Source organism: Pseudomonas sp. UBA5706, assembly GCF_002419965.1.
In the GTDB taxonomy this organism is placed as follows: domain Bacteria; phylum Pseudomonadota; class Gammaproteobacteria; order Pseudomonadales; family Pseudomonadaceae; genus Aquipseudomonas.
This window is the reverse complement of sequence record NZ_DIHC01000009.1, coordinates 1-55652: the sequence shown is the minus strand read 5'-3', so window position 1 is coordinate 55652 and position 55652 is coordinate 1. Positions and strand designations below refer to the sequence as shown.

General features: G+C 58.7%; 51 protein-coding genes and 4 pseudogenes (1 of these 55 running past the window's edge). 32 read left to right on the top strand and 23 right to left on the bottom strand.

What is annotated here, in order from left to right; translation table 11 throughout:
* The 6 genes from B3I26_RS04970 to B3I26_RS04945 all read left to right on the top strand — a co-directional run.
* Positions 1-484 carry the 3' portion of a fatty acid desaturase gene (locus B3I26_RS04970; protein WP_296255707.1) on the top strand. The gene continues 458 nt to the left of window position 1, outside the view, so 484 of the gene's 942 nt are visible here — the last part of the coding sequence; its start codon lies off the left edge, out of view; the stop codon is at positions 482-484.
* 14 nt (positions 485-498) lie between these two features.
* Positions 499-1278: a phosphate/phosphite/phosphonate ABC transporter substrate-binding protein gene (locus B3I26_RS04965; RefSeq protein WP_296255704.1), complete on the top strand. Its 780-nt coding sequence runs from the start codon at positions 499-501 to the stop codon at positions 1276-1278.
* 176 nt (positions 1279-1454) lie between these two features.
* Entirely contained in the window at positions 1455-1964 is a 510-nt protein-coding gene (locus tag B3I26_RS04960; RefSeq protein WP_296255701.1) for a sigma-70 family RNA polymerase sigma factor, read from the top strand.
* A 67-nt stretch (positions 1965-2031) separates the two neighbouring features.
* Positions 2032-3051, top strand: a complete 1020-nt coding sequence (locus B3I26_RS04955; protein WP_296255698.1) for an ABC transporter substrate-binding protein — start codon at positions 2032-2034, stop codon at positions 3049-3051.
* 349 nt (positions 3052-3400) lie between these two features.
* Positions 3401-3907: a hypothetical protein gene (locus B3I26_RS04950; protein ID WP_409522060.1), complete on the top strand. Its 507-nt coding sequence runs from the start codon at positions 3401-3403 to the stop codon at positions 3905-3907.
* 62 nt (positions 3908-3969) lie between these two features.
* Positions 3970-4407 carry a nucleoside deaminase gene (locus B3I26_RS04945; protein ID WP_296255695.1) on the top strand — a complete coding sequence of 146 codons (438 nt, stop codon included), beginning with the start codon at positions 3970-3972 and terminating at the stop codon, positions 4405-4407.
* Between the two features lie 159 nt (positions 4408-4566).
* Here the strand turns inward: B3I26_RS04945 and B3I26_RS04940 are convergent, their stop codons facing one another.
* The 3 genes from B3I26_RS04940 to B3I26_RS04930 all read right to left on the bottom strand — a co-directional run bounded on the left by B3I26_RS04940 (position 4567) and on the right by B3I26_RS04930 (position 7165).
* Entirely contained in the window at positions 4567-5568 is a 1002-nt protein-coding gene (locus B3I26_RS04940) for a diaminopimelate epimerase (protein WP_296255694.1), read from the bottom strand.
* 105 nt (positions 5569-5673) lie between these two features.
* Positions 5674-6276 (bottom strand): LysE family translocator, encoded by a 603-nt coding sequence (locus B3I26_RS04935; RefSeq protein ID WP_296255692.1) that lies wholly within the window; start codon positions 6274-6276, stop codon positions 5674-5676.
* A 52-nt stretch (positions 6277-6328) separates the two neighbouring features.
* Positions 6329-7165 carry an AraC family transcriptional regulator gene (locus B3I26_RS04930; RefSeq protein ID WP_296255690.1) on the bottom strand — a complete coding sequence of 279 codons (837 nt, stop codon included), beginning with the start codon at positions 7163-7165 and terminating at the stop codon, positions 6329-6331.
* A 391-nt stretch (positions 7166-7556) separates the two neighbouring features.
* Here B3I26_RS04930 and B3I26_RS04925 point away from each other — a divergent pair, with 391 nt between their 5' ends.
* Entirely contained in the window at positions 7557-7898 is a 342-nt protein-coding gene (locus tag B3I26_RS04925; protein WP_296255688.1) for a hypothetical protein, read from the top strand.
* A gap of 107 nt (positions 7899-8005) precedes the next feature.
* On the top strand, positions 8006-9151 hold the full coding sequence (locus tag B3I26_RS04920; RefSeq protein ID WP_296255852.1) for a PQQ-dependent sugar dehydrogenase: 1146 nt from the start codon (positions 8006-8008) through the stop codon (positions 9149-9151).
* Between the two features lie 146 nt (positions 9152-9297).
* Here the strand turns inward: B3I26_RS04920 and B3I26_RS04915 are convergent, their stop codons facing one another.
* The gene (locus B3I26_RS04915) at positions 9298-9774 is read right to left on the bottom strand and encodes a PACE efflux transporter (protein ID WP_296255685.1); all 477 of its coding nucleotides are present in this window, start codon (positions 9772-9774) and stop codon (positions 9298-9300) included.
* A 116-nt stretch (positions 9775-9890) separates the two neighbouring features.
* Between B3I26_RS04915 and B3I26_RS04910 the strand changes: the two genes are divergently transcribed.
* Together B3I26_RS04910 and B3I26_RS04905 are read left to right on the top strand one after the other, a co-directional pair.
* Complete coding sequence (locus B3I26_RS04910; RefSeq protein WP_296255683.1) at positions 9891-10787, top strand: LysR substrate-binding domain-containing protein; 897 nt, start codon at positions 9891-9893, stop codon at positions 10785-10787.
* A 189-nt stretch (positions 10788-10976) separates the two neighbouring features.
* Positions 10977-13148, top strand: a complete 2172-nt coding sequence (locus B3I26_RS04905; RefSeq protein ID WP_296255682.1) for a TonB-dependent siderophore receptor — start codon at positions 10977-10979, stop codon at positions 13146-13148.
* 161 nt (positions 13149-13309) lie between these two features.
* Here the strand turns inward: B3I26_RS04905 and B3I26_RS28830 are convergent, their stop codons facing one another.
* Positions 13310-13975: a methyl-accepting chemotaxis protein gene (locus tag B3I26_RS28830; protein WP_409522059.1), complete on the bottom strand. Its 666-nt coding sequence runs from the start codon at positions 13973-13975 to the stop codon at positions 13310-13312.
* A gap of 2095 nt (positions 13976-16070) precedes the next feature.
* Between B3I26_RS28830 and B3I26_RS04895 the strand changes: the two genes are divergently transcribed.
* The 5 genes from B3I26_RS04895 (at position 16071) to B3I26_RS04875 (ending at position 20890) form a co-directional block, all read left to right on the top strand.
* Positions 16071-16841: a helix-turn-helix transcriptional regulator gene (locus B3I26_RS04895; RefSeq protein WP_296255678.1), complete on the top strand. Its 771-nt coding sequence runs from the start codon at positions 16071-16073 to the stop codon at positions 16839-16841.
* Positions 16842-16950: 109 nt separating this feature from the next.
* Positions 16951-18270 (top strand): MFS transporter, encoded by a 1320-nt coding sequence (locus tag B3I26_RS04890; RefSeq protein WP_296255676.1) that lies wholly within the window; start codon positions 16951-16953, stop codon positions 18268-18270.
* A gap of 582 nt (positions 18271-18852) precedes the next feature.
* Complete coding sequence (locus B3I26_RS04885; protein WP_296255674.1) at positions 18853-19059, top strand: hypothetical protein; 207 nt, start codon at positions 18853-18855, stop codon at positions 19057-19059.
* A gap of 175 nt (positions 19060-19234) precedes the next feature.
* Positions 19235-19954 (top strand): hypothetical protein, encoded by a 720-nt coding sequence (locus tag B3I26_RS04880; RefSeq protein WP_296255672.1) that lies wholly within the window; start codon positions 19235-19237, stop codon positions 19952-19954.
* 300 nt (positions 19955-20254) lie between these two features.
* Complete coding sequence (locus B3I26_RS04875; protein WP_296255670.1) at positions 20255-20890, top strand: LysE family translocator; 636 nt, start codon at positions 20255-20257, stop codon at positions 20888-20890.
* A gap of 65 nt (positions 20891-20955) precedes the next feature.
* Here the strand turns inward: B3I26_RS04875 and B3I26_RS04870 are convergent, their stop codons facing one another.
* Both B3I26_RS04870 and B3I26_RS04865 read right to left on the bottom strand, forming a co-directional pair.
* A complete protein-coding gene (locus B3I26_RS04870) occupies positions 20956-21600 on the bottom strand; it encodes a polyribonucleotide nucleotidyltransferase (protein WP_296255668.1) in 645 nt (214 codons plus the stop codon).
* A gap of 368 nt (positions 21601-21968) precedes the next feature.
* On the bottom strand, positions 21969-22193 hold the full coding sequence (locus B3I26_RS04865; RefSeq protein ID WP_296255667.1) for a hypothetical protein: 225 nt from the start codon (positions 22191-22193) through the stop codon (positions 21969-21971).
* 201 nt (positions 22194-22394) lie between these two features.
* Between B3I26_RS04865 and B3I26_RS04860 the strand changes: the two are divergent.
* Positions 22395-22890: pseudogene (locus tag B3I26_RS04860) on the top strand (IS5 family transposase); the annotation flags it as partial.
* A gap of 524 nt (positions 22891-23414) precedes the next feature.
* Here B3I26_RS04860 and B3I26_RS04855 read toward each other — a convergent pair.
* The 3 genes from B3I26_RS04855 to B3I26_RS04845 form a co-directional block, all read right to left on the bottom strand.
* The gene (locus B3I26_RS04855; protein ID WP_296255665.1) at positions 23415-24032 is read right to left on the bottom strand and encodes a LysE family translocator; all 618 of its coding nucleotides are present in this window, start codon (positions 24030-24032) and stop codon (positions 23415-23417) included.
* Positions 24025-25062, bottom strand: coding sequence for a hypothetical protein (locus B3I26_RS04850; protein ID WP_296255663.1), 1038 nt, complete (start codon positions 25060-25062; stop codon positions 24025-24027). Before B3I26_RS04850 ends, B3I26_RS04855 begins: the two co-directional genes overlap by 8 nt.
* 105 nt (positions 25063-25167) lie before the next feature.
* Entirely contained in the window at positions 25168-26022 is an 855-nt protein-coding gene (locus tag B3I26_RS04845; protein WP_296255661.1) for a LysR family transcriptional regulator, read from the bottom strand.
* Between the two features lie 124 nt (positions 26023-26146).
* On the opposite strand from B3I26_RS04845, the gene B3I26_RS04840 reads away from it, so the two are divergent.
* Genes B3I26_RS04840 through B3I26_RS04820 form a run of 5 tightly spaced genes read left to right on the top strand, consistent with a single transcriptional unit; the run spans position 26147 to position 34126 of the window.
* The gene (locus tag B3I26_RS04840) at positions 26147-26668 is read left to right on the top strand and encodes a cobalamin B12-binding domain-containing protein (protein ID WP_296255660.1); all 522 of its coding nucleotides are present in this window, start codon (positions 26147-26149) and stop codon (positions 26666-26668) included.
* Positions 26665-29850: an FAD/NAD(P)-binding protein gene (locus B3I26_RS04835; protein ID WP_296255658.1), complete on the top strand. Its 3186-nt coding sequence runs from the start codon at positions 26665-26667 to the stop codon at positions 29848-29850. Before B3I26_RS04840 ends, B3I26_RS04835 begins: the two co-directional genes overlap by 4 nt.
* Positions 29847-31946, top strand: coding sequence for an AMP-binding protein (locus B3I26_RS04830; protein ID WP_296255655.1), 2100 nt, complete (start codon positions 29847-29849; stop codon positions 31944-31946). Before B3I26_RS04835 ends, B3I26_RS04830 begins: the two co-directional genes overlap by 4 nt.
* Positions 31943-33178, top strand: coding sequence for an MFS transporter (locus tag B3I26_RS04825; protein ID WP_296255654.1), 1236 nt, complete (start codon positions 31943-31945; stop codon positions 33176-33178). The genes B3I26_RS04830 and B3I26_RS04825 overlap by 4 nt, the downstream gene beginning before the upstream one ends.
* Positions 33179-33205: 27 nt before the next feature.
* On the top strand, positions 33206-34126 hold the full coding sequence (locus B3I26_RS04820) for a LysR family transcriptional regulator (RefSeq protein WP_296255652.1): 921 nt from the start codon (positions 33206-33208) through the stop codon (positions 34124-34126).
* A 53-nt stretch (positions 34127-34179) separates the two neighbouring features.
* On the opposite strand, the gene B3I26_RS04815 is transcribed toward B3I26_RS04820, so the two are convergent.
* Genes B3I26_RS04815 through sbnA form a run of 5 tightly spaced genes read right to left on the bottom strand, consistent with a single transcriptional unit; the run spans position 34180 to position 40381 of the window.
* Positions 34180-35118, bottom strand: a complete 939-nt coding sequence (locus B3I26_RS04815; RefSeq protein ID WP_296255649.1) for an amino acid ABC transporter substrate-binding protein — start codon at positions 35116-35118, stop codon at positions 34180-34182.
* Between the two features lie 29 nt (positions 35119-35147).
* Positions 35148-36569 carry a transporter gene (locus B3I26_RS04810; protein WP_296255648.1) on the bottom strand — a complete coding sequence of 474 codons (1422 nt, stop codon included), beginning with the start codon at positions 36567-36569 and terminating at the stop codon, positions 35148-35150.
* Complete coding sequence (locus tag B3I26_RS04805; RefSeq protein ID WP_296255646.1) at positions 36569-38374, bottom strand: FAD/NAD(P)-binding protein; 1806 nt, start codon at positions 38372-38374, stop codon at positions 36569-36571. The genes B3I26_RS04810 and B3I26_RS04805 overlap by 1 nt, the downstream gene beginning before the upstream one ends.
* Positions 38368-39375 (bottom strand): 2,3-diaminopropionate biosynthesis protein SbnB, encoded by a 1008-nt coding sequence (gene sbnB / locus B3I26_RS28675; protein ID WP_313483806.1) that lies wholly within the window; start codon positions 39373-39375, stop codon positions 38368-38370. Before sbnB ends, B3I26_RS04805 begins: the two co-directional genes overlap by 7 nt.
* Positions 39368-40381 carry a 2,3-diaminopropionate biosynthesis protein SbnA gene (gene sbnA, locus B3I26_RS28670; protein ID WP_313483803.1) on the bottom strand — a complete coding sequence of 338 codons (1014 nt, stop codon included), beginning with the start codon at positions 40379-40381 and terminating at the stop codon, positions 39368-39370. The genes sbnB and sbnA overlap by 8 nt, the downstream gene beginning before the upstream one ends.
* Positions 40382-40667: 286 nt before the next feature.
* Here sbnA and B3I26_RS28825 point away from each other — a divergent pair, with 286 nt between their 5' ends.
* Positions 40668-41156 (top strand): ParB N-terminal domain-containing protein, encoded by a 489-nt coding sequence (locus B3I26_RS28825; RefSeq protein ID WP_409522058.1) that lies wholly within the window; start codon positions 40668-40670, stop codon positions 41154-41156.
* Positions 41157-41291: 135 nt separating this feature from the next.
* On the opposite strand, the pseudogene B3I26_RS28820 reads toward B3I26_RS28825, so the two are convergent.
* The 3 pseudogenes from B3I26_RS28820 to B3I26_RS28810 all read right to left on the bottom strand — a co-directional run.
* Positions 41292-41375: pseudogene (locus B3I26_RS28820) on the bottom strand (helix-turn-helix domain-containing protein); the annotation flags it as partial.
* Between the two features lie 59 nt (positions 41376-41434).
* A pseudogene (locus B3I26_RS28815) lies at positions 41435-41536 on the bottom strand (restriction endonuclease); the annotation flags it as partial.
* A gap of 48 nt (positions 41537-41584) precedes the next feature.
* A pseudogene (locus B3I26_RS28810) lies at positions 41585-41713 on the bottom strand (restriction endonuclease); the annotation flags it as partial.
* An 807-nt stretch (positions 41714-42520) separates the two neighbouring features.
* Here B3I26_RS28810 and B3I26_RS04795 point away from each other — a divergent pair.
* From B3I26_RS04795 to B3I26_RS04780, 4 genes are all read left to right on the top strand, one after another.
* The gene (locus B3I26_RS04795; RefSeq protein ID WP_296255643.1) at positions 42521-43615 is read left to right on the top strand and encodes a D-alanine--D-alanine ligase family protein; all 1095 of its coding nucleotides are present in this window, start codon (positions 42521-42523) and stop codon (positions 43613-43615) included.
* Entirely contained in the window at positions 43596-44339 is a 744-nt protein-coding gene (locus B3I26_RS04790; RefSeq protein WP_296255640.1) for an aspartate/glutamate racemase family protein, read from the top strand. Before B3I26_RS04795 ends, B3I26_RS04790 begins: the two co-directional genes overlap by 20 nt.
* 78 nt (positions 44340-44417) lie before the next feature.
* Complete coding sequence (locus tag B3I26_RS04785) at positions 44418-45188, top strand: hypothetical protein (protein WP_296255637.1); 771 nt, start codon at positions 44418-44420, stop codon at positions 45186-45188.
* Positions 45189-45196: 8 nt separating this feature from the next.
* A complete protein-coding gene (locus B3I26_RS04780; RefSeq protein WP_296255634.1) occupies positions 45197-45799 on the top strand; it encodes a C39 family peptidase in 603 nt (200 codons plus the stop codon).
* Between the two features lie 405 nt (positions 45800-46204).
* On the opposite strand, the gene B3I26_RS04775 is transcribed toward B3I26_RS04780, so the two are convergent.
* Positions 46205-47143, bottom strand: coding sequence for a restriction endonuclease (locus B3I26_RS04775; protein WP_296255850.1), 939 nt, complete (start codon positions 47141-47143; stop codon positions 46205-46207).
* A gap of 202 nt (positions 47144-47345) precedes the next feature.
* Here B3I26_RS04775 and B3I26_RS04770 point away from each other — a divergent pair, with 202 nt between their 5' ends.
* On the top strand, positions 47346-48113 hold the full coding sequence (locus tag B3I26_RS04770; RefSeq protein ID WP_296255631.1) for an AraC family transcriptional regulator: 768 nt from the start codon (positions 47346-47348) through the stop codon (positions 48111-48113).
* Here B3I26_RS04770 and B3I26_RS04765 read toward each other — a convergent pair.
* Positions 48090-48989 (bottom strand): sterol desaturase family protein, encoded by a 900-nt coding sequence (locus B3I26_RS04765; protein WP_296255628.1) that lies wholly within the window; start codon positions 48987-48989, stop codon positions 48090-48092. The genes B3I26_RS04770 and B3I26_RS04765 overlap by 24 nt on opposite strands.
* A gap of 192 nt (positions 48990-49181) precedes the next feature.
* Here B3I26_RS04765 and B3I26_RS04760 point away from each other — a divergent pair, with 192 nt between their 5' ends.
* Positions 49182-49796 (top strand): hypothetical protein, encoded by a 615-nt coding sequence (locus B3I26_RS04760; RefSeq protein ID WP_296255626.1) that lies wholly within the window; start codon positions 49182-49184, stop codon positions 49794-49796.
* 60 nt (positions 49797-49856) lie between these two features.
* On the opposite strand, the gene B3I26_RS04755 is transcribed toward B3I26_RS04760, so the two are convergent.
* Positions 49857-50432, bottom strand: a complete 576-nt coding sequence (locus B3I26_RS04755; RefSeq protein ID WP_296255623.1) for a CGNR zinc finger domain-containing protein — start codon at positions 50430-50432, stop codon at positions 49857-49859.
* 73 nt (positions 50433-50505) lie between these two features.
* Between B3I26_RS04755 and B3I26_RS04750 the strand changes: the two genes are divergently transcribed.
* Both B3I26_RS04750 and B3I26_RS04745 read left to right on the top strand, forming a co-directional pair.
* Positions 50506-51696: an MFS transporter gene (locus B3I26_RS04750; RefSeq protein ID WP_296255621.1), complete on the top strand. Its 1191-nt coding sequence runs from the start codon at positions 50506-50508 to the stop codon at positions 51694-51696.
* 55 nt (positions 51697-51751) lie between these two features.
* Positions 51752-52132: a lysozyme inhibitor LprI family protein gene (locus tag B3I26_RS04745; protein WP_296255619.1), complete on the top strand. Its 381-nt coding sequence runs from the start codon at positions 51752-51754 to the stop codon at positions 52130-52132.
* Between the two features lie 203 nt (positions 52133-52335).
* Here the strand turns inward: B3I26_RS04745 and B3I26_RS04740 are convergent, their stop codons facing one another.
* Both B3I26_RS04740 and B3I26_RS04735 read right to left on the bottom strand, forming a co-directional pair.
* Positions 52336-53037 (bottom strand): DUF3053 domain-containing protein, encoded by a 702-nt coding sequence (locus B3I26_RS04740; protein ID WP_296255618.1) that lies wholly within the window; start codon positions 53035-53037, stop codon positions 52336-52338.
* A 144-nt stretch (positions 53038-53181) separates the two neighbouring features.
* The gene (locus tag B3I26_RS04735; RefSeq protein ID WP_296255617.1) at positions 53182-53385 is read right to left on the bottom strand and encodes a LysR substrate-binding domain-containing protein; all 204 of its coding nucleotides are present in this window, start codon (positions 53383-53385) and stop codon (positions 53182-53184) included.
* Between B3I26_RS04735 and B3I26_RS04730 the strand changes: the two genes are divergently transcribed.
* Together B3I26_RS04730 and B3I26_RS04725 are read left to right on the top strand one after the other, a co-directional pair.
* Positions 53376-53990, top strand: a complete 615-nt coding sequence (locus B3I26_RS04730; protein ID WP_296255615.1) for an SDR family oxidoreductase — start codon at positions 53376-53378, stop codon at positions 53988-53990. The genes B3I26_RS04735 and B3I26_RS04730 overlap by 10 nt on opposite strands.
* A 592-nt stretch (positions 53991-54582) precedes the next feature.
* The gene (locus B3I26_RS04725) at positions 54583-55293 is read left to right on the top strand and encodes an aspartate/glutamate racemase family protein (protein WP_296255613.1); all 711 of its coding nucleotides are present in this window, start codon (positions 54583-54585) and stop codon (positions 55291-55293) included.
* The last annotated feature ends 359 nt before the right edge of the window (positions 55294-55652 follow it).

Sequence of the window (55652 nt, the reverse complement as noted above, 5' to 3'; positions counted from 1 at the left end):
GTTCGGCGTGCCGTTGGCCCTGGGCAGTCTGATAGCCAGCGAGTTCGCGCGGTTGTTGCGTGGCGAGCGTCAAGCCTGGGCCATGTGGGCTACCCACGGGGTTTTCCTCGGGTTGATGTTCGCCTTCATCGAGCGCTACAGCGCCTTGTCGAGTCTGCAGTATGTGCTGCTGATCAGTGTGCCTGCCCTGGCGATATCGATGGTGCGCTCGTACTACGAGCATCGACCGGCCGAACATTGCCATCAACGCACGGTGATCAACGAAGCCTCGTGGCCGTGGCGCTGGCTGTTTCTGAATCTGAACCTGCATCTGGTGCATCACGACCTGCCAGGGCTGGCCTGGTACCACCTTCCTCAGGTCTATCGCGATCGCCGCGAACAGTGGCTGGCACGCAGCGGTGATTTTCTGTTGCCCGGATATGTTGAACTGTTTCGTCGCCACAGCTTCAATCCTGTGGACAGTCCTCAACATCCTTACGTCTAGGTCCGGTATTGCACATGGCTCAGGGTTTCGCCGAATTACAGATGTATGTCGCCCCCGAGCGTGTGCGCCAGGCCCAGGAGCAGTGGCTCAGCCGCGTGCTCGAACGGCTCGGCGTCGAACGGCGGGATGCGCAGGCGCTGGATCTCAAACAGCTCTGGTTGTCCCCGCAGTTAGTGTTGACCCAGACCTGCGGCTATCCGCTGATGACGCTATTGCGCGGCCAGGTCGAGGTGGTCGGGCGCCCGGTTTACCAGTTACCGAACAGCGCGGGCGGTCAACATTGCAGCGTGCTGGTGGCGCGGGCGGACGATCCCCGTCAACGGCTTGAGGACTTTCGTGGCAGCCACGGTCTGCTCAACGCCCGGGACTCCAATTCCGGCATGAACCTGTTTCGCCACGCGCTGGCGCCGTTGCAGCGAGAGGGACGGTTTTTTGCACAGGTTTCGCTGACCGGCGGGCATCGCAACAGCCTGGCAGCGATCAAGGGAGGTCGCGGGGATCTGGCGGCGATCGACAGCGTTACCTTCGATTATCTGGCCCGCGACCACAGCGACGAAATTGCCGGGTTGAGGGTGATTGGCCACACGGCGAACGCACCGTGCCTTCCCTACATCACCCGGTCAGGCGCTGATGGCGAGCAGGTTCGGCAGGCAATGAATCAGGCACTGGAGGACTCGCCGACGATGGCGAAGGTATTGGCGATTGCCGAGGTGCTGCCAGCCAGCGAGTCGGATTATCAGGTTTTGCTGGATTATCAGGCTCAGGCGCAAGCGTTGGGTCTTCACACCTTATAGCTGCGGCGCTTGCCAACACGCGTCGATGCTAAAGAGAGCCCCGTGGACGTGGGTCTTTTATTCTTTCGCGATCTATAACCAGCATCTTTAAATATTATTAATGCATAAAACCCCTTGCTAGCATGAACTCAGCCGCACCTTCGGGCTGCACGATTATTCATGCCAAGGGAAGTGTTATGTCTGGCGTCGATCTGCCCCACCGCCACCTGCTCGGCGAACTATTTCAGCGTCATTACGCCTGGTTGTGCGAGCGCTTGCGTCGCCACCTGGACGGGCCTGAGAGTGCCGAGGACATCGCTTGCGAAACCTTCCTGCAATTGCTCGCCGCGCCCAATGTGGTGCCGATTCGCGAGCCTCGGGCATTATTGAGCACCATTGCCCAACGGCTGATCTACCAACGCTGGCGTCGCCGGGCCCTGGAGCGGATGTATCTCGATGGCCTGGTCGTCGAGGAGCACGCCGACGCGCCTTCCCCGGAAAGCCTGGCCGCTACCCTGCAGATGCTGGATCGTATCGACCGCCGCCTCAACCGCCTGCCGCCCAAGGTCAGGACGACGTTCCTGCTCTCGCGCAGCGTCGGCCTGACCTACCCCGAAATCGCTACGCAACTGGGCATTTCTTCGCGGTCGGTCAGTGATTACATGGAAAAAGCCGAAACCTGCTGCGTTCGCGCTTGTCTGGAATGAGGCGTGTGCTGTGCTAAACCCTACTTGGCCTTTTCCATTCCCGAGCCGACAACCACGAGAGACAACAATGACATTGATCAAACACCTGCTGGGCGGCTCGCTGCTGGCGCTGACGGTTCTGACGCAATCTGCCTACAGCGCAGAAAAGCCCGCGCCGATTCACTTTGGCGACATCACCTGGGAAAGCGGCAGCCTGATCACCGAAATCCTGCGCACCATTGTCGAGAAAGGCTACGGCTACCCCACCGACAAATTGCCAGGCAGCACGGTGAGTCTTGAGGCGGCACTTGCCAGGAACGACATCCAGGTGATCGGTGAGGAGTGGGCAGGGCGCAGCCCAGCGTGGGTCAAGGCGCAAGCCGAAGGCAAGGTTCACGGCCTGGGCGATGTCGTCAAGGGCGCGACCGAAGGCTGGTGGGTGCCGGAATTCGTCATCGAGGGCGATCCCGAGAAAGGGATCAAGCCGTTGGCGCCGGACCTGAAGTCAGTGTCGGACCTGCCTAAGTACAAAGACGTGTTCAAGGACCCGGAATCGCCAGACAAGGGCCGCTTCCTCAACAGCCCGACCGGCTGGACGTCGGAAATCGTCAACACGCAAAAGCTTAAGGCCTACAAGCTCAACGACAGCTACGTGAACTTCCGCACCGGCTCTGGCGCTGCGCTGGACGCGGAGGTGGCGTCATCGATCAAGCGCGGCAAACCGGTGTTGTTTTACTACTGGTCGCCCACGCCACTGCTGGGTCGCTTTAAGTTGATCAAGCTTGAAGAGCCGCCATTCAACGAAGCGGCGTGGAAGACCTTGGCCGATGCCAGCAATCCGAACCCGATCGGTTCCAGCTCACTAGCCGCGCATTTGGCAATCGGCGTGTCGGACCCGTTCCAAAAGCAATACCCGGAATTGGTGAGCTTCTTTCAGAAGGTTGACCTGCCAATCGATCAACTGAACCAGACGTTGGGCCAGATGAGCGAAAAGCGCCTGGAACCCACTGCGGTGGCCAAGACCTTCCTTAAGGATCATCCGCAAATCTGGACGCCTTGGGTGCCGGCTGACGTGGCGAAGAAGGTAACGGCGGGTCTTGGAGACTGACGCGATCTATCACCGCTAATCCCCCGTAGCGTGGCGGCTTGCCGGCGGTGGTGGCCTCAAGGTCGCCGCCGTCGGCAACCAGAGCTATTACACGGCTCAGTGGCTTCATCCTGTGCCCCTCGATCCATGCCCATCGACACGCCCTAATTCCCCTGGCCTTTTCCTCCAACCTTGCCCGGATCCTGCGGTCAGAATGCTGAACGCAGCTTCGCTGCTGTGTGTCGGCGGGCGGGTCCGCTGGCAATGCGTTACTCAACTGCTAGCGTCACCAGGCACTCAGTGAGTGGATCACACACATAAAAAGTCGCCGGGAGAGGACATGGGAGATAGCAGATCAACCGCGTTGACGATGCTCAAGACGGTCGCCTGTCTGGGGTTGGGGCTACTGATTCATGCGCCGGGTATGGCGCGGGCTGAGGAGGCGCCGCCCGAGCAGGCAGCAACCACGACACCCGCCCTGTCGTCCAGCGCACTGTCGTTCGTGCAGGATCGGCATTTGGGCGAGAGCCTGGGCTGGCTGGGGTATCAGGTGGCCTCACGCACGGTGACCTTCACCACTATCGTTGAGACCATCGGGCGGACCAAGGCGCAGGAAATTGTCCAGGACGAGCTGCAATACCTGCAACCGCAATACCAGCAGGAGTGGGATCGAAATCTCGCTGCGGCCTATGCGGCTTCCTTCTCGCCCGAAGAACTGGCAGCGCTCGACGCCGGTGACCCGCCACCGGACGTCGCTAATAAATTCCGCGTCAAGCAGCGTGATGTCGGCATGGACATGAAGAGCCGCTCCAGCGAACTGCTCAAGGTTTATGTATCGACCGCGCTGGACAATGCGCTGAAAAAAGCCAAGCCTTGAGCTTTCCGGTCTTTGTAAAAGACTCGGGACATTCTTTTGCTTCACACGGGGAAGAGTTAACCATGGACCCATTTATGCAAGCGGCCATCGATGAGGCGCAAAAAGGGCTCGACGAGGGCGGTATTCCGATCGGTTCGGTCATCGTCCACGACGGCAAGATCATTGGTCGCGGCCACAACCGCCGGGTTCAGCAAGGCAGTGCGATCAAGCACGGCGAGATGGACGCCTTTGAAAACGCCGGACGCCAGCCCGCCAGGGTCTACCGCGAAGCAACGCTTTACACGACCCTCTCGCCCTGCGCGATGTGCAGCGGGGCGATCCTGCTGTACGGCATTGGCAAGGTGATCGTCGGCGAGAACGAGACATTCATGGGCGAGGAACAACTGCTGCGCTCACGGGGTGTGCAGGTGGACGTGCTGCACAACGCGACCTGCGCCGGGCTGATGAAACAGTTCATCGCCGCCAAGCCTGAACTGTGGAACGAGGATATCGGCGAGTAGCGATCCGGCATACCGCGCGCAATGCCTGGCAGTTGAACCATCCTGACCCATGGGACGAGCCTGTCTTTTTACAGGTCGGTTGCCTGCCCATCACAGGACGGGACGGCTTGTTCAACAGCCACTTGCCCTCAGGATGGCTGATCGTATGGCTGTACCGTGTCAATGCTGCAGGTGTGCCTGGCCGAACAGCTGCACCTGTCGCAGTTGCCCGTCCTCTTCGACCAAACGCACAGGCGCGGTGCCTCCGGGCATGACCACTTGCACCATGCCTGCATCGACCCAACCGCTAAGCCACGCGGCTGATGCCACCGCGCTGGCGCTGGTGCCGGAGGAAGCGGTCGGTCCTTCGCCGCGTTCGAACACTCGCGCCATGATTCGATTCGGCGCCAGCCGCGCAGCCCATTGCAGGTTGATGCCAGCCGGGCACGGGTCACCCTCACCCAACTCACCAGCGGCAAACGCGATCCGCGTCAGAGCCTCGTTGAGCGGCGCATCGTGAAGCGCCGCGAAACCTGGCAGAGCAGTGGCATCGGCCACCATCGTGACGCAGTGCGGGTTGCCCACCCTGACAAATACGCTGGTGCGCCAGTCGGGATGAAGACGTGCCAGGCGCTCGACCCGATTGACCGGCGCGTCGTTGATCACCGCGTCGCCGACGCCCGGTCCTTTGGCGCCAACCGCGACGGCACCGAACCCCGGTGTGCCGATGTCCAGCCAGAAGCCCGCAACACCGTCCAAAACGGCCGGGACCACCCCGGTGGGCGAAGGACTGGCTGAATCCTCGTGATCATGATGCACATTCAGCAGGAAACCCTGGCCACCCGGCGTAAGCCCGCTGTCGGCCAGCGACTGAGAGAAAATGGTCAGCCCGTTACCGCTGCGTTCGGCCAGTGTGCCGTCGGTGTTGAGGATCAGCACATCGAACGGCGCTGCGTGCTGAAAAGGGCCGACCAGCAAGCCGTCCGAGCGATGCGCCTTGCTGTCGGCAGGACGCTTGCCCGGGGGCCAGTCGCAGAGCGCAGCGATCGCATGGGGCGCCCAGCTGCGGCGAGCCAGCGCAGCGTCAGCGGCGGTCTCGGGCACGTTCACCCCCAGTGCGCGCAGGGCCTGGGGAGAAATCACCGCGTAGATGTTGCCGCGAGCATCGTAGGAAGGGGCCATGGCAGGGTCCGGGGTCGGCGTTCGAACCTTGCATTAAATCATGCCGGGCGATGCATGACTGCCCGCCAATGGACGCGTGCCTTGACGGCTGAGGTGTTTACGCGGCTACACCACCCACGTCAAACCTGCCGAGACCACCAACAGCAGCGCCATTCCCTGATTGAACCGCTTCATGCTCTGCGCCGAGCGGCAGAACTTCGCGGCGCCCACGCCCAGCCACGCCCAAGCGCTCATGCACGGGATCGATATCATAAAAAAGGCCAGCGACATCCCCATCACCCGCAGCGTGCGATCGGCGTCGGTACCTGCAAACACGCTAATCACGGCCAGCGCCATCATCCAGGTCTTGGGGTTGACCAGTTGCAGGCCCGCCGCGCCCCACAGCCCCAGCTGCGGCCCGGCGGCAGCTTTTTCAGGTTCTATGGCTTCGGCCGGCGCGCTGAAGATCTGCCACGCCAGCCAGGTAAGCCAAGCGATGCCGGTCCACCCCATCAGCGTTTGCACGTAAGGGTGGCGCGCCAACGCATCGCCCAGCCCGGTGCCGACCAGCAGCACCAGCAACGCTGCGCCCGCACAGGCACCGAGCACGATCGGCAGCGTGCGTAACAGTCCATGGCGCGAGCTGTGGGTCAGCACCAGGATGTTGGTGGGACCGGGTGTAATGGAAGCGACGAAGGCAAACAGCACAAAGGGCAGGAAGGTCTGCATGGGCAACTCGGCAGCGATTGATCAGGCAGCGATGATCGCCGCGCGAGCGCTGTCAGTCTGGAAGATTTGAGCAGCGTTTGCGGTAGTCGGCGGGCGTCATGCGATAGGCACGCTGGAACCAGCGGCCCAGATGGCTCTGGTCGGCAAAACCCAATGCGGCGGCGACGCTGACCGGCAGCTCGCCGCGGGCCAGCAAGCGCCGGGCGCGAGTCAGGCGCAGTTGAATCAGGTAGGCATGGGGCGCCAGGCCAAAGGCAGCCTTGAAGGCCCGGCTCAAACGGAAGCGATCAACGCCGGTCGCCCTGGCCAGATCGTCAAGTCCGATGTCCTGATGCAGGTGACTGTGCAGATAGTCGCGCGCCCGTTGCGCCACCAGCGGCAGGCGGGGATCGGGGTTGATCAGCGCGCGCCAGTGCAGATGGCGGGTCACGCTTGAGAGCAGGGTGTCCAGCGCGGTCTGGCGCACGATGCGCAGCTCCTGGCTATGCATCGCTTCGAACGCTTTGGCGGTGGCCGAGGACAGGCGACTGTCATCGGCCAACGTCGCTGCGAAGCTGAGTTGCGCGTTGTCTGGGGCCTCTTCGAATTGCGCGCGCAGCTCGCGTTCTATCCACTGCGGGTCCAGGTACAGCGTGCGATAAGTGAAGCCACCCGCTTCGGGTGCATGACCGTCGTGGAGGTCTCCGGGCTCCAGCAAGAACACCTTGCCCGGTGTGCTGTTGTGCCGTTGACGGCGACAGTTGAACTGCTGCACACCCTGTTCGGTGATACCCACCAGATAACTATCATGCCAATGCGGGTCGTACGCGTGCCCCTCGAAATGCGCGCGCATCGTCTCGATGCCGGACAGCGCGTCCTGCTTGAGATCGATCCAGTTGCGTTCGGGCATGAGGGCTCCTGATAAAGAGGCGGCAGGGTCGTAGCGATAGTGGCGGGCATTCTCGATAACAGCACGCCCAAGCATGGCTCAGGTTACCGGCAGCCTAACGCATGGTCTGGAAGATTTGTGCAACCGGCGACCGCTTCTATCGGTCAGCCGCCAAACTGCTCTGCCAAGGGTGCAGACGGACGCCAGCCCGCGTTCAGGCACAAAGCGGCAGCAAAATCTCACACCCGTGTCGTCAGCACAGCGCAGTCGGGCTGAGCGCGTCGCTTTGACTATCCTTGTTACAAAATGAACGGTCGTATGCCTGGTTCATCGTGTCCGCGAACCTGCGCGCCGTCACGCCGTCAAACACCGCAATCGCCACTCATTCATACCCATCTTCATGAGGTAATCGATGAACAGCTTTCTGCGACGTCTTGCACTGTTCTCCCTGGCTGGCCTATTGACTGGCGGCTTGGTTCAAGCGGGCGAGCGTGCTGAGCAATCCCCTCAGGCATTGGCTTCGGCCAGCTACCCCAACCGCAGCAACAACAATTCCGACAACGGCGCCATCCGCCGTGCCAATCCCAACAGCTGGCAGGGCACGCAGTCGATCTCGCCCACTCCGCGTGGTCCAAACCTCAATCCTGCGCCACAGCGCGTGCCGACCCTGGAAAACGGCGGCATCGGCAACGGCTACCCTACACGTCAGCAAGCTCCACGAACGTCCAGCGGCAACGAGCGCGGCAGCAACTGAATCGACCACGCGTGTCTATCGACCGCCTTGGCCGGATTGCGCGCCCGCTCCGAGGGCAGGCCCTGATACACCTCCAGCAAAAGGAATCGTCCATGTTGCGTAAGAGCATGATCCGCAAAACCTTGATCGCCACCCTCTGTGCCAGCGCACTGTGCAGCGTGTCATGGCAGGTGTCTGCCGCCCGTTACCAGAGCGAGGAGGGCACGCTGACGGTGGATGAAGTGGTGGGCGGTTTGCAGCATCCGTGGGCGGTTGCGTTTCTGCCGCATGGCAACGGCATGCTGGTCACCGAGCGCACGGGCGCCCTGCGTCGGGTCAGCCCCGACGGGAAGTTGTCCAAGCCGATCTCCGGCGTCCCCAACGTCTGGGTGCAAGGGCAGGGCGGGTTACTTGACGTCGAACTGTCGCCGGATTTTGCCAAGGACCGGATGGTTTACCTGACCTACGCCGAAGCAGCGGCTGATGGCAAGACCGGCGGCACCGCTGCGGGGCGTGGGCGGCTGTCGGACGACATGACCAAGCTCGAAAGCTTCACCCGGATCTTTCAGCAGCAGCCCAAACTGTCGGTTGGCAACCACTTTGGCTCGCGCATTGTCTTCGACCGGGACGGCTATCTATTCATCGCCCTGGGCGAAAACAACAACCGGCCCACCGCTCAGGATCTGGACAAGTTGCAAGGCAAGGTCGTACGCCTGTACCCCGACGGCTCGATCCCCAAGGACAACCCCTTCGTTGGTCAGAAAAACGTGCGTCCCGAAATCTGGAGCTACGGCCACCGCAACCAGCAGGGCGCCGCGCTCAACCCCTGGACCGGAACCCTGTGGACCAACGAGCACGGGCCGATGGGTGGCGATGAAATAAACATCATCGAACGCGGCGCCAATTATGGCTGGCCGATTTCCACTTTCGGCATCGACTACAACGGCCAGCCGATCCCTGAGTCGCGCGGCAAGATCGTCGAAGGCGTGACCAACCCGTTCCACGTCTGGGAGAAATCCCCGGCCATCAGCGGCATGGCCTTCTACGACTCGGACACGTTCAAGCAGTGGGACCACAACATCTTCATCGGGGCGCTGGCGGCTCAGGTTCTGATTCGCCTTGAACTCAAGGACGACAAGGTGGTGCACGAGGAGCGTCTGCTCGGCGATTTGAACTCGCGTATTCGTGACGTTCGCGTAGGCCCTGATGGTTACCTGTATGTGCTGACCGATGAGGACGACGGGAAGTTGCTGAAGGTGGGATTGGCTGAGTGAGCAAAAATGTCATCGATATGGCTCCCGCCTTTGTGCAGGAGTCATACAAGGCTCTTTTTTGTTCGAATGGATGCTTTACGGCGGGTAAGCGCTCATGCAGCGCCCGGACGTTTCAATCACTGGCCCGGGTAGGGCGATATCCCCGGCTACACGTCGGTTTCCGGATCGGCATGCCCTTGGCAGCAAGCCCGCTCCTGCGCCGACACAGGCACGTCGAACACTCGATCAAACACCCACTGAAACACCAGCGCATAAAAGAAGAAAAACACAAACAGTCCCAGATCGGTCATCAGCGCGGCCCACCACGAAATGCTCAGCCACCACGCCACCAGCGGAATCAACATCAGCACCAACCCGCCTTCAAAGCCCAACGAGTGCAACAATCGGCGAGTCAGGTTGCGGGTGCGTTGCGCCTGTCGTGCCTCCCAGAGTTCGAACATCCCGTTGTACAGCATGTTCCAGATCAGGGCGCTGGCGGAGAGCATCAGCGACAGCGCGCCTGCATGAGCCAGGTCGTCGGCGTAGATCAGCGAAAGGGTCGGCGACAGCACCATGATGGCGATGAGTTCATAAAGGGTGGCTTGAACCAGTTTGCGTTTACGGCCTTGAAGGCTGCGTTGCATGTTGATCTCCAGAAAGCGTGGCGGGACGAATGTCAGTCACGCTAGCGGGTCATCGTGGGCATGAAAAATGAGATAAATTGACCCTGCATCAATTCAATTCATGCAGGGAGCTGTCCGTGTTCTCCAATCTTCCGCTCACTGCGGTCCGCACCTTCGAAGCGGCGGCTCGGCTGGGCAGCTTCAAGTCGGCGGCTGAGGAGTTATCGGTGACTCCGGCGGCCATTTCCCATCAGGTCAAAACGCTGGAAGCCTGGCTCGGTGCGATGCTGTTCGAGCGTTCTGGCCAGGGCGTGGTCTTGACGCCGGACGGTGAGCGACTGTATCGCCAGACCCATGGCGCATTGCTGGAGATCAGCCGAAGCCTTGCGAGCTTTTGCACCGATGTCGCTTCCCAGACGCTGACCCTGTCGACCACGCCGGGCCTTGCCGCGGCTTGGTTGATTCCCCGCCTGGGCGGATTTTATCGGGCATATCCGCAGTTCAACGTGCGGGTCGACACGCGCAATGAACAGGTCGATCTGCTACGCGATTCCAGCATCGATCTGGCGATTCGCACGGTGAGTCGCGACGACCCGAAGCTGTTTCGGCAACACTTGATGAACGAGCATTTCGGCGTGTACGCAGCGCCAGCACGGGTGGCGTCACTGGACGGCGCGAGTGTCGAGCTGATTGACCTGCGCTGGCAGATGCCCGGTGGGTATGCGATCAGCTGGAGCACTTGGTGCGCGGCGGCTGGCTGCGAAAGCTGGCTTGAGACCGCCCGCCTGCATGAGTTCGACGACGAGCACTACGCGCTGAGCGCCGCCGTGGCAGGGCATGGGGCGGTGCTGGCGAGTAATGTGCTGGTGGCCGACAGCGTGAAACGCGGTGAATTGGTGGCCTATAGACCGGAAATCAGTTTGCCCGGCCCGCGTTATATGGCGGTGTGCGTGCCGGGGAGGGAACGCCAGGCGCCGTTGAAAGCGTTTCTGATGTGGTTGGGTGAAGAAGTCGCCAACACGCCGCTTCTGTAGCCACCCGGCTCACCTGCGATAGCGATTTCAAACACACCGCCGCCGGCAAGCCTGCTTCAGGAGCAAGAGCGGACCACCCGCTTTCAAGCGCTTTCATACGTGTATCGAGGGTGTATCGAGGTTGTAAAAAAACGGCGTAGAACGTAAAAGATGCGCCGACAAGACATCCCGCCTGGAGCTTCGTTTTCGATGACCACCCCACACCGACCTGCCGCAGGCCTTACACGCCGCCTGTTGCCGTTGAGCATTGCCTTCGCTTCGCCGTGGTTGGCCGCTCAGGAAGCCGAGCCGCTCACGCTGGACGCTGTGAAAGTGTCGGGTGAGCGGGCTTCGGCCTATCAGGCCCAGAGTGCCTCGGTCGGGGGCTTCAACGAGACTCCGTTGCGCGATACCCCTGCCTCGATTTCGGTGTTCAGCGCGCAGATGCTCAAGGATCAGCAGGCCAGGCTGCTCAGCGACGTGCTGCGCAACGACGCCTCGGTGGGCGACAGCTATGCGCCTGTCGGCTACTACGAAAACTTCGTGGTACGGGGCTTTTCCCTCAATGCTGCCAACAGCTACCGCATCAACGGTCGCAGCGTTACTGGCGAGCAAAACGTGGCGTTGGAAAACAAGGAGCAGGTTGAGCTGCTCAAGGGCTTGTCGGGCTTGCAAAGCGGCGTATCGGAGCCGGCGGGTGTGGTCAATTACAAGACCAAACGCCCTGAAGACGTACGCTCGGTCACCGTCTCCACCAATGAGCATGGCGAGCGCTACATCGCCACCGACGTGGGTGGCTGGTTCGGCAGCGAGAAACAGTTCGGCCTGCGCGCCAACGTCGCTCACGAAGATATTCGCTCCTACGTCGAGCACGCCGACGGACAGCGGGACTTTGCCTCCCTGGCGTTCGACTGGAACATCAATGATCAATCGACCTTGCAGCTGGACGTCGAGTATCAAACCAAAGAGCAGCGCTCGGTGCCGGGCTATCAATTGATCGGCGGCACTGAATTGCCCCACGACGCTTCGCCACGCAAGCTGCTCGGCTACCAGGGCTGGTCCAACCCGGTGGGCATTGACTCGCTGAACATGAACGGTCGCTATGAGTACCGCTTCAGCGATGACTGGAAAGCCAGCCTAAGCGCCTCGCGCAGCCGGGTGGTGATCGATGACTACAGCGCTTTCGCCTACGGCTGCTATTACCAAAGCGACTGCGCCAGCACGCCCGTCACAGGGCATTTCAACGGCAACGGCGGCTACGACATCTACGACTTCCGCAGCCCCGACGACACGCGGCGCAACGATGAAGTCGAGGCTGCCATGACCGGCCTGTTCAACACTGGCTGGCTCAAGCACGAGCTGACCTTTGGCACCAGTGCGTTTCGCCGCACGGTCGACACTCGCCCTTATTTCAGCGAATACGCGGGCTCGGGCAACGTCAACCAGGCGCCAGAGGCCTTCGCACCTTCCGACCTGCCGGTCGGCCATACCGAACGCCGCCTGGACAGTCGTCAGTACGGCTTGTTCGCCACCGATCGCATCAGCTTCGACGAGCATTGGCAGACCGTGCTCGGCGGTCGTCAGGTGCGCCTCGACGAAAAGGCCTACAACGAAGACGGCAGCGACAATCGCCACACACAGCGCGCGATTTTCCTGCCCCAGGCGGCATTGATCTACAAGCCGATCGATACCGTTTCGCTTTACACCCGCTACAGCAAAGGCCTGTCGCTGGGCGGCACCGCGTCGGTGTTCGACACCAATATCGGCGAAATACTTGCACCGACGGTTTCGCGTCAGCTTGAGGCCGGGGTCAAGTACGACTGGCGGCGCATGAGCTTCACCGCCGCCGTGTTCCAGACCCGTCAGGCGTATCAGTATTCCAGGCCTGACGTCGATGGCAGCCTGACCTTCGTGCAGCAGGGCCAGCAGAAAAATACCGGGCTGGAACTGAGCGCCAACGGCTGGCTGACCTCGCAACTGCAGATCGCTGCCAGCGCCGCAGCCATCAAGGCACGGGTAGAGGACAGTGGCACCGCGGCTTACGAAGACCATCAGGCGATCAACGTGCCGAAATTTCGCGCTAGCCTATCGGCTGATTACAGCCTGCCGATTGCGGGCCTGGCTCTGCTCGGCGGCATGCAATACAGCTCAAGCAAATACGCCAACCGCGAGGGCTCGGTAAAAGTCGATGACTACGCCGTGTTCAACGCCGGGAGTCGCTACAGCACCAAACTCGAAGGCTACGACACCGTGTTCCGCCTGACGGTCGACAACCTGTTCGACAAACGTTACTGGCGCGACGTGGGTGAATACCTGGGCGATGACTACCTGTTCCTCGGCGCGCCGCGTACCGCACGGCTGTCGGCGACGGTCAGTTTTTGAGGCAGTCACACAGGCCGATTCTTTGGCAGAACGGCTTGCCGGCGGTGACGTGGGTGCTATTGCCACCGCCGACAAACCGCATTGCTCAGATGTGCGGTTAGACAACAGGATGTTGAGCCCACGCAGATTCCTCAGTATCCAGAGGGGCTCGCCTTCCAGCCTCAGCCCGCTCGCGCGAGTTTGTGCTCGCTCGCGCTGACCTGGAACTGCCCCACCAGTTTTTGCAGTTTGTTGGCGTTGAGCCGTACATTCTCGGCGCTGCTCTGCAACACACCGACGGTCTGTTGCATTTCTACCGAGGCCACGTCTACCCGCTCGATGGTTCGTCCGTAATCTCTGCTGCGCTCGCTCAGCTTGTCGATGATGCCGATCATGCTCTCGACTTCCCGATGCAGCTGGGCGTTTTGCGAAGCGGTATCGACGCTGGTGCGCAGATGATTGTCGACGTCCTGCACGCCGTTTTCCATGAAGGCCACCGCTTGCTGCGTTTCGCCCTGCAGCCCCTCCACCATCTGCCGGATGTCTTCGGCGGCGCGGGCGGTGCGCACGGCCAGCGACCGCACTTCGTCGGCGACCACGGCAAAACCGCGACCATGTTCCCCGGCGCGCGCGGCCTCTATCGCCGCGTTGAGCGCCAACAGGTTGGTCTGATTGGTAATGTTGGTGATCAGGCCGACAATGGTGCTGATCTGCGCCATTTTCGCATCCAGTGACTGCACGCTGGAGGCCGATCGTTCCACGACGTCCCGAATCGACTGAGTCCCGATGCGGGCATTCTCGAACTGCTCGCGAGCCCGGGAAACCACGTCATCCAGGGCCCGCTTCATCTGTTCGGCGGTGCAGGAAGCCTGTTGGATTTCTCCCAGTTGACCTTCGACGATCACCATCATGCGGTTGACTGCCTCGGTGACTTGCGCCGACGTCATGCCCGCTTCGTGACTGCTGCCGAGCATCAGCTCGTTGGTCTTGCCCATGGTTCTCGAAGCGTGGATCACCTGGCCCACGACCGCGTCCAAGTTGTCGATGAAGCTGTTGATCCAGCGGCCCAGATCGCCGGTCTCGTCGTTGACCATGGCGCGAGTGTCCAGACGCTGGCGCAGGTTGCCTTCACCCTCGGCAATGGTACGAATGACTTCGGTCATGCCGCTCATGCGTTCGGCCAGACGCGCCGGGCCCAGCGTCGAAAACAACCAGGCGGTGGCGGCCATGCTCAGCAACTCAATCGTGTCGATGGCCGCCTGGCCGAGGCCGCTGTAATGCTGAATCACGTAATTGCAGGCGTACAGACCGCCCATGGTCCCCAGGTAGGGCTTCATCAGGCCGTAATTCAGCGAACGACGGCGATAAACCTCTTCAAGGTCTGCCTCGCACATCATGCCCCAGCGATCGGGCGAGCCGGGCAGTTGAAACGTCACGCCCTTGCCGACGACCGGTATATGCCGGTAGTCCGAGTACCCTGGATAGGTGACGAACAGGTTGGAGCCGTTGCGAATGGTTTCACGCACGCCGGGGTGCAGCGCCTGGGTTGCCGGGTCGATGAAGCGAAGTTCCAGCTCGGTATGGCGACGAACGCGTACCGCGCCCCACGCTGTGTTCACGCCGGACTTGAGGTTTTCGCCATGGGTGAAGGCATTGTCTTCGAACCGCGAGCGCGAGAGGGCGACGCCCGGCAGCAGCGTCGCATCGAACGTCGAGCGAACCATGAACAGGTAGTTGTCGCCCGATTCAGGATACACATGGCCTGCTTCACGTTGAATCAGATCCCCGAGCACATCGTTGGGCACACGACCGCACAGGCAGCCAGCCACGCGACCCTCGGCAATCAGCGGCTGATAGAACATCAACGTGACTTCATCGTGAAAGCGTGATGTCGACGGGCCGATCTTCAACGTCAACGGATCGCTGTAAGGGCCGTGAAGAAAGCGTTGTTTCAGCCCTTCAGCGAGCGCGCCGGGATTGAGGTCTTGCTGATTGCAGTGCTCGGCGCAGGTCGACGCGCGCACCACGCCTTGTAGATCGACGATGAACAATTCAGTGAAATCTGCAGCTTGTCGACGTTTCTCTTGAAGCTGGCGAGGGTCAATGTGCTCCAGGTCCTTCTCCAGGCTGCTGGCCAGTTCAGCCAGATGATCCCAATATTCCTGCGCCCAGTGCTGCAGCAGGCGTACACGTGTATCGGCAATGGACTCGAAGGTTCTTTCGATCACCGGGTAAAAGGCCCGGTTGAGACGACAGGAACGGCCCATCGCGAATTTTCCGGTCTTGCCAAACCACGGCAGCCAGCGCTTTTCAGCGGGGGAGAGCTGCATCGACTCACTGCGCAGGGTCATTCATTTACCTTCAGGCCAGACATCAAAGAGCCATCAGCAAGGCAAGGACTGCGCCACTGGCGAAGTTGGCCGATGGAAGTGATGCCGTAAAGAAGGTTTGGTCAGGTGTGCGGCCACGGAGTGCGGCCTAGTCTGCGGGATGCAGATGACGGCGGTTGTGGGGTACAGCGCATTTTGCAGGGGCTGACAGGACCGTTTGTCGGCGCGGGGAAGGGCGCCGGAAGGTACGTTTCCATAGACAGATTATTGTTAGGCGCTATGGCCGAAGGAATTTAGAACAGTATGTTTATGCTGCTTGGTGGGGCATAGCAGTTGTTTGTGGTGCGTAATGGTGCGAAAACAGGGTAGGCAAGGAAGAAAATATCCATGAATGTCGCTTTCCCGAAATTCTACCCACTGATTTTTTCTACGTGGCTGGATATCGCACCAAATAAAGGCGGGTGATCCACGTCATTCCCGGCCCGGCCCCCTGGTGGCAATAATAGTCAGCTTGGCTCACCGCGCTGCTTCAAAACGTCGGAAGCGTTTGAGCTGGCGGTGTGTCCCGCGGGCTTGCTACGGTCAGCAAGCCACTCAACAGGGGAATCGGGCCATGCCAGCACAGTACCCTTTGCAACGCCGAATCGAAGATGGACGCCCGTTGCTGATCAATGCGCAGCCTTTGCAGGCAAGCAGCGATGAAGTGTTGCATCGTTACCGCGAGGGCCAATTATGGGCGGTCAGGCACGGCGTCATCACCGCTGAGCTGGATGCCGGCAGTTGGGTCGTTCCCGCCCGCCATATCGGCTGGATTCCACCGGGTCTGGCCCATGCCGTGCGGGTGCATGAAGCTGCACGGGGGATGATGATCCACTTGCGGCCGGACCTGTGCCCTTTGTTTCCCACCGCGCCAACGGTATTCGCTATGACTGCGCTGTCCTGCGCCTTGCTGGAGCGTATCGGTGCCTGGGACAGCGGTGCCGCCGAACTCACCGTCTCGCAACATCGCCAGCTCGACGTGCTATTCGACGAATTGAAGATATCCCCCGCCAGGCCATTGTTCCTGCCCATGCCCAGCAGTCCGCATTTGGTGGGGATGACGCTGAGTATCGTCGCCGACCCCGCCAGCAAACTCAGCCTGGACGATTGGGCCCGGCGCGTGGGGATGTCCCGACGCGGGCTGACCCGGCACTTTCGCGCCGAAACCGGCATGTCACTGATGCAGTGGCGTATCGTCGCACGCATGAAACGCGCGCTGGAGCTGCTGGCCCAGGGTGACAACGTCAGTCGCGTGGCCCAGCGCCTGGGCTATGACAGCGTCAGCACCTTTATCAGTGCCTTCAGCGCGCAATTCGGCGTAACACCCGGCGCGTATGCCTTGTAATGTGACGCAAGTCCGGTTGTCAGCCAGCCGCCCTGAATGCGCCAGCTTTGTTATCCTGCGCGCCTTTGTCGCACCTAACTGCCGTTTTAACTGCCAAATGGGGTCTTCCATGACAGCCATTCTTCGACCACGTCCACAACCGATCGGCCGGGGTGACTACAAAACCCTCGGCCTGGCGGCACTGGGCGGAGCGCTGGAAATCTACGATTTCATCATCTTCGTGTTCTTCGCGCTGACCCTCAGCCAATTGTTCTTTCCGCCGCAGATGCCCGAATGGCTGCGCCTGCTGCAGAGCTTCGGGATCTTCGTTACCGGCTATCTTGCAAGGCCGCTGGGCGGCATCTTCATGGCGCACTTTGCCGACAAATTGGGTCGTAAACGGGTGTTCAGTTTGAGCATCCTGATGATGGCCTTGCCCTGCTTGCTGATCGGGGTGATGCCAACCTACGCTGACATCGGCTACTGGGCGCCTTTGATTCTGCTGGCTCTGCGCATCCTGCAAGGGGCCGCAGTGGGCGGTGAGGTGCCGAGCGCCTGGGTGTTCGTCGCCGAACATGCGCCCAAGGGGCATCGCGGTTATGCGCTTGGGGTCTTGCAGGCAGGGCTGACCTTTGGCTATCTGATCGGCGCCCTGACCGCGACGTGGCTGGCCAAGGTGTTCAGTCATGCCGAGATCCTCGATTTCGCCTGGCGCATTCCGTTTCTACTGGGCGGGGTGTTCGGCGTGATCGGTGTCTGGCTGCGGCGCTGGCTGAGGGAGACGCCAGTATTCATGGCACTCCACGCCCAGCGCGAAGGCAGGGCCGAACTGCCACTGCGCGCGGTCGTGCGTGAACATCGCCAGTCGTTGCTGCCTGCTGCGTTGCTGACCTGCGTGCTGACCTCTGCAGTCGTGACCCTGGTGGTGATCACCCCGACCGTGATGCAACAGCGGTTCGGCATGAGCCCCAGCGATACCTTCGCCCTGAGCAGCATTGGCATCGTTTTCCTGAACCTGGGCTGCGTAGTGGCCGGGATGCTGGTCGACCGCATCGGCGCCTGGCGCGCGGTCGTCCTTTATAGCCTGCTGATGCCGTTGGGCGTGGGCCTGTTGTACGCCAGTCTGGTCATCCAGTGGCTGCCGGTCGGCCTGGCCTACGCGGTGGCCGGGCTGGCGTGTGGCATCGTTGGCGTGGTGCCCTCGGTGATGGTCGGACTGTTCCCGGCGAGCATTCGCGTATCGGGTATTTCCCTGACCTACAACATCAGTTACGCGCTGTGGGCGAGCACCACGCCGCTGGCGCTGATCGCCCTGATGCCGTGGAGTCCGTGGGTGTGCGTCGGGTACTGCATCATCATGGGCGCCGTGGGCCTGTTGACCGCGGTGTTCTTCGGCATGTGCAAGGGTATGCAGGTCGACGACGTGCTGCCTGCACGTTGCAGCGGTTGACCCGGAGGGCGTCGCTGGACGGCGCCCTTGCACCGACCACTGCTCGCCCGGTCGATTGAAAGCACACCGATTGAATCGGACGCCTTCCTGATCTCTGGTCAGTCATTTCCTTCCCTAATGTCAGCGACCTACACGCGCTCAGTGCAGGTCGCAGTTGTCTTTGCATGCCGCAGGCGCAGCGCGCTGACTGTGCGCAATTCATTCAATTGTAACCACTGATTGTATTTGCGAAGTGCTGCGTCTATTGTCGCCGCCTCTACCAATACCCGTTCGATTCATTGCCGAAAGTGCGCTATGTGCGTATGCCGCTTTTATATTCGGTCTAGGTGTCTGTAAGACTTAATCAGGGAATTTTCTCTAAAGCTTGTAGGAATAATCACCGTCGTTGACAGTAATATTAACCTTAATATTAGGCGCGCTGTTTAAGTGTGGAAAACTGAAAATTATGCTCAATAAAACCCGATCTTTGCCGATGGATAGTTTATTGACAGGGCAGGCCGTCAAGAGAGGTCATCACAGGCAATGCAGGTAATAGATCACAAGTGTAAAAGCGCGAGCCGCAGGGTGCCGCAGGAGTGCGAAATGCTGCGGCTGGTGCTTTTGCACGCCACCAGCAAGGACATCTCGCAGCACCTGGGCATCAGCGTTTACACGGCCTGCAACAGTGCTTCAGCACTTCTGGACAAGAACCCAGTGAACAATGGGGCGCAACTCATAGCCTTGCATGTTGCACCGCGGCGCAAGACAAATTCGCAATTACTGCCTGCCTATGACGGGTTGTATCGCTGACTCATATGCGCATAATAGCGGTCCATTTATCTTTATGACTTCGATTTAAGGCGGCACCGGGAAATCTCTTTCCGAGCGTACCCACGTGGGTGCAGGAAAAGTGGCGAATAATAAAAATAACTTCCACAAGGTTATTAGCTGGGCAACATTCAACAAAAAAAGAAGGAACTACTCAATGACTGGATACAACTCAGGCGACCAAGGCTTTGTACCAACAGGCCTACAGACGCACGTCGATCACGGCGTACACCCGGACATGCACCGCTTTCACGAGCTGATCCGTGAGCAGGCCGCTCTTAGCAAAGAGCACCTGTATACCTTGCACAAGCAGTGGTTCGGTCCGCGCGGCATGTTCGCCATGGTCGGCGATGAAATCGAGCAATTGGGCCGACAGGCACCGGTGCTCGATAAGCTCGGAGAAGCCCAACCGCCGCACCGTCTTCTGGAAGTCGAGCAGGCGGTGGCATTCGCCCTGGCGCAGAGCAATCGTCGGGGCGCCGTCGTCAATCCGTTCATGGGCCGCCGACGCGAAGCGTTGTGCTGTGTGGTATTCGACGAATCGGGTCGCTACACGCTGGTTGAACGCTATGCCGCCTACGAGGCAATCCGCCAGAGCGATGCAAACCTGTTCATCAAACTGATCGCCACCACCCGCGGCGTCGTGGAGCGGCGTATTGTCTTCCGCGGGCTGCTGGAGCATTACGACCGGCTATTGCCGATCGAGAAAAGCATTTATCCAGACGGCTATCGCGCCGCGCAGCAGGACCACCTGGATCGCGAGGAACAACTTTACGGGCCACTGACGCTCGACGATGACGTGATGACGTTGCTGGAAAAGATGTCGCCGGTCGAGTTGCTTGAAAGGGTTCAGTGCGTGCCAACTCCGGCGACTTGAACGCACCGCGCCAAATCGCCGTTGCGGTCATCACCGTGCCGGTCGGCGTTGCCGACCTGCACGGTGGTTGGACTATGACCCTCCTTAATGATGCTGATTAGCGTCACGACGATCGAATAGGTTCGCAGCGATTCGGTTTGCGCCTTTTATTGCTCAACACTCTGGGCCATCGCGTCTGTCCCGGTCCCTTTTTGCTGGATCTGTATATAGACGCCGACGCGTCGACTGGATGAAATGCACCACGCCTCACTCGACACCCAATGGGTGGGCAACCTCCGTCAATCCTCGCAGAGACCGCCAATGCCAGAGCTTTCGAACCTTATTGCCTTTGCCGTGATCTCGCTGGGCATGGTCCTGACCCCAGGGCCGAACATGGTCTACGTAATTTCGCGATCCATCTCACAGGGCCGCAAGGCCGGGCTGATCTCGCTCGGGGGCGTGGGCGTCGGATTTCTGTTTTACATGCTTTGCGCCGCATTCGGCATCACCGGGCTGGTCATGGCCGTGCCCTATGCCTACGACACCTTGCGCCTCGCCGGTGCCTTGTACCTGCTGTATCTCGCTTGGCAAGCCGTCAAACCCGGCGGCCGCTCGCCGTTTCAAGTCAAGGACCTGCCCCAGGACAGCAACCGGCAGCTGTTCCTGATGGGCCTGCTGACCAACCTGTTCAACCCCAAAGTCGCGGTGCTCTACCTCTCGTTGCTGCCGCAATTCATCACCGTCGGCAACGGCACTGGCGTACTCAGCCAGTCACTGGTGCTGGGCAGCGTGCAGATCGGCGTCAGCCTGACCGTCAACGCGATGGTGGCGATGGCCGCTGGTTCGATCGCTGTATTTCTGACCACCAAACCCACCTGGGCCAACGTTCAGCGCTGGTTGATGGGCACGGTGTTATTCGGGTTTGCAGTGCGAATGGCGGTGCAAGGGCCTAGGTAAAAGTCGAGGGGCCTTGAACGCGGCGGCGGTTTGGACGGCAGCCGCTGTCAGAAAGGCCGCGTTCCTTACTTGCTCCCTGTCACTCCCTTTACCACCGCAGCGTGCACTTTGGCATCCTTGTCCAGGGAGATCACGTTGATCATTGCCAGGCGAGCGCCGGAGGCGGCGGTGACGGTGGTGCTCAGTACCTTGCCGCCGTCGACGCTACCGGACACATCCAGCTGACGTATTCCGAGGCCTTTTCTGACGATCTTTTTCTCGCCGAGTTTCTTGAAGTCCTTATAGCTGGACTGCTGTTGAACGAGGGTCTCGGCGACGATGTTATCCAGCGTCTCGGTGTCATTGGCCGGAACTGTCTTGCCGTCGGGCAGCGGGGTTTCAGTGATGATCACCACGCGCTTGGCGGCTTTATTCATGTACAGCGAGCCCGTAACGCCTGCGGCTTTTGCTTTTTCGTCGATCTCTTCCATTGGCCCTTTGACATAGTCCTTGGGCAGCGTGAAAACGAATGTGCCGCCGAGCATAGAGACTTTCTGACCGATCACTTTGGCAGGCGCCGGTTTGGAATGCCGGGAAGATTTGGCAGCGTGGGCGGTTTTGGTTGATTTGGCAGGGTGCTTGGTTTCAGCAGCGGCGTGCGCAGCGCTTGTACCGAGGCAGACCAGCAGTGCTGAGCACATCACAGCGGTTTTCAAACTGAACAAGCGCATTCCTACCTCTTCAAATGCTGATTCCTACAGAAGGTTGGCATTTTGCCTGAGCGATGTGATGTGTAGATAGCACCTGCCTCCTATTCAGACTCAACGCGCCTTTGTAGCTGCCCGGCCGGATAGCGGCGGCTTGCGCTTTCAAATTCGTACCGCGCTGTAAAACGTGCTGTGGCAGGCCGGTATTGTTTTGCTCTCGTATTAAAGAGGTTCTGGTTATTAATGCGTTTGTTCTTTTCAGGCAAAAAAAAGCCGCTAGGGAAAGCGGCTGAAGTTTGGAGCTTTGGGGCCCCACGTCGGGAGCAACGACGCGGAGAGTTACAACAACGGAAACACAACAAAGAAACGACAGAATTAAAGCGACTCACAGATCAGGTGTGCTTGGCGTTCTCCATTTGAGGGCTATAGGTCGAGGCTTGCTGGGTCTTTTCCTGCTCCCTGGCCTTGGCGGCGATGGCTTGCTCATGCTGTACGAAGTTCGCCTGCAGGGCTTGATTGCGAGCCACGAACGCGGGCGACTCTTCTGCCATCGCAAACGGTGTCGTCAATAGGGAGGCGAGAACAAGAGCGCTGGCAATACCGATGGATTTGAACATCTGAAAATAAACCTTCTTGCGTGTGCAAGTTCGATTAGGTGGGGGCACTGTAAGAATCCAGCGCCCCAGGATCAAATGAAACCCGAGTAAATAATCTTTAGGAAAATGTTATGTCTGAAGGGGGGATTATTTAGCCTAACAACCGTTTGCAACGTCTTTTTGCCAGGCTCTGGCGACCGTCTCGCAGCAGTCACAGGCATGTTGCTGGAAAAGCATCAGCTCGCACCTGCAATCCTTGCGGTCATCAATGGTTATCTGCAAGAAAAAGGCCTGTCGCGGCGTCAGGGCACTATCGTCGACGCCACCATATTCATGCCCCCAGCTCGACCAAGAACGAAGAAGGCAAGCGCGATCCCGCATTGCATCAGACCAAGAAAGGCAACCAGTATCTTTTCGGTATGAAGGCGCACATTGGCGCTGATGTCGATTCCGGCCTGGTTCACCATGTCCACGGCACAACCGCCGATGTGGCCGATGTCACACAGGTTGCCGAGCTGTTACACGGCGAAGAAAATGCGGTGTATGCGGACGCTGGATACACCGGTGTCGAGAAGCGGGAAGAGCATGAAATCGTGAGGTGATCTGGGAAATCGCGGCGCGCCGCAGCAGCTATTCCAAGTGGAATAAACGCAGCGTGCTATACAAGGCAAAGCGCCAGATTGAGTACTGCAAAGCGCAGACACGGGTCAAGGTCGACAGCTGATGGGTATGGGCGAGTTGGGCGCTTAACACGCAGAGCCGGACGAAAAAAGCCTTTGGCGCACACTGCATCAGGCCGTTTTCAGCAGTAGCGCTGGGTGCAGAGCACATTACGATTTGCCGCCGCTGCGCAGCAAGTTGATCGGAGCATCCCTAGGCATCCCAATTCATGTGCCAGATCCGGCCTGAGCTCTATTCTGACTCGACTCCCAACGTCAAACATCGGCTCGAAGCCGAGAACCTGTCGCATCACCCGGACGCCATCACAGAGCGTAACCAGACGCATGACTTTGAATTGTTCTGCCGCAAGCGTTGCGAGCCAACGATTTGTCCAAACCTGAGCCCGGCAACGCTCCCGGAGGGGGCGCAAACGTTGCAACGTAAACCCTGCCGGGCAGTGTGTGAACGTTTGTTCGGGGAGGGGTTGAATCGGCTTTGCGTATGCGTGGTGACGCAGCATGTTGCTTCACAACCTGACGCGTCATTGGATCGCTGTCAGGCTGGCCGCATGCTGCCGAAATTTCAGCGCGTCAGTTGTTTGATGCCCAGAAAGATGATGAGAGCGCCGCAAACGCGGTCCATGTGTTTTTTCTGCTTTGCATAGGCACCTGCGATAGGGGGGTGAGACAGCACAATGGCCACGGTACCGTACCAAAGCGACGCCACGATGCCCACCATCGCCAGCATGGCGATGAAGGTTGCGACATCGACGTGAGCAGGCGCTGATGTAGAGAAAATCGCCGCATAGAACGCGACGGATTTGGGATTGGCGATATTGGTCGCGATCCCTTGGGTAAAGGCGCCTTTGAGTGTGATGGTTTGATGATGTCCAGATTTGATCGTTGGCGTTTTCCCGGACGCAATGATGAGTCGGGCACCGAACCAAATGAGGTAACCGGCTCCGAGGCATTTTACGATCACTGTCAGCCAGGGCAGCCACGTGAAGACCGCGCCGATCCCGAGGATGGCGCAAGTTGCCCAGAACAGATTGACGAGGACGATGCCAGCCACCAGCACCAACGCATGGAGCGTCGTCGTGGAGACGGCTTTGTGCGCAACCGCCACAAAATTCGGACCCGGGATTACCACACCTGCGCAGTACACCGAGAAAACTGCGAAGACAGCAGGCCAGTTAACCATTGAATCGCTCCTTGGGGAGAAGATCAGGGGACACCCATGGCTTATTGCCGAGCTCTGCCAGATAGCATACGGCGGTGATGGCTTGAACCTGACGAGTGATCGGATGGAGCTCATCGTGAGAATGCAGTTCGCGCAGCGTGCGCAATATAAGATTGCCCGCTTCGAGCGCACTGGCGCAAACCCGCTGAGCGTTGGAGCACACATTCGCTGTGCTGGAAGACTCAAGTGGTGCGTGCTTCAGAATGTCGCGAAGAGCCAGTTCCTGTGAGAGCAAAAGTGCATCGATGTGAGCGAGGCAGGCTTGCATTCTCGTTCCATCGCGTTGAGAAGAACGCAGTCTAGGGTCGTGGATGCCGGACAGCGTTTTCACGTAGGAGAACAACCGATCTGTCATGCCGCTAAGCAATGACGAAACCCATAGCAGGACAATATAAGCGTCAACCGGGGAGCGTTCGGCGTACGTAGCGAGCGTCAAGCCTTTGGTAGCAAAACGCTTTAGTTGAATAGCTGAAAACGCCGTAGGTTCATCGATCTGAAGCGCAACCAAGTCCTGCACGTCCTCTTTGCGTATTGTGAGGACGACAGGGACACCGGTGTCCGCCTCGTCGATGTATAGATATCGATCGGTTTTGCAGCGGCCTTCCGCTTCAACGAGCGGGGCGTTCACCATAAAGAGCGAATCGGTGTCCAGCGCCTGGGTCTGCGTGAGTGCATCCTTGGAGGGCCACATCAGCACGGCCTCTCGGTCGAACTCGATGACCTGGGAAGAATTCAACCTCCGGGCAAGCTGATCCAGCAAATGTGCCAGCGCCGTGCCACTGCGCCGTTGGGCCATTTTTCGGATAGTTTGGGCGGTGTCTGATATCGCATCCCAGTCGGACTGAATCGATGAGCAGGGTTCATCTTTATTGTCCAGTCGCAACGTCGTCAGCAGCGCAATTGTGGTGTCGATGTGGCGACGAGGCAGGTTAAATGTGACGCTGTCAAACGCCTGGGACATCGCTTGCGGGCTTAAAAAGTAGTTCTTCATTGAACTTTGGCTCTTCCATTGAAAGAAATGACGCTACCTAGCTTTAGGGCATCAGGCAAAGACTGTTACCTTCTTTGCTTATGCCTGAGTTTTAACTGCAAGTCTTCAAGCCAGCCGCGTCAATGCGACGCCGCGAAAAGCCCCCGCCAATATCCGTAAACTTTCACGCGTGCGAGCGTCCATCCAGCGCGAATACATCACCATCTCGACATTAGGCAGAGGTGGTAATTGAAAAAGCTCCCCAACGTCGATCAATCGAGCCGCCGCCAGTCTCACTGGTAAAGGTGCGACGCCAATGCCAGCGGCGGCGGCATATAGCGCAGTAGACACTCCGCCGCCAATGAAACTGTCCAGCCAAGCAATGTTTTCCTGAGCGAGCAGTCGAATGGCGTTGCCGCGAATCCCGCACGCATCGTCCACCGTCACAAGAGGCATTGGGTCGGCCCGTGTACGCATCGAGAGGTCGGCGAACCAACCATATCGATCTTCGAACAACAGCTCCGCGTCTCGGCGATGCTTTTCGCTTCGAACGATAGCGACATCGAGTTCCTCCCGGTCGTACTCGGCGAGCAGCTCATGGGATGCGCCCACTCTGACGCTGATCACCAAGCCCGGATCGTATGTTTTGATCTTGTCCAGAACGCCTGGCAGCTCTGGACCTGCAACGTGATCGCTTATCCCCAGCCGCAGCTTTCTGGAAGTGTGCTCTACCTCTGCGAGTGCCAGTTGTTGGGCCGCCAGGAGAGTACGCGCCCGTGGAAGAAAAGCTTCTCCATCAGGGGAAAGCTGTATCGAGCGCGGGGTTCGATTCAGCAGACGCCGATTGAGCGCTTTCTCCAGCCGGGAGACTTTCAAGCTGATTGCGGCCTGCGTTACACCAATGGCCTCTGCTGCCTGCGTGAAGCTGCGCAGATCGTGCGTGAGGACGAACGCTTCTACGGTCGAGAGATCTAGATGCATAATAGATAGATAACCATTGGTTATTTTTGAAATAGGCTAGCATAAATTTACAACAATCTTGTCGATTGCCATCATCTTTCACGGCTGGTCCATCAAAGGGCCGGAATCAAAGGGAGTGGCTGCGATGGATTATCTGAACGCGCTGGATTTGAAGCAAAGCCTGGTTACACATTTGCATCACCCAAAACCGCATTCGCTCAACATCCTCCTTACCAACATCTCGTCCGACTCACATACCTGGAACCTGGTGTTCATGCAGTTGCTGCTTGAGTTCATGGGGCATGAAGTCGTGAATTTAGGCGCTTGCTGCCCCGATGAACTGATCATTGAACGCTGTGGCAGCGAGCAATTCGACCTGCTGGTCGTCAGCACCGTCAACGGGCACGGCAATATCGATGGAGAGCGCTTGATTCGCAAACTGCGTGCCCGGCCAGATGTGCATCAGCTCACTGCAGTCATTGGCGGCAAATTAGGCATTCATGGCGTGGCTGATGACAGTCACTCGCAGCGGTTACTGGACGCAGGCTTCAACGCTGTCTTCAACGCGGCGTCATCGCTCCTGGAATTTCAAAACTTCGTCAAAACTATTAGTGCCCGGCCAGCGTTGTTGTCATCCCTGCCGTGGGGCCTAGGGGTGGCTGTATGAAGTTCAGTCAATTCATACAGGCAGCAGAGCGGGCGGGGCGTCTCGTCGTTCAGCCTCGAATGGGGTTCGCGGATTTGGCCAGCATGCGTCAGGGGCTGGAAGCGGTGAGCCACTGCGATGCGCTGGCGGTCGGCACGATCACGCTCGACAGCTATACCCGTGTGGGTGATCACGCATCGGCACGTCAGGCGTTGAGTAACGGCCAGCACCTCAACGGCTTTCCTATCGTGGCTCACGGCGCTGATGCCACCCGTGCGATGCTCGAAACGCTGCGCAACGGTATGCCGATCCAGGTTCGCCACGGTTCGGCGCAGCCGCAGGACATTTTTTCAGTACTACGGGCAAGCGGAGCCGATGCCACCGAGGGAGGTCCGGTTTCGTATTGCCTGCCCTACGGCCGTGTGCCGCTGGACGACGCCATCAGGGCTTGGCAACAGTCCTGTCAGATCATCGCGGCGCCCAAAGGGTCCCCCGATGCCATCCATCTCGAAAGCTTTGGCGGCTGCATGCTCGGGCAGCTATGTCCGCCCGGTTTGCTGATTGCGATTTCCATTTTGGAGGGGATGTTTTTTATCGAGCAGGGCGTCTTTGATCTTTCCCTGAGCTATGCCCAGCAGACGAATCAGGATCAGGACATCGCCGCGCTTAAGGTATTGAGACAGCTAGCCAGACGCTTTCTGGGCCAGGCGGATTGGCACATTGTGCTTTACACCTACATGGGTGTGTTTCCACGCACCTACGGCGGTGCTCAGGATTTGCTCGCACAAAGCGTGGGGCTGGCCTTCCACGGTCACGCACAACGGCTGATCGTGAAGACCACTGCCGAAGCGCATCGTATTCCGACCGTGGCTGAAAATATTCAGGCTCTGGAGTTTGCGTCGCAGACCTGGGATCAACAGCGGGCCGCTTCATCGCAATTCGACTGCCAGGATTCCCTGCAAGCCGAAATCCATAACGAAGCACTGGCGTTGATCGACGCAGTGCTCAACAGCGGCCCCGATCTTGGATCGGCGTTGGCGGCGGCATTCTCAAAAGGGTATCTGGACATCCCGTTCTGCCTGCATGCCAATAACCTAGGCAAGTCACGTAGCTATATCGACCCTGAGGGTCTACTCCGCTGGCATGCCACCGGGGCAATGCCAATCAAACCCCGCCCCGTTTCGGGCGGCAGCCTCAAGCTCAATCCCTATGAGTTTCTCAACATGCTTTCGTTTGTCGAATCCCGTTTCGACCAAACTCATTTGCCTACCGACTCTGCTGCGGTCCAAGCGCCGGCAGCTCCGAAGGATGCCAAGAGAATCGTCATCGTTGGTTCCGGCCCTCGTGCTATTGCGATACTGGAGCGGCTCGCTCTGGAGCTTGAAGAGCATCCGCCTTCAGCCGCATTGAATATTACGGTCGTAGACGCCGTCGAACCGGGTGCGGGTCGGGTGTGGCGCACTGACCAATCCCCACTGTTGCTGATGAACACCATCACGTCGCAGATCACGCTCTATTCCGGCCCGTTGCAGCAGGGACCCTGGCGGCCAGGAGCGGGACCAACGCTGCATCAATGGTTACAACTGCACAGCGACGAGCAACTAAGCCGTCTGGGCCCCAACGGTTACGCGCCTCGGCAAGCCTATGGGCAGTATTTGCGCTCGTGCTTCTCGGTCATCGTTGCCAGCCTCGAACAGCACGCCACTGTGAGCGTGCTGAAAAACGAAGTCACGGCCATGGAGCTCGAGCCAGAAGGGCTTCGGTTGCGGCTGGCTGACGGCACGCAATGGGCGGGGGTTGATTCCGTGATCCTGGCGACCGGCCATGCCAAGGTGCCGCAACCCGCGGCGACATCACAGAATCCGGGCTGTCGTTACATCGCCGGAGACTGCGCAGCGGATATGCCGCTGGGGCAAATATCGGCTGGGCAGACGGTGGCGATCATTGGCATGGGGTTGGGTTTTTACGACTTGCTGGGTGAGCTGACTGTGGGACGTGGTGGCCAATTCGTGCACACTGAGGGCGGTTTAAAGTATCTGCCGTCGGGCCATGAACCCCGGATCGTCGCAGGCACTCGCAGCGGCATGCCTATCCTGGCGCGTGCGACGAATCAGAAGCCTGCCGGGACCACCTATCAGGCGACCTTCATGACCGCCCGCGCCATTGAGCGGGCGAGGGTGCAGACAGAAAAGGCCACTGGCAGCCGAGCTCTGGCATTCAACGCTGAAGTTCTGCCGTTGATTCAAGCGGAAATGGATCAGGTGTATTACGCCACGGCCCTGCGTAATCGCAGAGGCGACGCGGCCGCCGAACGTTTTGTGCTCGACCATGCGCGTGAACGTGAGCCGTCGAAGCCCATCGCTGCTGCATTACTGAAGGCGTATGAGCTGACTGATTTGCCACCGCTGGATTTGCAGCAGTTGGCCCGACCCTTCGGACGTCGAATGTTCGATAGCCATGAGGCGTTCGAACGAGAGCTGATTGAACTGCTTTTGCAGGATGTCGTCGAGGCAAGCAAAGGGAACCTCCACAGCCCGGTCAAAGCTGCGCTCGATGTGCTTCGGGATGTGCGCGATACGATCCGCCAGACCGTTGAGTTTGATGGCCTGACGGCTGACTCCCGGACGCAGGATTTTCTCGGCGATTTTGCCCCGGCTTGCGCGCTCGTATCAGCGGGCCCTCCGCTGTTTCGTACCCAGCAGCTCCTGGCACTGCTGGACGCCGCAGTCATCACAGTCATGGGACCGCACGTTAGCTTCGACCCTCATGAGCACGGCGAGGGGTATCAGGTGCATTGCGCTCAGGTTCCCGGCTATCGCCGACATGCCGATTGGCTGATCGACAGCCGTATGCGAACTCCCTTGGTGGAAACCGACGGTTCGCCGCTTTTCAAGCAACTGATGCGTGATGGCTACATCACCCCTCATCGCCATTCTGCGACTGCTGATGTTGGCGAAGGCCTGGCCACGGATCGACAGACGTTTGCCGTTCTCGACGCATCGGGAAAAACACTCCCTGGCGTCTGGGCGATTGGCATACCGACCGAAGGTGCGCGTTGGTTTACCCAAGTCGGCAGCGCAACGCCTGGCGTGCTCTCAAGGTTCACCAAAGACGCGACAAGCGTCGCACGGCAAGCGCTCGCTCACGTCTGGACGACGCAGTCATCCACCACCAATCAATTCAGCCTTGAGAAATCCCTATGAACGCCCCGTCCCCGATTGCTCGACGTTCTGAAGCCGGTGAATTGTTTGCGGCTTCGCGTGACAGTCTTTTTAACGCCTGCGCAATGGATCCCCACGAGGTATTGGCAGCATTTCAATGGCCGGTACTGAGTCATTTCAACTGGGCACTGGACTGGTTCGACAGTCTTGCCGGGCGTCATGAGCCAGCATTGGTGCTGATACGTGATCAGCACGATGAAACGATCAGTTATGCACAACTGATCAGCCGCTCTAACCAGGTCGCCAACTGGCTCGCCTCGCTTGGGGTCAAACGCGGCGAACGATTGATGGTGCTATTGCCCAATGGTGAAGAACTGTATGCCCTGTTGCTCGGTGCCATCAAACTCGGTCTGGTGATCATTCCAGGGTACGTGTCGCTGACGGGCGATAACCTTCGTGATCGTCTGGCGCGCAGCGAGGCAAGTGTCGTGGTCGCGGCTGGCGGGGTCGTCTCGAACATCCCGGCGCTCGAAACCGTGCGGTTACGCATTGCCGTCGCCAATCCTTCCAAGAAAGGCTGGATTCCCTTCGACGATCACCTGCATCACTCGACGACGTTCCTCCCCCGCCAGCCGACCTCCGTGAATGAACCGCTATTCGGCTACTTCACCTCAGGGACAACATCTGCCCCCAAGCTGGTATTGCACACTCACCAGAGTTATCCGGTAGGGCATCTGTCCAGCGTGCACTGGAACGGCATTCGTCCGGGCGATGTACATCTGAATGTCTCCGCACCGGGCTGGGCGAAGCACTCATGGAGTTCCTTTTTCGTCCCCTGGACCTGTGAAGCGACCATCGTCAGCCTGCAGGAAAACCAGACGTCGCCCAACGATTTATTGGCTACATTGCAGCGGTTGAACGTTTCTACGTTTTGCGCTCCGCCTACGGTGTGGCGCGCCTTGCTGCTGCACGGCATTGGCCCTCGGCCGACAGCCCTGCGTGAAATCGTCAGTGCTGGCGAGCCGCTGGACGCGAGCCTGATCGGGGCGGTGCGGGAGGCATGGGGTTTAAATCTGCGCAACGGATACGGTCAGTCCGAAGCCACCGCCATCGTCGGATTTGCGCCCAATGACCCTTACCACGCGGGGGCGCTGGGCTATCCGTTGCCCGGCTATCAGGTGCAATTGCTGAATCAGGATTCCGATTTGCCGGACGACGAAGGTGAAATCTGCCTGCCACTGGATTCGAATCGGCCATTAGGCTTGATGCTGGGTTACGACCAAGATCCTCTGCGCTCCGAAAAAGCCCTGGGCGGCCATTTTTATCGCACAGGTGATATTGCCCGGCGTGATAGTCACGGTTGTCTATGGTATCTGGGTCGCACCGACGATCAATTCAAGTCGTTCGACTACCGCATCTCCCCGGTAGAGCTTGAAAGTGCGTTATTGCAGCACAACAGCATCGAGCAAGCAGCGGTGGTGCCTTTTCCGGACCCTGTGGGCTTGCACGTGCCCAAGGCGTTCGTCGTGTTGCATCCCGACCATACGGCCGATGCCCAATGGGCCGAAAATGTGTTTGCCCACCTCAATCAAAAGCTGCCTGCGGAATTGGCAATCAGACATATCGCTGTTGTCGAGCAACTGCCCAAAACCGTGACCGGCAAAGTCACCCGTGCTCAATTGCGTCAGAACGCGCCTGACTCAATCGCCCAGTATCGCCTTGAGGATATGGGGGCTGCGCTCCAAGCGGCTGCAGTCGGCTGGCCGCAGCTGTTCGAGGGCGATACACGAGGCGTCGTACAGCCGCGAGTGCTCAGCCTGCAAAAAATGGGCAGCCCGGACCGCGCCGGGATCTGGTCACACACACTTTATCGCGTCGGTGATGAAGGGTCTGTCGCAGCGTTAGTGCATTACGAACCAGGCGCTCGCGCCAACGCGCATCAGCACCCCGGACACGAACTCATCTACGTGCTCGACGGCGAGCTGCGGACCGGCGACCAGATTCACCGAAAAAACTCACTGCTGGTACTCGGACCAGGTAGTCAGCACGCACCTTTCAGTGAGAAAGGCGCGTCCTTGCTGGTGATCTGGGAGCGCCCCGTGACATCGATTCAGAACCATAAGGAAGTGTTCGCATGAGACAGATCAAGACCACCACGCTGGGCAATATCGGCGAAGACATGAATCGCCACCGTTGGGTCGTCCTGGCAGTAGGCGTCGCCGCTCAGGCGAGTTTTTCAATGGGCTTTCAGGGCATTCCGGCCACCGGGCCGCTTTTGCAGGACGCGTATCACCTGACGCTGGATCAGCTCGGATTCGTGTTGGGCGCGATTGCGCTAGGCATCGCTGCGTCAGAAGTCGTCTGGGGGCTGTTGACCGACAGACTGGGCGACCGCTTCGTACTGCTGACCGGCCTGCTCAGCACCAGCCTGATTTTCGCGTTGTTGGCCATGTTCGGCGCGCCACGTATCGATTCCACACCGGGCGTGTGGTTGCTGGGCAGTGGACTGCTGGCGCTGGGTATTCTGGGAGGCAGCATCAACGGCTCAAGCGGGAAGGCCGTGATGTCCTGGTTTCAGGATGGGGAACGGGGCTTCGCCATGAGCATACGCCAGACCGCTGTTCCCGTAGGCGGGGGCATCGGCGCGGCGATCCTGCCCTGGATCGCGCTGCACGCAGGTTTCATCAGTGTTTTTACGACGCTGGCGCTGACCAGTTTGCTGGCAGCGGCTGCGGCCTGCCTTTGGTTGACGCCGGCCCCTGTGCAACCGCCGCTCAAGAACGTCGCGACCGGCCCTGTCGCCAGCACGTTGGCAGACGCGAACATCTGGCGGTTGTTCCTGGCCAGCGGCCTGCTGACCGTTCCGCAGTTCGCCGTGCTGACGTTTTCTGCGATTTACCTCATCAGTGAGTACCACCTGGGCATCGCCATCACATCGGCGGTGATTTTTGCTGTGCAAGTGCTCGGCGCAATCGCGCGGGTCTGGAGTGGGCGTTGGACTGATAGACGCAAGAACCGGCGTGCGTTCGTTCGAGCCATTGCCATTTTGGCCGCCGGCGCGTTGTTGTTACTGCAATTGAACATCGCCACCATCGACATTCCGTTACTGAGTGTCGTGCTGCTGATCGCTGCCGGCGTATTTGGCTCGGCCTGGCATGGCGTCGCCTACACCGAAATAGCCGTGATGGCTGGCGCATCGCGGGTGGGCACGGCCCTGGGTATCGAAAATACCGCCGTGTTTGCCGCGGCTTTCGCGACGCCAGCACTGATTCCCTTGCTCTTGCGGTATTGCTCGTGGGCAGACGTCTGGGGCGGCATCGCTCTGCTGTGCCTGATGGCCGCAGCCATCACTCCGAAACTCAAGTCGTGAGTTGTCTCGGCAGACAAGGAATGCATGATGAATTTTCTATCTGGCTTGATGACGTTCGCCTCGGTGGTCCAGCACAAGAGTTTTTCCAGGGCCGCCGAACAGCTGGGTACGACGAACTCGGCGGTGAGCAAACAGATCGCGAAACTGGAAGACCGATTGAAGATCAGGCTTCTGGATCGCAATACGCGAGCACTGACACCGACCGACGCTGGCGATCTCATTTATCAGCATTGCGCGCGTATCGTGGACGAAGCTCAGGCGATTCATTCGATGCTTGATCAATGGCGCACGCAGCCTGGCGGAACGTTGAAGGTGAGTGCCAGCGCGTCAGTCGCCAAGGCCTTTTTGTCGGCCGGGTTGCCGGAGTTTTTCAAACGCTACCCCGACATTAGGTTGGAGCTATCCCACAGCGAGAAACTTGAAGAGTCTTGCGATGAGCGCCATGACATTGCCTTTCTGATCACTGATGCCCCGCCACTGGATCGTGTTGCCCGGCGCTTGGCCGAGATCGACTACTTGGTCTGCGCGTCACCGGCGTATCTCGCCACTCATGGCTCGCCTCAGGCACCGGAAGATCTGCGTCAGCACAATTGCCTGTTGTTCAATCATTGGCGCAGAGGACGGCCTGCGCGCTGGACGTTCACCGACGAACACTCGTTCGCCACCGATGTTGCTGTGATTAGCAACACACTGACCAATGACGTCGATGCGTTGCTGACCTTGGCCAAAGACTCCACGGGTATTGCGTTGCTCCCGCGTTTTGCGGCAACTCAAGCGTTGGAGAACGGGCTGTTGGTGGAAGTCCTTGACCGCTTTACGGTTCCCAATCACCACGCCGATGCGCTGTTTGCCGTCTACACGGCCAGCCCGGTGCAACCGCCGAAGATCCGTGCGTTCATCGATTTCTTCGCTTTGCGATGCGATCAGCAGCAGCGGGCTTGTTCCTGAGTTCGGCTGTAGATCAACGGCAGAAAAAAAGCCGAGTGATCGGCCTTTTCATTTCAGTTCGAGGCTGCCTGTGTGGTATGGCTTGCGTACAACGCCGGATCCGGAGAGTCGGTGGGGTGCGCAAACGCCTCACGCAAAGCAGGGCTCATGGGCACGTTGATGACGATGCCGGACGGCGAGAGGGGTGATAGGAACCATTTGTTGTATATCTTCTCGCCCTCACCGGATCGATAGACCTGCGCCAGCGCACTGTCTACCACCTTTTTGAAGGCTGGATCGTCGCGCCGTTCGATGATGCCGTAAGGTTCGACGCTCAATGCCTGCGTGCTGATTTCGTAGTCTCTTGGCGATTGAGACACGGCGACGATCCCAGCCAGCAAGACATCGTCCATCACATAAGCATCGACCTCACCATTGACCACTTGCTCGAAAGCGCCAGGGTGACTCTTGGCATCAATGATAGTGAGGCCCAAGTGTTGAGTGTCATTGAGTTCTCGAATCAATTTCATGGCGGTCGTGCCTGGCGCGGACGTCACCCGCTTGCCCCGTAAATCGTCCAGCGTGTGAAGATTTGCGGCTTTCTTGCTGACCCAGCGGTTGTAGGCCACATACATCGTGGGCACAAATGAAACCAGCTTCCCGCGTTCGGCATTGTTCGTGGGGGCATCGCAGGACAGATCGATCTCACCTTTGCGGACCAGGTCGATGCGAGTCATGGCATTGACCGGCTTCATTTTCACCGTGAGGGTATCCAGCCCCAGATACGTTTTGACGGCGTCGGCTGCTTTCAGACACAAGTCCACCGAATACCCCTGATAGGAACCGTGACCATCTTCATACGAAAAGGGCACCGATGCCGTTTGAACACCCAGCGTGATCACGGCGCTGCTTTGGATCTTCTCCAGATTCCCTGACAATCCTTGCGCCTGTGCGCCAAGGGAAAGCGCCCCGATGACACACGCCAGACCCGCCTTTTTCCATCGCCCGTTCATACGCACTCCTTATGTGATACATCCATGGTTCAGTGGAACGACATCAACGCATAACCGGCTACGGCAACAAGCAGGGTGTTTAGCAACACCAGACCGAGCGCGAAGCGGATCAAATCCTGTTCGGCGGTTTTGTCGGCCTTGGCGATGCTCGCGACCAAGGCGACGATAGGCAGCGATCCCAAAGCCGCATGGCCGGCGGCGCTGTTTTGAATGGCAGCCAACGTTGTGCGGGTGACAGCATCGACATCAATGATTGCCAATGACGGCATGACAATGGCGTTGCCCCCGACGTTCGAGCCGGTGACATACCCCGAAAGGCTTCCCAATACAGCGACTAGCGGTGCCAGCGAGGTTGGGTCCAACTGTGCCAAGGCACTGCGAACGCTTTCCAGAAAGCCGGCTTTGAGCAGGATTTGAGACATCAGCAGAAAAAACAGGATCGTCAGTAGCGGTCTCTTGGCGCGCGCCAGAAACGCTTCGCTCAGGCCATTCATGCCAAGCTTGGCGACCAGCAGCACATTGACCATCATCAGTGCGATGCCGGGCGAGCTGAGTGGCTTCCAACTGACCTGTTGCCCTTTTAGAACCCACAGCAGGTCCATCCCGCCGTAGAGATTCAAGGCCTTCAGAGTCAGAACCGCTGCCAGCAGAACGCCATAGGGCCAGGCGGCCATTGGAAAGCTGGCGGATGCGTTGAGCCTCAGGTGTGCCCATGTCATTGCCGCGACAGCCACACTCGCACCTGCCAGTACGCCTGCGATTTCGGGCCCCAGCGTCAGGCTGAACGCGCGCAGGAGCAGCGCGAAAACCAACCCTGCCGTCATCGCCAGGCCATACACTGACACGCTTCGCTCTCCTGACAGATACAGCGCAATGAGCGCCGCGCAGACGAACACGGCGGCGCTGGTCAACGCTGTTTCCCCGCCGAGCTGTGGCGCACCCAGATGAGCCAGCGTTGCACCGATCACCGTTGCCAGACCCAAGGTTCCCCAGGGCATGATGCACATTCCGGTCAACGCCAGGCGCAGGGCGGTTTGCCGTCCGACGATGGTCAACAGCATGGGGATTGTCGCGACCATGGATACACCGAAGCCCGTCATGCTTTCCAGCATCGGCGCAAATCCGAGTACGACGAACAGGATCTGTCCTGACAGCGGCCAGCCAAAGTTGGTCATCCATTGCGCCAACGAGCGATTGGCCCCGGTGCGCTCGATTAAAATCACGAACAACAGACCTGGGGCAATAACCGCTGCGGTACTGGCGAACAGGATCAATGTGTCCTCCAGCACCGCGTTCAGGGTTGGCGAAGCGAAGGGGGTGGCGGCACCGCCAAACCAGAGCAATAACGCCAGTGCGGCGCCCCCGGCAGCAGCGTGAACCGGCGGACGGCGAAACGCGAGAATCAGTCCGATGACGAACATGATGGGCGACAACTGCATGAAAGCGAGCATCAGACGATCCTTTCCGGCACGGGAGATGTTTCGATAGAAGTGCGATTCGCCAGTCCTAGGCAGGCGCACGCCGCGCGATGGGCATCGCTCAAGGCACGCGACCAGGCCCCCGCCGACGGCACGTAGTGGTTGTAATAAGTGGCGCCTTCGGCCGCCGGACCCAGCAGCCATAGATGAGGTGATACATGTCCATCGGCATGGCGTGGGTGGGCGTCTGCATCGACATCTATGCCATCGAGCGAGGTTGCCGAACTGATCGGCCGGACACATCCATAGCTCTGGAGCGCCGTGAAAAGGGGCGAGTCGCCCCGGCCCAGTCCGGCACTCGATACGTTCGCGCCGATTGTCCAATCCCAGGGGCGGGCGTCGTCGAGCCGATGCGTCAAGTGCACGTGTCCTGCCTCGATCAATGCCAGCAGTTCTTCATGACGTTCGAGCTGAGGCCCTGCGACCGTACGGTTGATCAGCGGCGAATAGTGCGCGTAGAAACGCGCGCGCGACTCGGCCGTCAGGCCGGCGCCATTGACCGCGTCTCGCAATGTGTCTCGCAGGTCGCGCCACACTTCCAGCGCGACTTTCAGCGGGCTTTCGGCAAGCCCCATTCGGCTCTGTTTCAGATCCTGCTCGATGAAAGCCTTGGCCCATTGCGCGTAGCCACTTTCTGCAAGGCTCGGCAAGCGGGTGATCAAATGCTCGAGCGGGTCGAACGCGCCGAACTGAGCGGCCAGTGTGTCGAACGTTTTTTCCAGAAGGCCCTGCTCGAACGCACGCTGCAAATCACTGGGCCGCACGAGAAGAGAGCTGGCCAGGTAATAAGCGGCACGCATTTCAGCGAGTAGCAGCGGCAGTAGATGGTTGTCGAAATCCAGTGAGGCCGGCGAAAGACGCTGCCGTGTCCGCTCAAGTTCTTCCTTGGTCAGGAACAACGGCGTGTGCCTGATTCGATCGGGAAGAGCAAATGGCCGGGTACGGAAGGGCAGGCCGCTACGGCTGTACATGAGAATTCGAGGTTCCAGTCCGCTTTTCTCGTAGGTCAGCTTGTTGCCCTCTCTTGAGAAGCGGCCGCCTCGTCCCTTCGTCAATGCCGCCAGCACATCCATGGCGGTCAGTCCGAGCCCCTCGATGACCACCACGGCGTGCGGGGCAATGTTCGTCATGGTCTCAGGCAGCGGATAAACGTTGGCAATGCGGCCAGGAGGCATGGAGGGAGGCAATTGTCGCTGTCTGGCATGTCCGGTCGTGAGGAAAAGCCTATCGACCAACACCTCGCTCCGTTCGCTGCCCACCACCCGAAAGCCCTGATGTAGCGGCTGGGGCTCGACGTTGATCGCAAGCTCTTGCAGTACGGTGAGCCTTACGTTGGACGGCAAGACGTTGGTCACGTGTTCGTAGGCCCATGACAGGTATTCGCCCAGCAACCGACGAGGCAGAAAGTCGGTGGGCCGCACAGTCCGACCTTTATCCAGCGAAACCTGACCGTCCTCGCTCAGACGCAATCCCCGTTCGGTGCACCAACGGTAGAAGTCAGGGCCGTCGCGGCCCGGTGCATCGATCGCAGCGTGATCGGGAAACACTGACAGCTGGCAAGCGATGGTATTGAGCAGCAACCAGTCAGGTTGGTCCGTGCGATGTGTTCCGCAACCTGGCTCTCCCGGCTCGAAGACCGTGATATCGACCATGCGGTCCGGGGTTTGAGCCGCCAGAGCCAGCAAACGCTCCAGGATCCCCAACCCTCGTGATCCGAGCCCGACGATGCCCACTCTCAACGTCTCTGCGCCCTGCGGCGGGACATGATGGCCTACCATCGCCTGGTTTCTCCGAAGAAGTTCTGAATGCGCACTGCTGTCCCGTTTTGCACCGCTTGGTCGTACAGTGCTTTGCCCAGTGCGAGATCCAGAATGCCCATGCCGAAAGGAGAAAAAATGCGCGCCCGGTCGTCTGGCAATTTCAGTTCGCCCAGGATGAGTTCGGCCAACGTTCCACTGACGAACTCGCGATTGCCCGACAACTGTTCGGCCAGGTGGGGTGAAGTCGAGGCCTTCAGGCAGTGCTCTACGTCATCGAAGATATTTTCCGAGGCCAGAATCGTTTCGGGTGCCAAGTCGCGTAGGGAAATGTGGAGTACCACTTGATGGGGTTCGAAACGCCAGTCTGCGCGTACGTAGGGCGTACTGCCGTTGGTGGCGAAGACGACGATGTCCGCTTCCAGCGCTTCTTCTAATTGAGTGTCGATGAATGCCGGTAAGTCGCTGGTCTGGAGGATCTGCTGCTGAAACGCAACGGAATAATCGCGGTAGGTGTCATGCACGCCCACACGGTCGAAATGCCAGCCATCAGCAATGAATGTTTCGAAGATATTTCGCGCAATGATGCCCGCGCCGATAAAGCTCAAGCGTTTTGCACGGCGCGACTGTCGGTTGCACCAATAGGCACCCAGTACGGCGGACGCTGCGGTGCGCGCGGCGCTTAGTAAGGACGCTTCCAGGCAGGCGAATGGATAGCCGGTCTGCTGGTCATTCAGAATCAAGGCAGCGGAGGCGCGGGGGATACCAGACTGGATGTTCGACGGGAAACTCGATATCCACTTGATACCGGCAACCTTGATGTCTCCCGCCAATGACGCGGGCAGGGCGATGATGCGATTGGCCGACTCATCGGCAAAGCGCAGGAAATAACTGTCTGGATTCACCGTCAGGCCCTGATGATGGGCGAGATAGGCGGCTTGAACGCTTTGCAATGCCAAGCGAGGCTGCGATTTGAGCAGATCGCGGATGACCGCGCCGGAGACGACGGAAAACTCAAACATATGCCGCCTCCCGTTCGTCACAGGCTGGAGAGGACGTAGATCGCGAGGTCACGGGTGCTTCACCCGTGAGCGGAGAACTCCCGAACCGAGCCTTGACCCATTCATCGTCATAAACGCTGTCCAGGTACCGCTCTCCCATGTCGGGGGAAATCGCGACGATGACTGCGTTCTCAGGCAATTCCTGGCGTCTAGCATAGACAGCGGCCAGTACTGTCCCTGTGGACCCTCCCGCGAGAACCCCGTTGGTCCGAGCCACATAGCGACACATTGCGACCGTATCGGCTTCGGAAACGATCTGGAAGCTGTCGATCCCTTCCTTGTTGAATATTTCAGGGCGGCGACTGGTGCCCAGTCCAGGGATGTATCGCTTCCCGGCCGCGCCGCCAAATGTGACCGAACCTTCACTGTCTACTGCAATGATGTGCGTTTGAGGACGATGGGTTTTGAAATGCTGAACGCATCCCATCAAGGTGCCGGTGGTGCCCGCTCCGACAAAGAGGTAATCGATATGCTCGAAACTTTCCGTGATAGCTCGTGCCGTGGTATTGGCATGCGCCCGTGGATTTTCCGGGTTGGCATATTGATTCATCCATACGAACCGACTGTCCTGCGCCACCAACTCTTTTATGTATTGAATGCGTGTCCCTAGAAAACCCCCGTTTTCGTCCCGAACATCGACCACGATCACATCGGCTCCAAAGGCTTTCATTATTTTTATATTTTGAGCCGTGGTATTCGGGTCAACCACGCAACGGAAGCGATAACCGCGCTCGGCACAAATAAGACTCAGTGCGACACCCAGGCTGCCTGACGAAGACTCGATCAATACCGTGTCGGGGCCAATGCTGCCGCGGCGTTCAAGATCGGCGATCAGCCACTTGGCCGTCTTCATCTTCACGGAGCCTGCGGGATTAAGCCCCTCCAACTTCAAATGCAAGGAGCGGAAGTGGAGATTCTTTAAAGTCACGAAGTTGCGGTCATTAATCACGTCGCTGATGGTGCTCATGTCATTTCCCGTGCTGGCAGTAAAAGCGATGGGCTTGAACATAGGCGGCTGGGAAAATCCCAACAAGGCGAGTGAAAGAAGAACTGAATTTCCTTTTAGGAAGAAGTACGAGAGAGGGGCATGCAGCCCGTGTAGTACGGCCCTTATGATTGGCGCATCCACACAAAGCAAAAAAGATATAAGAAAAATAATAACGGGTTTACTTGAAGCGACTAGCCTCCTGCCTCACATGTTCTTCGGCTAGCGCGTTGAGCCAGAGAAGCGCTCATTGAAAGGAGATTATGTGATGGCGGATGTTTTATATGCAGAGAATACGTACTACGGTCTGTCGCGGGGAACTCATCGAATTGTGCTGATACCCCCGGAGGCTTTATTGCCTACGGAGCACTTTATCGAAGAGAGAGTGTTGCTCGTTGCTCACGAAATCATTAGCGAAGGTTTCTGGTTGGAGCCCATCATGGTCGAGCGAGACTCATGGGTCATCATGGACGGTCATCACCGGCGGGAGTTCGCTCGGCGACATTCGCTTCGCGTCGTTCCCTGCGTGATGCTCGACTATTCACAAGTTGAACTTCACTCGCGCCAGGCAGGTGTTCACGTGACGGCCGAGGACATCATTGCGCGTGGCATCCAGAGAAGGCCTTACCCACCTAAGACGACTCGCCATGTCTTGAGTACCCGTGTGGAGGTGGAATGCAAGTATGAGTTGGGGGGTTGTTCTGAGTGCGGATGTCGGACGGCCCCGGGGCATGCTCTGCGCAGCGTCGGTGCTTGACCCAAACCCATCGCCTCGGTGGGTCTGATTCACGCAATGTGGGGAAGGCTGTAAGGGTCTATTCGCGCGCCATGCACGTCTACCCGCTGTGACCTGGACGCTTCCCGCGCCTGTTGCACTGATGGTGAGCTGGATGCCTTTGGCATCGCGCTCGAACAGGCGCTTTGCGATCTGATCTTTCAGCCCGTTGATCTGCTGGCTGATCGCCGCGGGTGCCACGCACAGGTCATCCACGTTGGCAGACGCTTTGTCAGTATGCGGCCGCTCCTTAACTGCGCTTACTTTACTGTCATTGGCGCGAATATCAGTCGAATGCCCTTACATTTCGGAAAACCCACGCAACCCCAGAAAGTACCGCCCGCATTCTTTCCGGTGCATGCCCGTTCGGTCGTTGTCGCCCCATACAACTCGCGCACCACAGGCACGCCCACCTGCAGCGAACGCCACTGCTTGCACAGCACCATGTAGGTCTCGCCCTGCTTGCGCGCACTCAGGTCCACGCCGCCGTCCGGGCTGTTTGGCCCGGTTTCCTGCACCGCAAACCCGCGATGCCGCAATGCTTCGCCGACCAGCAGCTCGAAGTCGTGCCAACTGATGCTGAGCAGCCTATTGCCGCCGGGGTGGCGAAGGACGTCAGCAGATCGCGGCGTTTACGCCGCCCGAAGAATGAGGCCAAGGCACCGCGATGAAGATCAGCGGCAGTACATACCCGGCCGTCGCCATGCCGTTAAATAAACGCCGAAGCCGTCATGACCGTATCGAAGTGACGCATGTCCACGGTCGTTGGCATCGGCGCGGCGGCCGCTGAATGCAGCCAGAGGCCAGGCGTAATGGCGACGGCGATGTTGAGCCACAAGGGGAGTTTGCTGGCAAGGTCAATGAAGCCTTCGAGGGCAGAGGTATTTGGCCATGGCGAATCTGATTGATTATGCCGTTAAAGGGGGACTGTACGACGAATGTGACGTGTTTAATGAAGTTTATTTTTTGCACCCTGTGTGCCCGATTACTGAGTCAGTAACGTTGCTAGAAATGGGGGCATTTAAATGGATGCGCCTCTATGTTGGTTAGTACACAGTCGCAGTAGTGGTGCATACAGTTTTACTGATGTTGATTTTTTTACGAGGTGTTTAGCTATGTTTCTGTGCTTCGATCTTGCTGTGTTTTATAGGGTTTTCTACAAGTGTTCGATCATTCAAAAAAAACAGTGGCTTAGGTTGTAAATAAATGAAAATTGGTTCTATAGTACCGAGTCTGGATGTGAGTGATTTTTGGTTTTTGAATTTGTTTAATGTTTTAAACATTGGAAACGTGTTTGTTGTTGAAGAAGGTTTTGTTTAAGGAGCTACCTGCCATGGAGAGAGCTTATGGGAAACGTGACTTTGAAAATGGATGATCTGGAAGTTTCGCTAGTTTTCGGCGGTATGTCGCCAGAGCATGCGGCGTCGAGAGCTTCCTTCAGTTTCGTCTATCAAGAGCTTACGGCTCAAAACAGTGGAGTTGCACTCCGTAATATTTATTATGTCGACCTGAACAACCGAATCACCTGTCGACCGTTTGAAAAAAATGCCCTCGCTGAAGACTATATGCGGCCCAGCGACCCGGTTGATTATGCCGCTGCGGCAGACATGATGAGCCGTGACACCGGCTACCTGTTCAATCTTCTTCACGGAAATTACGGGGAAGACGGGCATGTCCAGGGATTGGCGAACCTGCTGAAGCTGCGCGGCAGTTTCGGCCCCGTTTTACCGGCTAGCCTTGCCATGAGCAAAGTGCATATGCAGCGCTATGTCAGCGGTTATCAAAAGATCGTCAAGGTGCCCGATACCTGGGTGGTGACCGATTCTTCCGAGTCGCCAGACACCGCGACTCTCTTAGGGAAATTCGGGGGCACAATGGTAGTGGTAAAGCCCAATTCACTAGGCGCATCGCTCTTTACGGAGTGCTATACCGTCACGCAGGCAGAAGTGCCTCGAATCATCGAGAACCTTTCACTCATCTCCCAATACGATGAACGGGCACTGGTTCAGGCATTCGTGAGCGGAACGGAATATTCGATAGGTTGCGTTCGGCTGGACAACCGCGTGGTGGCACTTCCTGCCGTGCGTATTGACACTGCGCGCGGGTTTTTCGGGCATCAGGAGAAACACAGGCGGGGAAATGTGCAAGAGATCCTCGTAGAAGAGGACACGCCCGTCATATCGCAACTTAAAGCGATGTCGTGTGAATTGTTCGATGATTTGGGATTCGCTCATATGTGCCGGTTCGATTATATCGTGACAGGAGGCGACGATATTTATTTCCTGGAGGCGAATCCCATCCCGGGATTGATGCGCAACAGTATCCTTCCGAAGATGCTGAAAAAAAGCGGAATTTCCATAGCGCAGTTGATCAGGCATTTTAGTTGCCAGGATGCGGTCAAGGCACACAAACGTTCTGCCTATGATTATTCAATTGATTAAGGAAGATGCGGGCATGGAGCAGATAGGTTTGATAGGTGGGGTAAGTTGGGTGTCAACGATGGAGTACTATCGTCGACTCAATCTCATTGCTCAAGCAGCGGGTCGCCACAGTTCAGCGAAAATTATCATGCACAGTCTGAACTTCTGCGAGATATTGAAATTTCAACAGGAAGGTGATGAAGAAGGCGAGTTTCGGATTCTCATACAGGCAGCCACTGAGCTGGAGCGGTCGGGGGCCACGAAACTCTTGATATGTTCCAACACTACGAGCAATACGTGCGACCGCTTGGAGCGTCAACTTTCTATTCCGGTAATAAATATCATTGATGCGACGGTGTCGGCCATCCAGCGTTCAGGGTTCAGGCGTATTGGTTTATTGGGAACGAAGTATGTGATGGAACGCGGTTTCTATATTGAGCGCTGCCGCAAGGAAGGCTTAACCATTAAGGTGCCTGGAGCGGTACATCGTGGTGCGGTCCACGACGCCATTTATGACGATTTGTGCCAGTGCAATTTTTCCGAAAGGGCTACACGGGCGGTGAAGGGGGCTATCGATGATCTGCTCGATCAAAACGTCGAAGCTGTGATCCTGGGGTGCACCGAATTGCCGCTGATCGTCGAGCAAATTTCACCACCGCCGGGAGTTGTATTGATCGACTCGATCGACGCCCATATTGCCGCAGCCCTTCGCCCGGACGGAGCCCAACGAGCGCTGGAGGTGTAGTCATTGTCCGTCATCCAGAGCACTGCATTCTTGACCATTGTGTTATTGGTCACGGCAAGGACCTTGCTCATGCGCAACTTGGCTGCCAAGGTTTCTCCTCAGGCAACCGCCTGGGCGATTGGCGCGGGGACGAGCTGTGTCTGCCTGGTGCTTCTGCCGGTGGCGTGGGCCTGCGATGTAGCCAGCCTGCCTTCGCTCCTGAATGCAACCGGGATCGCTGCCGGGCTGGCGAAAGGCGTTTTACTGACGCTGCTCATTACCGTCCAGCAGCAGATAATCGTGCGCAGTGTTTGCGCTACGGTCTACGTTTTTCCGGTCGCGGTGGGTGGTATCGCGCTGTTGGATTACGCGATCTTCGGCACACAATTGTCCCAAGGTGGCCTGGTCTCCATCATTGTTCTGTTCGCCGCTGGATTGTTGTTCTCGGTGTTCGGGCACTTGAGCTCAATGCCACGCACCGACACCTTGAGGTTTTTCGTCATGGTTGCGGCCGTCATTGGTTTTGCGCTGTGCGACAAAGTGGGCATAGCCAGTGCTGGCTGGTTCAGTTACCTGCTCTATACCGGCATCGGCAACATGCTCTCTGCCAGGATCGTGCTAAAGACTTCATCCCGCGTCAGCCTGTCCCACTGGACCCTGCTCGCACTGGGTTGGGCCGTGCCGGAGCTGTTTTTCAACTTCGCCCTCGCAGGCGTCCTGCCCCTGAGCTACGGCTATTTTGCAATCTCCCTCAGGGTGCCGCTGCTGATGACCATTGCCTTTGTGGTTTACCGAGAGGGCCACGGCAAAAATCAGTTATTTTTTGGTTTATTGTCGATCCTTGGTACTGCTCCACTGTTATTCAAATGAGGCCCTACGTGATCAACGCCGTTCCGTATTACAGCCAATGGGAGTCGCGCCAGCGGGTGATTGATTTTATCTCCAACACCCAAAGCGCTCTGGATGACCCGCTTTGGGCCGGTTCTGGCGCCGCCTGCGTCGAAGACTATGCGACATGGGCGCGGCATATCTGCGGCATGGCCTGCTTGAAAATGCTGCTTGCCTGTAGAACCGGGAGGGTTCATCCCACTTTCCACCTTCTAGAGCTGGCCAAGCAATATGGCGCTTATGTGATTGAAGGCGATGACATCAGGGGCATGATCTATACGCCCGCAACTGAAATGCTAAAACATGAGTTTGCAGTGGAGTCCCGAGTCGTCACTGACCTCGAAGCCCACGACATCCCTTCACTCATCAGCCCCGGCCAGTTCTTCATCGCCTCCGTGCACCCAACGATCCGCTGGCCCGAGCGTGAGCCACCCAAAAAAGGCGGGCATCTCGTGCTCGTGACCGCAGCGACCGACGATAGGGTGATGTTCCACAACCCCTCGGGTGATACGCCAGCGTCGCAAGAAAGTGTGGTGATGGGGCTGAGGGATTTCGGGCGGTATTTCGCGGGCAGGGGGATCTGGGTTCGGTAATCTGGGAAGGCCAGCTATACGAGCATGATTTGCTCGCGATCTGACGCGCAGCGGCAGTAAACCCAGACGACCCGTAATAGCCGAATGCACCCGATCCCACTCACCCCAATCGCAAAACCTGAACCGCCATTCGCCACCACGAACCCCGCCTTGTGCTCATTGCCGCATGACCCAGAGCGCGGCCCACGAAGGCGTCCTGAGAAAGCAACCAACCTTGCAGCAACGGCAGATGATCGCTGTAGATCAGACTCAACAAACGGTTGCGGACAGACAAGGAGAAAGCGGGGGCTGACACGGACGCATCTCGGGGGTGGGGGAAAAATCGAATGCGACTATGTCATTTGCGATAGGGTGTCACCCACGTTAGCAGACGCTTTGTCGTATCCGGCCGCTGTGTCGCTGCGCTTACTTCACTGTCATCGGCGCGAATATCGGTCGAATGCCCTTACATTTCGGAAAATCCACGCAACCCCAGAAAGTACCGCCTGCATTTTTCCCGGTGCGCGCCCTTTTGGTCACCATCGTCTTTCGACAAAATGGGCATAAGGGCGCCTTGGGTTTAGCGTTGTTCTCAGGGGCTGCCTCGGGGCTTGCCGGTTTGACCACGGGCGTCGTGATAACGGGATCGGGCACCCGATGCGCGTCCTGCGCGGGGGTGATCTGGACTGTGGGAGCCGGACCCTGAGCCTTGGTTTCGGCGATCCACTGCCTCAGCACGGCACCGTCGATCAACTGCACATTGCGCCCGGAAGCAAAGGCCCGCGCCGGATTAGTGAATTTCCCACTGGTCACGACGAAACCGCCGACAGCCCCTTCGGCTGCCATCGCTCCGTACAACTCGCGCACCACCGGTACGCCCACTTGCACCGAACGCCACTGCTTGCACTGCACCAGATAGGTCTCGCCCTGCTTGCGCGCAATCAGGTCCACACCGCCGTCCGGGCCGTTTGCGCCGGTTTCCTGCACCGCATACCCGCGATGCCGCAACGCTTCGCCGACCAAAAGCTCGAAGTCGTGCCAACTGATGCTGAGCAGCGTATTGCCGCCGGGAGTAGCGACTGATGTCAGCAGATTGCGCCGTTTACGCCGACCGACAATCGAAGCGATGGCGCCTCCGACGAAAATGATCGGCACAAAAAACTGGGCAAATGTCGCGATGCCGCGCAAGACCGACGCCGTCAGCGCTTTGTCGAAGTGCTGAGGATCGAAGGTCGTCGGCATGGGCGCCACGGCGATTGAGTGCAGCCAGAATGCCGACAGAGCGGCGAGCAGGACGCTGATCCACCAAGGCAACTTGCTGGCGAGGTGAATGAGCGCTTGGAGATTGGAGGTTTTCCGGGCCATGTCCGTGGTCTTTTTCGTCAGTCCGTGAAGAGAAGAGATGCAGTCCAGCGCCAGCAGCGGGACTGCTGATAAGCGACTGAGCGGCGATGATAGGCTACTGCCACCATGCTGGAAACACTGACGGGCTCCAAGCGCGTGAAGACCACGCCAGCGGCCCCGCATCGAAAGCTACCGAGCAGTCGCGCAGCGAAGGCTGCGCTTCATGCTTTCAGATACAGTGGGCGTGCGCATGAACCCCGCTCGAACAGAGGTCCAATTCGTGGCATTTCCCGAGGCATCGCCGATCCTTTCGCCTGCAGACGGTCGCTGGCAAGGCGACCTCTGGCTGGCAGCCGATCATTGCCTGATCACGGGGGTTCTCGGTCAGACGCGCAGGCACGCTCATTACGCCCATCAATTGCTGATCGCCCGCGCCGGCGTCGTCGAGGTCTGGGTGCAAGGTGAGATCATGCGCGGGCCAGCGCTGCTTATCGAATCGGGTCACGAGCACGCGATCCTCAACGCCGATCAGGCAGCGATCAGCCTGTTCGCCGAACCCCTGGCCTTCAACGTGCCAGCTTTGCAGGAGATTGGTCGCTTCGCCATTGCGAGCCCAGACGCTCTGGTCGAGGTGTTGCGCGAGCTGCCTCGACGTCCGTTGCACCCGCGACTGTGCAAAGCCGTGGCGCGTATTCGTTCGATCGACGCGGCGACCCTGTCGGCGTCCATGCTGGCCAGCGAGGCGGCATTGTCTATCAGTCAGCTGGAGCGCCTGTTTACCGGACAGTTGGGCCTGTCGGTGCGTCGCCTGGTGCTGTGGCAGCGGCTGCGCCTGGCGTTGCAGCTGGCGCTGGAAGGCTGCAACCTGACCCGGGCGGCGGCCACCGCCGGTTTTGCCGACTCGGCGCATTTGTCGCGATGTGTACGTCAGCAGTTCGGCATTCGTGCAGACCAGACGTTGCGCAACCTACGCCTGCGGGTGCTTGGCTAAGGCCTCTCGCAATGGCCCGGGCAGGGCAGGTGGTGGGACGATCTTCTGCTGGCGGACAAAGGGTTGGCGTAGCTGTGCAAACCAACCCACGGGGTAGTCGGGGCAGTCGCCGATGCCAACATCATCGTCAGCCAGACGATAGCGCGGCAGGTGCAGCGCGGTGCCAAGCAGGCGATCCCATATGGGAAAAAACAGCGCGAAATTCACGTCCCCATGAGTGCCGTACTTCAAATGATGCAAGCGATGAACAGGTGCCCAGGCGAACACGTAGCGCAGCGCGCCGATGCGCATGCCGACATTGCTGTGCTGCAACAGCAGCTCAATGGAAATACTGAACGCCAGCAGCGCCGCCACCGGCTGTGGCAGCCCGCACATCAGCAGCGGCAACGTGCCGCCCAGCGTTTCCAGAAACTGGTGCACGGGATGCTTCATCAAACCGTTGAACCCATACAGCCGGGCCACACTGTGATGAACCGCGTGCAAGCGCCAGAACAACGGCCAGCGATGGCTGGCGTAATGCACCAGGGTGATGCCCAGGTCTGCCACCGTCACGGCCAGCAGCAACTGCAGCGCCAATGGCCAGTCGGCAGGCCACAGTCCGGCATCGGGAAATATCATGGCGATCAGTGGTATTGCTGCCACGGCCATCACGTTGAGTGTTTCATTCACGCCGGCATGCACAACGTCGCGGGCATCATCGCCGTGGCTTCTATTCCACTGCTCACGATAAGGCCAGCGACGCTCGCACAGGGTAGACACTCCAATTGCCATCAGCAGTAACGGTGACAGCCAAGCGGGGTTCCACCCGTGAGTGACCGCCAGCAGCGCCACGCCGATAAAGCCAAAGAAAAAAACCGGTCCGTACACACTGCGCATCTCAAGGCTCCATAAAGGGGGAGCCGAAAGTGTCGGGCAGGTGTGGGCGCCAGCGCTTGAATAAACCGCGCATTCTCGACGGTGCGCCTGACAGACCTTCTATGCCGGATCGGGCGCGGCTTGTTGAGCATCACCTTCAGGTCGTAGAGAATGCGCCCTCAATCGCTGCCCCTAATCGTTAAGGATCAAACGATGCAAATGAACGTGATCACACGGGCTGTCGTGGTGAGCATCAGCGCGCTGATGCTGGCTGCCTGTACGGACGAACCTGCTGAACGTGACATTCAGGCAGCCCTGCAGCCCAAGCTCGAAGGCGCTTCCTGTGTTCGGGCGCCGATGTTCAAAAGCTTCCCCGTGACGCTGGAAAATGGTTTTGGCAGTGGCACGTCTACGGGCAACGAACCGGCTTTCGATGCGCTGGTGGAGGCGGGGCTGCTTGCCAAAAGCGGGAAAACCTATGCCCTCACCGATCAGGGTAGCGCGGCATATGTGCCTCAGGAGCCCGGGTTCTGTTACGCCCAAGGCTACGAAGTCGCCACGATCAAGGACACCGCGCCCAACACCGGGCAGATGGGCGCAGCGGTGGACAAGTCCTGGGTCGTCACGCTGGATATTCGCCAGAAGCCAGTAGAGGGCTGGGCGAAAACGCCCGCGGTCCAGAAGCTTGCGCGCAATCAGGAGGCTTTCTCCGAAGCTGCGAAAACCTACCGCGTGATCGTTGGAACGCTCAAGGCTGACAAAAAACTGCAACTGATCGACCCGCGATTTTCGATCATGCGTGGCGTGAGCGTGAGTCAGGCGTTTTGAACGGGAGCATGAACGCGATGCGTCCGCGAAGCGCTTGAGGTTCGGCCCGACTCATAGCGCTCAGGCATCCCCCTTCCTGGCTTTGTCCGCCGCACGCTGGCGAAATGCACTGACCTTGGCAATCGTGCCGCACGCGCGGCCTTGTGGTCCGCCTTTGGTCATCCCGCACCAGCGCTTGGTGCCGCTGCGGGTATGGTCATAAAAGGCCCACTGGCAGTCGCCGCAGGTCTTGAGCCGCGAGAAGTGCCCAGCCGCGATGGCGTTGGCGACGATGGAAAGGACATGCCCGGCGTAAGTTTTCTGCAGTGACTCCAGCCGCAGTTGGCTGACGCCTTCAATGGACTTCACCTTTGCTTGCAGGGCAACCGCGCCGAACACTGCATTGAGCGCTTCATCGTGCTGGTCGTGATCAGCGCAGGCTTGGCGCAATGCCAGGCGCAGGGTTGAAAGCATGGGCAGGCTGTCAGCGGGCTGGCGCGGGTAGAGGGACACCTGGCGGGCCCAGGCGTGTGCATCGTTCATCAGCGTGGGCAAGGCGTCTGTCTCGACCCGCGTCTGGTTGGGGATCGACCAGGTGTTGATAAACCGCCGAACTTCTTCCAGGTCGCCCGGCGCCACCTGATTGTGCTGTTGCATCGCAACCTCTCATTGCAAAATAGCGGAATCTAAGTAACCATCAAACTAACATTGCTGGTTACGGTGCCGCAACATGTCCACGAATATCGCTGTTTCGCGACCTGATTCGTCCGACGCCGTCCAGCGCCTGTTGTGGATGCAGGGGCTGATGAATGCCTCGCACTTCATGACGGTGCCGCTATTGGCGCTGTACATGGCATCTGAGCTTCAATTCGATGCGGTAGCGCTCGCTTCTGTGATGTCGGCCAACCTGCTGTGCGCGCAAGTGTTGCCGGTCGCTGCCGGCGCGATTGCAGACCGCATGGGCTCGGCACGCCTCATCACCTTTGGATTAGGGCTGCGCGGCGCAGGCTTTTTGGGGTTCTGCGCGTTCGACAGCGCAGTCGCCTGGACGCTCTCGGCGATGCTGGCCGGCACTGGCGTGGCCTGCTACGAAGGCGGGGTTTACGCGCTGCTGGGCAGGCAGCCCAAAGCCCGCCTGAGCCGAGTGTTCGCGGCCAATAATCAGATGCTGAATCTTGGTGCAGCCGTGGGGCCGATCCTCGGGGGGGTGGCCGCCATGCTCGACGTGCGCCTGGCTTTTGCGGCGAGCGCGGTGCTGTTCACAGGGCTTGGGGTTATTTCCCTGCGCTCGCACATCGACACCCACCCCTCGCAGGCACGACAGCCTTTGCTGCAAGGCCTGAAGACTGCCATCACGCATCGCGGCTTGCAGCGCCTGATCCTGGTGGCACTGCCGTGGTTTTTCCTGTTTCCCCAACTCTACGTCGCGTTCCCGGTTTACGCAGCCAAGCTGGCAGGGCCGTATGGCGCCTCGGCGGTGTACGTGGTCAACGGAGTGGTGGGGCTGCTCTTCCTCGCGCTGATGAAGCGCTGGCTGGTCAGCGCACAGGCTCAGGCGTTGCTAACCGGGGCCTATCTGGCCGCCAGCGTGGCCTTTGCCAGCGTCTGTGTGGCTTCGGGAATTGTCGGCTTCCTGTTGTTTATCGTGGTGTACACAGTGATCGAAACCATCCTGTTACCCACTTTCGAAACCCTGACCGCTGCGCTGGCGCCGCAGGGGTGTCAGGGCGCGTTCTTTGGTGTCCTCAGCGCAGCGGGTGCGCTGGGCGGCGGGGCGGGTTACTACGTGGGAAGCTGGCTGATCCTCAATCGCGGCATTGCCCAGACTTGGCTGACGTTTGGCGCCGTAGGCTTGCTCGGGGTGTTGCTGTCGGCGGTATTGCTGCGTGAGCTGACTGTTCTACCCGTGCCTCGGCAGTGAGCCAGCCATCTGACCTTTTGCTTATAATTCGCGGTTTTACCCTCAGGAGTTCCTCATGCGCAGCGTAGTGCTGGCCCTATCTTTGCTCGGCGCGGCAAGCGCTTTTGCTGCCGCCGATGACGATGACCCCTGCCAGCAAGGCAGCGCCATGGCCATTTCGACCTGCAACGCGCCGAAGTGGGAAGCGGCCGAAAAGCAGTTGCAAAGCAGCTACGACAAGGTGGTTACTCAGCTTAAAAGCGACTCGCCGCAACTGGTCAAGGACATGATCGCCTCGCAACGCACTTGGGTTCATTTTCGTGAACAGTACTGCAGCGTCTACGGCCGCTCGAGGGTAGAGGGGAACAGCTGGACGTCTGTGTGGACCAGCGAGTGCATGGCGGCAGAGGCCCTGAGTCGGGCGAAGTCGCTGCAGGACATGCTTGACCCCGGTTAAGCCAGTGCAGCAGGCGCATCGCGAGCCTTGCTGCGTCAACACCGGCATATCTGGCTGAACTTGAGCGCGCTCACGCCAGCGCATTTGAACCACCACCCCCACTAACGAAGGGGCAGGACAAACGACTGGCCATGCCCGGTGCTGGCTGCCCTATGCAATCTGCAAATGTGCACAGGACGGCCGGCGCTAAGTCGGCAGAGCACTTAACGGCCGTACATGAGCGCCTGCACTTTGGCCTGTGCCTGTTGCGAAGCCTGGCCTTGTGCGTTCAGGTCTTGCAGCAACGCGTTCAGCTCCGCCTGCACTTTCGGGTCCTTGACCGTGACTACTGCGCCGTTGATGTCGATCTGCGACTTGTGCGCCGTCGCGTAATCGGCGGCTTTCAGTGCGCTGTCCAGCGTCTTGTTGACTTGCGGCAGGACTTCCAGAAGGGTGTTGGTGGTGGTCGTGATAGTCCTGTCATAGGCCTTGTCATACACCACTTTCAAGTCTTCCGGTTGCTTGAGCTGAGCGTGCGCGCTATCAGCCTTTGCCTGACGCTGCTTCAACTGAACGCCAATCTCGCTGATGCTGCTTTGCACTGCTTTGATGTCGTCGCGGCGTGTAATTACATCGTTCAACGAATGAATGCTCGCCTTCTGAATCATGCCACCCATGGGTTTGACGATTGCATCCATATCGCTGCTGCAGTCAGCGATCACCGCGTAATGAGTGGTGTACTCACCAAATGCCTTGGACTCATCAGGCGTCAGCTTGGGCACGTGGACGCCCGGCTTGTCGATGATGCGGGTCTGCAGGAACTGGGAGAAGGCAGCGCGCTGTTCAGGTTCTTTATCACCGCAGGCGATGAGGGCGAGGGGCAGGGCGAGGGCAAGCAGCCAGTGAGCGCGAAACGAGACTTGCATGTCTGTGGATCTCCTAAGGCAAAAGAGGAAGCCCCTGTCAGAAAAGGCCTCAACGGGGCACGCAAGCTTATCGGTTCTCATCTGCAGAGCCAAACAGCTTCGATTGACCGCTGGGGCCTACCGCCTGCTGTCCAAATGCGTGAATCATGTGTGGGTTAAAAAGCTGACCAATGCTTGCAGCGGCGGCGTCATCAGGCGACGGCTGGGGTAATACAGGTAAAAGCCGGAAAACGGTGGCGTCCAGTCAGCCAGCACTTGCACCAGTGCGCCCTGATCCAGCAGCCGCTGGGCGTGATGGGCAAACACATAGGCAAGGCCTACACCATCCTGCGCAACGCGTGCCAGCATCGCGAGAACGCTTAGGCCCTTCAGCCGAGGTGCTGCACGACGACGCTGCCAGCCTGGACAGCGCCGCCCGGCTGCTAAAGGTGGCTGAACAATGCGGTGGCCTTAATGGCCTTTGGCTCAACGCCGGATTTGCGCAGATCGGCCCTCTGGAAGAACTGACCGCCGAATGCTTCGACGCAATGATGGCCGCCAACGTACGCGGCCCGGCCCTGCAACTGGCCCGCCTGACGCCCCTGCTGAAACCGGGCGCTTCTGTCGTCGTCACCGCGTCCTCATCGGCCTACGAGGCTGCGCCGCTGGTGAGCGCTTACGCCGCCAGTAAAGGCGCGCTGTTGTCGATGGCCCGCTGCTGGGCCGCCGCCCTTGCGCCGCGACAGATTCGGGTAAACGCGCTCGTTCCCGGTCCGATACACACCTCGTTTCGCGACTTTCTCGATGAGCCCGCCAGAGAGCAATTCGAGGAAGCGGTCATCGAACAAGTCGCACTTTGGAGAGCAGGAACTGCCGAGGAGGCTGCTGCCGTAGCGTTGTTTCTGTTGAGCGACGATTCGGCGTATGTGGCCGGGAGTCAGTATGCAGTCGATGGCGGGTTGCTTATGCGCTAGGCATATCCAAGCGCGCAGAGGGGCGGTCATTGACTCCTTACGTTCGGGTTTTCAGCGCCGCCTTGGGCAACCTGATTATTGCTCGTCATTAATCTGTATTTGCTCGCTAAGCTATTTGAAAGAAAGTCAGTTGCAGATCCATGTATAAACACTGTACAGCTCAACGTGCTAGTTCGTTTATCAGTGTTTAAATAAGCACCTGCAGGGCGTTGATCCATAAGGGAAACGATCTGTGTAATATAAGAAGGTGTCATTAAGACATCACTGTGGGGTTGCAGTTTTACTGAATAAAATGTTTCATGTGCTCCTGCCTGTGTTCGCTCAAGGAAAGCGGGGTTTTAATATTTAACTGCAGTAAATACTGAGTAAAGGCGATCCGGTACAGAGTAAATGTAATGTGCATTCAGTTTGGTGTCTCGGAGGAAGAACATGTGAAAAGTACATGCAAGACTGCCGATACCGTTGACATATCCTTAATCATTGGCGACAGGTGGCCCACCCTACGGCGCCGGGGAGTCCCGATTTCAGGGCGGCGCCGCCTCTCGAGATGCTTTCTGCTTACTACGACTCGATAGACTAAGGATGCTATCACATGGACAGGATTGGTCTGATTGGAGGCCTCGGATGGGTTTCGACAATGGAGTACTACCGTCGCCTTAATCTCATCGCTAAAGGGGCAGGTCATTACGGTTCAGCGAAGCTCGTCATGTACAGCATGAGCTTTAGCGACCTCTTAAAGTTTCAGCAGAACAATGATGAAGAGAGTGAGTTTCAACTACTGCTTCGTGCAGCGCTGGAGCTGGAGCGTTCAGGGGCCACGAAAATCCTCATCTGCTCCAACACGGCAACTTACACCTGTCACCGGCTCGCCACCCATGTCGCTGTTCCCGTCGTCAACATCATCGATGCGACGGTGGCAGCTGCTAAACGATCCGGATTTAAAAGGCTCGGTCTGCTAGGCATTAAGTACGTTACGGAGCAGGGCATCTACATCGAACGCTTTAGCAGGGAAGGGCTGCAAATCATCCTGCCTCGGCCTGCGTACCGTGAGGCCGTTCAGAATACGTTTTACGACGATTCATGCCTATACAACTTTTCCGAAAAGGCCATCAACACAGTCAGCGCTGCGATAGACGATCTGATCGTGCAGGATGTTGATGCCGTTATCCTGGGGGGAACCGAACTGCCGCTGATGATTGAGCGAATCTCCCCGGCAGCCGGCGTCAAATTGATCGACTCGATTGATTCTCATATTGCCGCCGCGCTGCAAACGGATGCTTCAATCCGTGCACTCGGGGCATAGGCCTTGTTACTCACGCCGTTGTTTTATTAAAGAAGTTACCTCCTTGGTCCGCCCCGTTCATTATTACCTGTGGGAATCCCGGCACCTCGGGGCAGATTCATTTCCGGAGCGCAACGCTCGTTGGACGAGCCGCGCTGGGCCGATTCAGGTACGTCCTCCATCGAGGAATATGCACGCTGGGCCCATCATATCTACGGCATGGCGTGTTCACCCCAATCGCAAAGCCTGCACCGCCAGTTTCCACCAAGGCCTACGCGTATAGGATCGTTCCCACGCTCTGCGCCACTAGTGTCCGGTAAAAACCGAAGGGGGAGCTTGCTCCCCCTTGCTGTTGGCGGCCTTCAGTCATAATCGGATTT

What these genes read in the sequence shown, in the direction of transcription:
- B3I26_RS04725 (WP_296255613.1), top strand. Translation starts at nt 54,583, where the DNA reads ATGGACAGGATTGGTCTGATTGGAGGCCTCGGATGGGTTTCGACAATG.
- B3I26_RS04810 (WP_296255648.1), bottom strand. Translation starts at nt 36,569, where the DNA reads ATGCTCGCTTTCATGCAGTTGTCGCCCATCATGTTCGTCATCGGACTG.
- B3I26_RS04905 (WP_296255682.1), top strand. Translation starts at nt 10,977, where the DNA reads ATGACCACCCCACACCGACCTGCCGCAGGCCTTACACGCCGCCTGTTG.
- B3I26_RS04940 (WP_296255694.1), bottom strand. Translation starts at nt 5,568, where the DNA reads ATGGCCCCTTCCTACGATGCTCGCGGCAACATCTACGCGGTGATTTCT.
- B3I26_RS04790 (WP_296255640.1), top strand. Translation starts at nt 43,596, where the DNA reads ATGATTATTCAATTGATTAAGGAAGATGCGGGCATGGAGCAGATAGGT.
- sbnB (WP_313483806.1), bottom strand. Translation starts at nt 39,375, where the DNA reads ATGTTTGAGTTTTCCGTCGTCTCCGGCGCGGTCATCCGCGATCTGCTC.
- B3I26_RS28830 (WP_409522059.1), bottom strand. Translation starts at nt 13,975, where the DNA reads ATGAAGCGGGCCCTGGATGACGTGGTTTCCCGGGCTCGCGAGCAGTTC.
- B3I26_RS04840 (WP_296255660.1), top strand. Translation starts at nt 26,147, where the DNA reads ATGGATTATCTGAACGCGCTGGATTTGAAGCAAAGCCTGGTTACACAT.
- B3I26_RS04920 (WP_296255852.1), top strand. Translation starts at nt 8,006, where the DNA reads ATGATCCGCAAAACCTTGATCGCCACCCTCTGTGCCAGCGCACTGTGC.
- B3I26_RS04770 (WP_296255631.1), top strand. Translation starts at nt 47,346, where the DNA reads ATGCTTTCAGATACAGTGGGCGTGCGCATGAACCCCGCTCGAACAGAG.
- B3I26_RS04845 (WP_296255661.1), bottom strand. Translation starts at nt 26,022, where the DNA reads ATGCATCTAGATCTCTCGACCGTAGAAGCGTTCGTCCTCACGCACGAT.
- B3I26_RS04795 (WP_296255643.1), top strand. Translation starts at nt 42,521, where the DNA reads ATGGGAAACGTGACTTTGAAAATGGATGATCTGGAAGTTTCGCTAGTT.
- B3I26_RS04875 (WP_296255670.1), top strand. Translation starts at nt 20,255, where the DNA reads ATGCCAGAGCTTTCGAACCTTATTGCCTTTGCCGTGATCTCGCTGGGC.
- sbnA (WP_313483803.1), bottom strand. Translation starts at nt 40,381, where the DNA reads ATGAGCACCATCAGCGACGTGATTAATGACCGCAACTTCGTGACTTTA.
- B3I26_RS04830 (WP_296255655.1), top strand. Translation starts at nt 29,847, where the DNA reads ATGAACGCCCCGTCCCCGATTGCTCGACGTTCTGAAGCCGGTGAATTG.
- B3I26_RS04930 (WP_296255690.1), bottom strand. Translation starts at nt 7,165, where the DNA reads ATGCCCGAACGCAACTGGATCGATCTCAAGCAGGACGCGCTGTCCGGC.
- B3I26_RS04805 (WP_296255646.1), bottom strand. Translation starts at nt 38,374, where the DNA reads ATGGTAGGCCATCATGTCCCGCCGCAGGGCGCAGAGACGTTGAGAGTG.
- B3I26_RS04925 (WP_296255688.1), top strand. Translation starts at nt 7,557, where the DNA reads ATGAACAGCTTTCTGCGACGTCTTGCACTGTTCTCCCTGGCTGGCCTA.
- B3I26_RS04760 (WP_296255626.1), top strand. Translation starts at nt 49,182, where the DNA reads ATGCAAATGAACGTGATCACACGGGCTGTCGTGGTGAGCATCAGCGCG.
- B3I26_RS04850 (WP_296255663.1), bottom strand. Translation starts at nt 25,062, where the DNA reads ATGAAGAACTACTTTTTAAGCCCGCAAGCGATGTCCCAGGCGTTTGAC.
- B3I26_RS04890 (WP_296255676.1), top strand. Translation starts at nt 16,951, where the DNA reads ATGACAGCCATTCTTCGACCACGTCCACAACCGATCGGCCGGGGTGAC.
- B3I26_RS04915 (WP_296255685.1), bottom strand. Translation starts at nt 9,774, where the DNA reads ATGCAACGCAGCCTTCAAGGCCGTAAACGCAAACTGGTTCAAGCCACC.
- B3I26_RS04815 (WP_296255649.1), bottom strand. Translation starts at nt 35,118, where the DNA reads ATGAACGGGCGATGGAAAAAGGCGGGTCTGGCGTGTGTCATCGGGGCG.
- B3I26_RS04820 (WP_296255652.1), top strand. Translation starts at nt 33,206, where the DNA reads ATGAATTTTCTATCTGGCTTGATGACGTTCGCCTCGGTGGTCCAGCAC.
- B3I26_RS04945 (WP_296255695.1), top strand. Translation starts at nt 3,970, where the DNA reads ATGGACCCATTTATGCAAGCGGCCATCGATGAGGCGCAAAAAGGGCTC.
- B3I26_RS04885 (WP_296255674.1), top strand. Translation starts at nt 18,853, where the DNA reads ATGCTGCGGCTGGTGCTTTTGCACGCCACCAGCAAGGACATCTCGCAG.
- B3I26_RS04895 (WP_296255678.1), top strand. Translation starts at nt 16,071, where the DNA reads ATGCCAGCACAGTACCCTTTGCAACGCCGAATCGAAGATGGACGCCCG.
- B3I26_RS04745 (WP_296255619.1), top strand. Translation starts at nt 51,752, where the DNA reads ATGCGCAGCGTAGTGCTGGCCCTATCTTTGCTCGGCGCGGCAAGCGCT.
- B3I26_RS04865 (WP_296255667.1), bottom strand. Translation starts at nt 22,193, where the DNA reads ATGTTCAAATCCATCGGTATTGCCAGCGCTCTTGTTCTCGCCTCCCTA.
- B3I26_RS04880 (WP_296255672.1), top strand. Translation starts at nt 19,235, where the DNA reads ATGACTGGATACAACTCAGGCGACCAAGGCTTTGTACCAACAGGCCTA.
- B3I26_RS04870 (WP_296255668.1), bottom strand. Translation starts at nt 21,600, where the DNA reads ATGCGCTTGTTCAGTTTGAAAACCGCTGTGATGTGCTCAGCACTGCTG.
- B3I26_RS04765 (WP_296255628.1), bottom strand. Translation starts at nt 48,989, where the DNA reads ATGCGCAGTGTGTACGGACCGGTTTTTTTCTTTGGCTTTATCGGCGTG.
- B3I26_RS04935 (WP_296255692.1), bottom strand. Translation starts at nt 6,276, where the DNA reads ATGCAGACCTTCCTGCCCTTTGTGCTGTTTGCCTTCGTCGCTTCCATT.
- B3I26_RS04740 (WP_296255618.1), bottom strand. Translation starts at nt 53,037, where the DNA reads ATGCAAGTCTCGTTTCGCGCTCACTGGCTGCTTGCCCTCGCCCTGCCC.
- B3I26_RS28825 (WP_409522058.1), top strand. Translation starts at nt 40,668, where the DNA reads ATGGCGGATGTTTTATATGCAGAGAATACGTACTACGGTCTGTCGCGG.
- B3I26_RS04950 (WP_409522060.1), top strand. Translation starts at nt 3,401, where the DNA reads ATGCTCAAGACGGTCGCCTGTCTGGGGTTGGGGCTACTGATTCATGCG.
- B3I26_RS04735 (WP_296255617.1), bottom strand. Translation starts at nt 53,385, where the DNA reads ATGCTGGCACGCGTTGCGCAGGATGGTGTAGGCCTTGCCTATGTGTTT.
- B3I26_RS04775 (WP_296255850.1), bottom strand. Translation starts at nt 47,143, where the DNA reads ATGGCCCGGAAAACCTCCAATCTCCAAGCGCTCATTCACCTCGCCAGC.
- B3I26_RS04965 (WP_296255704.1), top strand. Translation starts at nt 499, where the DNA reads ATGGCTCAGGGTTTCGCCGAATTACAGATGTATGTCGCCCCCGAGCGT.
- B3I26_RS04835 (WP_296255658.1), top strand. Translation starts at nt 26,665, where the DNA reads ATGAAGTTCAGTCAATTCATACAGGCAGCAGAGCGGGCGGGGCGTCTC.
- B3I26_RS04955 (WP_296255698.1), top strand. Translation starts at nt 2,032, where the DNA reads ATGACATTGATCAAACACCTGCTGGGCGGCTCGCTGCTGGCGCTGACG.
- B3I26_RS04755 (WP_296255623.1), bottom strand. Translation starts at nt 50,432, where the DNA reads ATGCAACAGCACAATCAGGTGGCGCCGGGCGACCTGGAAGAAGTTCGG.
- B3I26_RS04855 (WP_296255665.1), bottom strand. Translation starts at nt 24,032, where the DNA reads ATGGTTAACTGGCCTGCTGTCTTCGCAGTTTTCTCGGTGTACTGCGCA.
- B3I26_RS04960 (WP_296255701.1), top strand. Translation starts at nt 1,455, where the DNA reads ATGTCTGGCGTCGATCTGCCCCACCGCCACCTGCTCGGCGAACTATTT.
- B3I26_RS04825 (WP_296255654.1), top strand. Translation starts at nt 31,943, where the DNA reads ATGAGACAGATCAAGACCACCACGCTGGGCAATATCGGCGAAGACATG.
- B3I26_RS04750 (WP_296255621.1), top strand. Translation starts at nt 50,506, where the DNA reads ATGTCCACGAATATCGCTGTTTCGCGACCTGATTCGTCCGACGCCGTC.